Raw genomic sequence first — 57,671 nt, 5'->3', positions numbered from 1 at the left:
CCGGCCCACTTGAGCAACTGGCTCAGCAGCGGCGCCTGGGTCAGCAGGTTCACCAGTTCGGGGGTACGTGCTCCCAGGGCTGCCCAACGATGAATGAGGCCGAAGAGATAGGCGCTGCGCGGTCGCAGGCGGCCTGCATAATAATGCGCCAGAAATTCGGCTTTGTAGGTAGCCATGTCTACATTGACGGGACATTCGCTTTTGCAACCTTTGCAGGCCAGGCAAAGGTCGAGGGCCTGGCGCACTTCCTCGGAGCGCCAGCCGCCACGCAAGGGGTTCCCGTAGAGCATCTCGAAGAGCAGTCGGGCTCGTCCGCGGGTGGAATGGGCTTCTTCGCGGGTGACCATGTAGCTCGGGCACATCAGGCCGCCGTCGGTGCGGCGGCATTTGCCGACGCCGACACAGCGCATGACTGCGTGGGCAAAGTTGCCGTCGTCGGCGGGGAAGCGAAAGTAGGTGGCGGCGGGGCGTGGCAGCGGCAGCGCATGGCGCAGGTCTTCGTCGAGCCGGTAGGGGTTGACAACCTTGCCCGGGTTCATGCGTCCAGCAGGGTCCCAGATCGCCTTGAACTCTCGGAAAGCTTCTAGCAGTTCTGGCCCAAACATTTTGGGCAGCAATTCGGCCCGAGCCTGGCCATCACCGTGCTCTCCAGAGAGCGAGCCGCCATAGCGCACGACAAGATCAGCGGCCTCTTCCATGAAGGCGCGGAACTGGCGAATGCCCTCCTGACTCTCTAGATCGAAGCTGGCGCGCATATGGACGCAGCCTTCTCCGCAATGTCCATAAAAGTTTGCCTGGTAGCCATAGCGGTCGAGCAGTGCGCGCAGCTCACGCAGGTAGGCCCCGAGACGGCTGGGATGGACGGCGGAGTCTTCCCAGCCTTCCCATTTGAGGGGCTGGCCGGGAACAAAGGTGGAGGCGCCAAGGGCTGATTCTCGTACCTCCCACAAGGCCCGGGCTTCCTCCTGGCTGCTGCAGAGGCGCATCTGTGGCGGGGTGCTGCTCCGCTGCAGCTGCGCCATCAGGGCCCGGGCCTGCTCTTCAGCCTCGGCGCGGGTCTGACCGCCAAATTCGAGCAGCAGCCAGCCGCTGCCTTCGGGTAGCAGATGCAGGTGCTCAAGATTGAGACCTTTGCGGCGACTGTCGGTGACAAGGCCCTCGTCGAGACCTTCGAGGGCGATGGGCCGAAATTCAAGCAGGGCGGGCACTTCGTCGCAGGCGCGGAAGAAGTCGGGATAGCCAAGGACGAGCAGGACCCGCTCCGGGGGACTGGGCACAAGGCGTACGGTGGCCTCCAGTACGGTGACGCAGGTGCTTTCGCTGCCGACGAGGGCCCGGGCGACATGAAAGCCATTCTCCGGGAGCAGTTGGTCGAGGTTGTAGCCGGAGACGCGGCGCGGGATGGCCGGGTAGCGCTGACGAATGAGATCAGCGTAACGGTCGCGCAGGCCTTTGAGGCGGGCATATATCTCGCCCCGGCGTCCCCCGGCGGCGATGATCTGGGCCAGCTCTTCTTCGCTGGTGGCACCTACGCGCAGGCGCAGGCCGTCGTAGGTCAGGATTTCCAGCTCTTCGATGTTGTCGACCGTTTTGCCACCCATAAGCGAATGGGTGCCGCAGGAGTTATTGCCGATCATGCCGCCCAGGGTACAGCGGTTATGCGTCGAGGGATCAGGGGCAAAAGTCAGGTGGTATTGCTCAGCGGCCCGGCGCAGGTCGTCCAGTACTACCCCCGGCTCAACGCGCGCCAGACGCTGCCCGGGGTCGAGGCTGAGAATGTGCTGCATGTGACGCGACAGGTCGAGCACGACAGCAATGTTACAGGTCTGACCAGCGGTGCTGGTGCCGCCGCCGCGCGCCAGAATAGGGACATCGTAGGCGCAACAGACGGCGATAGCGGCGCAGACGTCGTCGCTGTCGTGTGGAAACACGACGCCTAGTGGTACCTGGCGGTAGTTCGAGGCGTCGGTCGAGTACATGGCGCGGCTGCCGGCGTCGAAGCGCACTTCGCCACGTACCTGGGCGCGCAGGGCGCTTGCCAGTTCGTTAAGCCTGCGCGAGCTGATTAACTCTTTCCTCGGCGGCTGCTGCTGAACATGCTCCACAGGTTGATCTTCCGTCCTTCCTGGTCCTGATGGTGCCGGGCCTGAATACGGGTCGAGGTCAGCAAGATGAATTGCCGGCCCGGCCTGATCAAAGCCCAGGCGCAGAATGGGTCAGAGCGCGTGCGGTTGCTCATTGTCGCGAGGACAGCGACAGACACAGACGAAAGGCCGCTTCCATGCGGCTCAGAGCAGGCGCGCCAGGCGTTCCAGGAAGAAAGTGGTGAAGCCGGTGACGTCGACGGCAGTGGCCGCCAGGACGTTGGCCGGCGGGGTCTCGGGACGGCGACGGAACCAGGCCACAGTGGCCCCTGGGGTCTGATGGCCGCTCAGCTCGACGTCAATGTAGACCGATTCCCACTGAAGCATTTCGGGATGGAAGGCAGCGGCCAGCGCCAGTGGATCGTGCAGGTGAAAGCGCTCGTAAGCGGCGCGTGGGGCGAAGTTCTCAAAGTAGTGGGCGAGCATAGCGTCGATGCAGCGCCCGATGCGACTCTCGGGCCGGCACAGAGGAGCGAACTGCGTGCGGGTCAGGCCGACCTGCTGGGTGGTGTCGAGGCTGACGAGGCGCAGCGGCCAGCCGGCGTGGAAGACAATGTGGGCCGCCTCGGGGTCGGCATAAATATTAAACTCGGCGGCTGGGGTAATGTTCCCAGGGACGCGCAGGGCGCCACCCATAATAACCACTTCGCGCACCTGCTGGGCGATCTCTGGGACCAGCCTGACGGCCAGGGCCAGATTGGTGAGCGGCCCTACGGCGACCAGGGTGAGGGCGCCCGGAGCAGCTTTGATACGCTCACAGAGGAAGACGGCGGCAGGCTGCGAGACAGGGGCTGAGGTCGGCTCTGCCAGCTCGGCCCGTCCCAGACCGTGTTGACCATGCACCTCGGCAGCGTGAATCGGCTCGCGCACAAGTGGACGCGCTGCTCCTGCGGCGACAGGGATGTCCTCGCGCCCAGCCAGGGCCAGTAAGGCCAGCGCGTTGCGCGTGGTGTCTTCCAGCGGCACATTGCCACTGACGGTGGTGACGCCTTCCAGGCTGACCTCGGGCGAGGCGAGGGCCAGCAGGAGGGCCAGGGCGTCGTCAATGCCTGGATCAGTGTCGAGGATGAGACGCAGCGGCTGCTTGCTTGACATGGATTCTCCCTTGTTGTCTGACCTGGCTGACTGCCCGGCTGCTGCGCTTCCTGGGGACGACAGCCGGGAGGGTGAGTGAGTAGCCTGGCTGTGTCTGTCGGCTCCCGCTCTTTTTCTTTGTCTGTCTTGTAGGTAGCATATCCCTGATCAGGGGCCAGGGTCAAGGCCCTCCTGCCTTCTGGTCTGGGTTGGATGGGGAGAAGCTCGCTCTTCGCTGCCGGGAGCCAGTCCCGTCCCTCCCCGCCCGGCTTTTCTGCAGGACTTCAGTTGAGAAGATAGGTGAGTGTCCATAGAGGAAGATCTATGCTAGAATATAGATGAAAAGGGTGGGATACTTTTCTCCAGGAAAGAGTGGCCTCAGTCATCTTTCCAGATCCTGATTAAGAAAAGGGTCTCGCCAGAGCAGGATAGCAATGTCTGTCTATTCGATGAGAGAGAGCCAAAGGGTGTAGAAAGGAACTTGTATGCAATCGTACCCTCCTCCTCCTGAGCAGACGCCGCCTGGGGGTGGCTCTGCTCCGCCTCCGTCGGCGGGCCAGATGCCTCCACCTGGAAGCTCGCCTTCGCTGCCTGGTTATGAGCAGTGGGCACGGCCAGATCCGTATACGCCGATGCCTGGTTCTCCCGGCATTGTGCCCGCCTCGCCGCTGACACCACCGCCACCACCCGGATCTGGGCAAACGCTCTGGCCAACGGTCCCGACAGCGGGCGTGCCAGTGATCCTGACGCCTCCTTCCCCGGCTCAGGCTTCGCGCCGCAACCTGACCTGGCTCTGGATTATTGCCCTGGTCGTGGTCTTTCTGGCTGGCCTGGGGCTGGGAGATGTTATCGGTACGCTGACAGCAGCCCCCAAGGCGAACAGCACGACCAATCGCTCCGCTCCATCGGCGTCGACGGCAGTCAGTAACACCAGCACGACCGTGACCGTTGCTACTGGTAATACTACGACGGGGTCCTCGCCAACAGCTACGCCGGTCTCCTCGTCCTCATCTTCGACATCGAGCAGTGGGAGCGTTCATCATAAGGTAGGCGAGGTGGTCACCTTTAATAACACCTGGCAGATCACCTTAAACTCTGTCCAGACCTCGCCGGGTCAGGGCTTCGATCAGCCCAATGCCGGTGATCAGTACCTGCTGCTCGACGTCACGCTGCAGAATGTTTCGAATGATGAGCAAGAGGTGGCTGCAGACTTCAATTTCACGCTGCGTGATACCGAGGGACGCGAGATTCAGATGACTTTTGTGAGTTTTGCCAGCCCACCCCCGACAGGAAAGGTGGAGCCGCAGCAAAAGATTCGCGGAACCCTGGCCTATGAGGTCCCGCAAAATCAGCACGATTTTGTCCTCTCTTTCTCTGATATCATGCAGAGCGGCCAGCTCTTCTGGGACATCCATGTCTGATAGCAGAACAGGCAAGGAATTGTTCTATCGGACGGCCAGCTGGTGCAGCGTCAGGACTGCCACCGAGCCTGCTGCTCATCCCCATAGTAGTAGGCTCCCGCGAAATCCGACGCTGCCTCTTTCTTTTTGCCACTCCAGGCGGTGATGCGGATCTCGTAGACGCTGGTGTGCTGCAGCTCCTCGTCATTGACGGCGCGATAGTCGCGTCCCGGTTCCAGGTGCGGGGCATACTTTTTGAGCAGCAGGTGGAGCGCGGCCCGCGCCCGCTCGCGATCCTGGATGATAGCCCCTTGCCCGAAGACTACAACACTGGCGTATTCGACGCTGAAGCCCAGGGCCGTCTTGGCGGGCAAGAGTCGCCCCATTTCGTAGACGGTGAAACAGACGCGCTCGCTGCCTTCGATATTGCGGCGGGTCCGGCCACTGGCGGCGGTGTGGATATAGATGGCGTGCGCTGCCTCATCGTAAACGAAGAGGTTGCTATTGAGAAAAGGCTGCTCGCCTTCAATGGTAGCCAGCACCCCTACCGGGGCACGTTGGAGAAAGTTGCGTATCCAGCTTTCGTCGGTGACGGCCCGATCACGCCGACGGATGCGATGTAGCTCTTGCTGCTCAGGTGATGGCATCATTCAGATGAATCCTTTCACTTGCTGCTCTCAGCAGTACCTTACCTGCTGCTGGAAATGCCGACAAGAGCCAATGTTTTGTTGAGACAGGCAGCCATTGACACTGGCCCCTGGACTGGCGCTTTCTATGGTATTGATAGCGACAACAGACAGGCAGCTCTCTCTTGTGCGGTCAGGATGATGGGCCCCGAGGCGAGGCGCTACTTCTTGTTCTTGTACCACTGGAGCCGGCAGGGAAGGCCTGCCTTCCATTCCATGAGCTGCTGCAAAGGGTATGCCGCGCGGCTGTCTGTGAGGCTTTGCTTTTCCTGACGCTCGGGCGAGGGGCAAGGCGGATGTCTGAACAGGCTGTAAGAATGGATCTACCTGCTGAGAGAGAAGCGCTGATCAACCAGCGAGAGAGGGAGACGGCTGTCGGCTTACCGGTGCTGACAGTGCTGAAAGAGCGCACCTGCGAGGCGGTGGTGCTCGTGTTGACAGCGCTGGTCAGGCAGGCACAAAGACTGCTCGCGGGCCAGGCAGAGCAAGAGCAGACGGCCCGCTCTAAGCGCGGACAACTGGCCAGGCTGGCTCTCCAGGATCTGGGCGGCCTCTATGAGCAGACGCTGCGCCTGATCTATCGCCTCTTTGCGAGCGAGGCTGTCGCACGCGCCGGCCTCCTGGCGGAAGAGCCTTCCCTGGGGGGGCCAGAGTCGGAGCCAGAGGCGGCTAAGGATGAAGAGAACCGTGCTGACCGTCTCTGGAGAGATCTGCAGCGCCGGTGGAGACTGATGCGCGTGGGCTGTCAGCAGTCGGGGCTGACCCTGGCTCCCTATCCTGGCCACCTCTTTGATCCTGAGACGACGCCCTATCTGGAAGCTCTGCCGCTCTCCGATGCAGTGCTGACGCGGGTCCTGGCTCTGCTCAATGGCCTCCCCCTCTCCTACGAGGTGAGCGCTGAGACCGGCTGGACCTGGCTGCCGGCGGCGCTCTACGAGGATCTGCTAGCCTATGAGCCACGTCTTGCCACGGAGCTACTGCACGAGGTGCAGGATCGAGGTCGACGCCTCGTTATTCCGGCCCGCCTCAATGTCTCGGCGGCCAACGATGGTCAGTTGCTGTATCCCGTAGTGCGCATTATTGTCCCTGGTAGCATCTATCTGGCTCCCAGCAGCGGGCGCAAGAGCAGCGGTAGTTACTCGACGCCTCCGGCCCTGGTCTCCTATCTGGTGCGGCGTACGCTGGAGCCACTGGTGAGGAACTGCCTGCGGGCCGATGAGGTTCTGGCGCTCAGGGTGGTCGATCCGGCCATGGGCACGGGGGCCTTTCTGGTGGCGGCTTGCGACTACCTGGCTCAGGCCTGCGCCTGCTTGCCGGACAAACTGCCAGCGCCGGATCAGGCGGTGCAGGCGGCGTCGATGCCCTATCGTCGTCTGGTGGCCGAGCGCTGCCTCTACGGTGTTGATCTCGATGAGCTGGCTGTTGAACTGGCGCGCCTCTCGCTCTGGCTCTTCACTGGCCAGCCTGAGCAGCCAGCCACCTTTTTGCGTCACAACCTGCGCTGTGGTAACAGCCTGATTGGTATGCCCTGGCCATGGGAGGCCACTGCCAGTGAAGCAGCGAACCAGCCTCACCATCTCGCCAGCTTGCTGCGTCTGATCCCGCTGCCGGGCGCAGCCCTGCCGCAGACGAGCCTTGAGCGCGCGCAGGCCCGACGCCTGGCCGATCTCTGGGTGGCCCTCTGGTTTTGGCCACGCTCGCAGTCTGCCGCTGAGGGAGGTGGCGAAGCTGCGAGCCTGGAGGCTGCGCCGCCCTTACCGGACAGGCGTACCTGTGCCGCGCTTGTCACGGCGCTGGCGTGCGCTGAAGATGGCTCCCCGTCGGGAGACATCCGGCAGGAAGAGCCGCCGGCGCTCACGCCCTATCTGCGCACCCTTGAGCGCCTGGTCAGACGCCTGCGCCCTTTCCACTGGCCGCTAGCGTTTCCCGCTGTCTTCTTTGCTGAGGATGGTCGTCTGCGCCCCCAACCAGGCTTTGATGCCGTGCTGGGCAATCCGCCCTGGGAGATCCTCAAGCCCAACTCACGCGAATTCTTCGCCGCCTATGATCCTCTCTACCGTCGGCTGGAGCGCGCCGACGCCGAGCGTCAGCGTCAGTCTCTGCTGGCTGATCGCTGCATCGAGCGCTCCTGGCGACGCCGGACCCACTGGCTTGCCAAACTGAGCCGCTATGTGCGCGCCAGCGGACTCTATCCTGCTCAGCACGCTCCCATCGGCGGTAAAGCGAACGGTGGTGACCTGAACAGTTACAGGCTCTTCGTCGAGCGCTCCTATCGCCTGCTGCGTCCCGGCGGTTACTGCGGCCTTGTCGTACCAGCCGGCCTCTATACCGATCAGAGCAGCGCTGGACTGCGCCACCTGCTCCTGGAAGAGGGGCACCTGCTTCTACTGCTGGGCTTTGAGAACCGTGCCGCCCTCTTCCCCATCGACGTCCGCTGCAAGTTTGCCCTGCTGGTTTTCGCTCGCGAGCAACCTCCGCCCGCTGCTCACGTGCGGGTGGCCTTTATGCTGCGCGATCCTGCCGTGCTGCAAAATGATGAGGGGCAGTTTACTATCCGTCTGCCCTGCGAGCTGATTGCCCGCTTCGCCCCGGAAACCCTCTCGCTGCTAGAGCTGCGCACCCAGCGCGAAGCGGACCTCCTCAGCTGCATCTATGGCACCAGGCCGCTCCTTGGCGGGCAGCCGGCAAAGCGAGAAGCCGGTGCCTGGTCGATAATGCTGATGCGCGAATTTGACATGACGAGCGATCGCCCGCTCTTCAACCGCAGCGGTCAGGGCTGGCCACTCTACGAAGGCAAAACCATTCACCAGTACTGCGCCGCTTTTGCCGAGCCGCGCTATCATATCCTCCCCGCCATTGGACGACAGGCCCTGCTGCACCGCGAGCTGGCTCGTCTAGAGCGGGAGCTGGATGCGCTGGCCAGAGAGCGCTGGCCTCAGCTCCTGCCGGGTAGCGGGCGCCCCGAGCGTGTGGCGGCTCTGCTGGCCGATCATGGCCGCGGGCCGCTGAGCGCCGAGGATGTACGCCTCGACTGCGAGGCCCCACGCCTGGTCTTTCGCCGTGTAGCCAGCAGCACCAACGAGCGCAGCCTGATCGCCACCGTCCTTCCCGCGGGCTGCTTTCTCGGCAACACCCTGACCTATATCCGCCCCTGGCGCCTCGATCAAGGCAAGCTGGCGGCCCTGCTGAGAGCTGAACCGGATCAACCGCTCAGTCTAGCCTACGAGCCTGCCCTCTCACCGACGCTGCTAGCCTGCCTCTGTGGTCTATTCAATTCCTTTGTGCTCGACTACGTGATCCGGCGCAAGATCTCGGTTGACATCACCATGTTTCAGGTTCGCCAGTTACCAGTGCCGCGCCTCACAGAAGACAGGCCCCAGTGTCGGGCCATTGCGCGTCGTGTCGCTCGCCTCGTCTGCCTCGGTCCCGCCTTCGACGGGTTACGCCGCCAGCTGCTGGGAAGCGAAGACGCGCCCGTGCTGCCACTGGAGCGACGTCAGGCGCGCCAGCAACTGCGGAACGAAATCGATGCTATCGTGGCTCATCTCTACGGCCTGAGTGCCAGTGATCTACGCGACCTGCTCTTTGCTCCCCACAGCTTTCCCCTGGTGCCTCACACTGTCAAGGAGGGAGTGCTGCGCGCTTTTGCTGCCGTCGAACGATTGCTTGAAAGCGAGTGATCAGCGCGATGGCGGCCCGTCTGGTCCAAACAGTAAGCGGATTTTGAGGACGGCCATAGGGCCATAGGACAATTGGGGAGGCGAGCGAGGGGTGGAACGTGCCTGCGCGTGGGCCGGAGAGGACAGGGAAGAAGCAAAGATGATTTGACGTCCAGGCCCGGTCAGCCGTATAATCTTGGCCGATACCTCCCAGCGCCGCAGAAGAAAATGCTTACTTAACCTGGCGAACCGGGTGTGTCGACCGTCAAAGCGGCATGCCGCCCGGTCTGTTGCCAGCCCGACAAAGGAAGGAAGCAGCGTTCATGCCAAAGCTCTATGGTTGGGTGCGTGAGGTGGTGCCCGACAGCCCTGCTGACCGCGCAGGTCTGCAGCCAGGCGATCTCATTCGCACAATCAACGGTCACCTTATTCGCGACCTGGTCGACTACCAGTTTTACAGCGCCGATGAGGTCCTGACTATCGTGTTCGAACGACAGCAGGAGCAGCACGAGGTCACCATCGAGCGTCAGGAAGGCGAGAGTCTGGGCCTGATCTTCGGCGAGGAGCCGACGCCTTTTATTCGCCAATGTGCCAACAAGTGCGTTTTTTGCTTTATTAAAGGCTTGCCGCCGCGCTACGCAGCGCAACCGGGGCTACCGCATGGCCTGCGCTCCACTCTCTACATCAAAGACGACGACTATCGCTACTCCTTCCTCTTTGGCAACTTTATTACGCTGACGAATCTCAAAGAGCAGGACTGGCAGCGGCTGGCAGAGCAGCGCCTGAGTCCCCTCTACGTTTCGGTCCACACGACCGAGCCGGAGCTGCGGCGCAAGATGGTCGATGGGCCGCGCGCTGGCGAGATTCTGGAGCAGATACAGCGTCTGGGGGAGCTGCACATCACCTGTCACACGCAGCTTGTGCTCTGTCCGGGTATCAACGACGGCGAGCACCTCGAACGCAGCATTCAGGATCTGGCTGCCCTGCGCCCCATCGTCGAATCAATCTCGGTGGTGCCTGTAGGCCTGACCAAATACAACAACCTGCTCAAGACCGGCGATCTACCGCCGCTGCGTCCCTACACGCGTCAGGAGGCGGAGCAGGTCATGGCTCAGGTTGAGGCCCATCAGCGACGCTTTGCCGCCTGCCATCCCGAGGGCTATCCCTTTGTCTACCTCTCGGACGAGTGGTACTATCTCACGGGCCGTGAGGTGCCGCCCGCCTCCCACTACGGCGACTACGCCCAGATCGAAAACGGCGTTGGGATGACGCGCTACCTGCTCGATCAGTGGGAGAGCGCCCGGCGTCGCCTGCCCGCGCGCATGCCACAGCCACGGCGCCTCACTCTGGTCACGGGCACGATGGCCCGGCCCATTATCGAGCGTCTGGCGGCGGACCTCAACCGCGTCGAGGGTCTGGAGGCGCGCGTCGTCGCCGTCGAGAATCGCTTTTTCGGCTCTCAGGTCACGGTTGCCGGGCTGCTCTGCGGCCAGGATGTCCTGGCCACGCTGCTGGAGCAGGAATGGCTCGGCGATCTGGTACTCTTGCCGCGCATCATGCTCGACAACGCCGGCGAGCGCTTTTTAGATGATGTGACCGTTGAAGAATTTCAGGAACGTCTGCCGGTGCCCTCGCGCTTCGTGCGCAACGCCCAGGAGACTGTCGCTGCTGTTCGCGAGCTGGCCGGACTGCCAGCGCCGCGCCTATGGGCAGCTCTGGCCACCCGCTAAGGGGCGAGCGGGGACCTGTCTGCTTCATATCTACCTGGTGGCCACGGTCAGCAGGCGACGACTCTCCAGGCTGAACGGAGCACCCTGCTCATTGTAGGCTTCCACCTGGCTGAAACCTGCCTGGCGCAGCCAGTCTCTCAGCTCGGGCAGCGTGAGCAGACGCACAAAGAAATGCGTCTCGCGCTGGCGCCCATCGCGCAGGATCATGCGCCTGGTGTGCAGGCGTCCACTGAGTACATCGTAGTGCAGCTGATCGATCAGCCAGGCCCCATCGCGCTCCAAGACCATATCTGGCTGAAACACGCGCAGCAAGCGGTCGCGATTCTGCAGATCGAGCAAGAGCCGTCCGCCAGGCTGCAACACGCGGGCGATCTCGGCCAGTACCTGGCGATTCTCTTCGTCGCTGAAATAGCCGAAGGAGGTGAACCAGCTCAGGACCGCCGCGAAGCGGCCAGTCCACTCCGTTGGCAAGGTCCGCATATCGCCCTGACGGTAGTCGATCGCCAGTTCCCGCTTCTCAGCCTCAGCGCGAGCCTGATCCAGGAAAGCCGCGCTCTGGTCTAGCCCGCTCACCAGACAGCCGCGAGCCGCCAGCCGGTTGGCGATCCTGCCGTAACCGCAGGCCAGATCGAGCACCGGCAGCCCTGGCTGCAGCCCAAGCAGCCGCCAGACCAGATCTGCCTCCTGCTCGCTGCGCTCCGCCGTCAGGAAACTATCGTAGAAATAGCGATAGTCAGAAGCCTCAAAGGTGCCTTCGACATCGAAGGCCTCTGATCCTCGTGGCACACTCACTGCTACCTCCTCGTGTCGGAACAAGGCCGACAACAAATGAGGCTCCGAGCCGGCTCGGAGCCTCAAGGCTTGGCCAACAAGCTTCCTTACCGAGCTTTGCTTTAGCGGGACGGCGCTCCCTGGTCGCGTTGTGGTCCCAGGCGCAGCACCAGCCAGGCCGAGGGCAGCAAGGCCGCCGCCAGCAAGAGTTTCAGTGTGTCGCCGACCAAAAAGGGCACCATTCCGAGCAGCAGGGCCTGAGCCGGTCCCAGATGCAAGACCAGCGCCAGCCAGGGCACCCCGACAGCGTAGATGATCAGTGAACCGGGCAGCATGGCCAGCGCTGCCGTCAGATAGCGGCGATCAAGCCCTCGCTCGCACAGCCAGCCGGTGACCCAGGCCGCCAGCGGATAGGACCAGAGATAGCCCCCGGTATAGCCGAGCAAGACCGCCACGCCACCGGCACCGCCAGCGAAGACCGGCAATCCCGTGGCCCCCTCAGCCAGGTAGGCCAGCAGAGCCAGGGCCCCGCGGCGGCTCCCCAGCACGGCTCCCGTCAGCAGCACGCCCAGCGTCTGCAGCGTAATCGGTACTGGCGTAATCCAGGAAATATAAATCGAGAAACGAGCACATAAGGCCATGAACGCACTGAAACCAAGCACCAGTACCCCATCGCGCAGCAGGGTCACGGAGCGCGACGGCGAGCGAGCCGGTAGCAAGCGATCTACCAGGGTGGTACCGGACACAGAAGCCATCAAGGCACTCCTTTCTCAGGAATATACGTATCAGCACTGCCTGGAAGGCAGGCAAAGGCTGGGACCCGGTCAGGCCGCGCAGATGCGACAAGCCGGCGGCCAGCGGGTCCCTGTTCCTCTGCAACAATTATAGGCAGCCAGGCGTGCTGCTGGCAAGGCGCAACGGAGTAGAACGAGGTAGGAGGGCCTGGCTCCTCTCACTCAAGCCAGCAGAGCTGCTCCCTCGTTGCGAGGATCGTTGACCAGACGCGAGACTGGACGGGCCTGCATCTCTGCCGCCGGATAAGGGCGCAACAAAGGTAAGAGCGCCTCCGCCTCCTGCACAGTGGGATCGAGCCAGCGCTCGCAGTCCTCGCGCGGCAGAATCACTGGCATGCGGTTATGGATCGTCGCCAACAACTCATTCGGCTCTGTCGTCACGATCGTACATGTTCGCAGCAGACGGCCATCGGCAGCGCTCCACTGGTCCCACAGGCCAGCAAAAGCGAATGGAGACCGATCGCGCAGCGTAATATACATCGGCTTCTTCGAGCCGTTAGTCTGCTGCCACTCATAGAAGCCGTCGGCCACCACCAGGCAGCGGCGCGAGCGCAGCAAGCGCTTGAAGCTCGGCTTCTCAGCCAGTGTCTCTGCGCGTGCATTAATCATCCGGTTGCCGATCGCCTCCTCCCTGGCCCAGGAAGGGATCAGGCCCCAGCGCAACCAGGCCATCTGGCGTTGTCCCTCATGCAGGATTGCCACCACCTCCTGTGAGGGAGCGATATTATAGCGTGGCTGAGCCTCCAGCGTCGCTGGCACCCCAAAGATCTCAGCAATCGTCTGCAGGTCAGTAATCAACGTAAAGCGACCGCACATAGACAGCGCAACTCCTTCCTTAGCGGCCAGCCTCTCTCACCTGCAGCTGATAGCGAGAGAGAGAGCTGGCCAAAAACACAACGGCCCCCAACCCTCTTTCTCTCTCTATTCTGCGCGCCTCCCTCGCAAGCGGCAAGAGCCAGATTCGCCTCAGGCCTCTCTGGCGGAGAGGTCTCCGCGTGATTGGCCAGAGGAAAGCTCGCTCTGGACAAAGCCGGCCTGACCCTGCTACCATAACAGGCAGATTTCCCTTGCAGACGCTTAAGGAAGGAAGAGTTGTCATGACGCAGATAGAAGCGTATATAGCAGAGCATGAGCAGCGTTTCCTGGAAGATCTCAAAGGATGGCTGCGTATTCCCAGCATCAGTACCCTGCCCGAATATGCTGCCGATGTGCGCCGTGCCGCCGAATATGCCGCTGGCCAATTGCGTAGCATTGGTCTTGACAACGTGCGCCTCATCGAGACCAAGGGCCACCCGCTGGTCTATGGTGAGTGGCTCAAAGCGGCGGGCCGGCCAACTCTACTTATCTATGGACATTATGATGTCCAGCCCGTCGATCCCGTCGAACTCTGGCAGACGCCGCCCTTCGAGCCAACCATTCGCGGCGAAAACCTCTACTGTCGGGGGGCCTGCGACGACAAAGGGCAGACCATGCTCGTCTTCAAGGCCCTGGAGACCCTCATCACCACCGAAGGAGGGCTGCCTGTCAACGTGCGCGTTCTCATCGAAGGGGAAGAGGAGGCCGGAGGTGAATCCATCGAGCACTATGTCCGCAGCTATCCCGAGCGCCTGACCTGCGACGCCGCCTTCATCTGCGACACCCACATGCCAGCGCCTGACCTGCCGGCTCTCATCTCTGGCCTGCGCGGCATTATCTACACCGAAGTCGAAGCGCGCGGGGCCGTGCGCGACCTGCACTCCGGCACCTATGGCGGCATCGCCCCCAACCCCTTCCACGCTCTGGCTCTCATCATTGCCGGCCTCAAAGACGCGCGTGGACACATCCACATTCCCGGCCTCTACGATCGCCAGCGTGAAGCGCCACCGCAGGAACAGCGCTTCTGGCAAGAAGATCCCCTTCACCTGGCTGAGACCCTGCGCGAAGAGATGGGCGTTGCCCAGCTCTCCGGTGAACCAGAATATCCGCCATTGCAACGCATCTGGGCCAGACCAACTCTGGAAATTCACGGCTTTGTCGGCGGCTTCAGTGGCGAAGGAGCCAAAACTGTCATCCCTGCCAACGGCAAAGTCAAGATCAGCATGCGCATCCCACCCGACCTTGGACTCAAAGCCGAAGAAGTCTATCGCCTGTTCGAACGGCGCGTCAAGGAGCTGGCTCCGCCCGACGTCGAGGTCACCGTCCGCAAAATTCATGCCGGAGAGGGAGTGCTTGTCTCGCCCGAAGCCCCCGTCATTCGGGCCGCTTCAGCAGCCCTCAAAGAGACCTACGGGCGCGAGCCGGTCTTCATTCGCGAAGGTGGCTCCATTCCCATCGCCGCCCTCTTCAACGATATCCTGCAGGTGCCCATTGTCTTCATGGGCTTTGGCCTGCCCGATGACAATCTACACTCGCCCAACGAAAAATACTCTCTCAAGCAATTCTTCAGAGGAGTGCGCACCGTCGCGCGTTTCTTGCAGCTCTACGGAGCGGGCACCTGAGTGCGAGCGAGCCGAAGCCCGAGCCGACTAGCAGCATCGAGAGGGAGCAGAACGGAATAGAGAGGAAGGCCCAGGGCCAGAGCGGCCTGAGCCAAACAAAAAAAACAGAGCAGGAAAGATAGCTCTCCTGTGAAGGGCTGCCTTTCCTGCTCTGTGATCTACATCCGTTCCCGTGGCACAGATAGGCTCGGTTCCAGTAGTCAAGGAAGATCGAATCTGCTAAAAAGCAAACGCCTGACCAGCGCAACTCGCCGACCGCGCTGATCGGGGGATTACCTGGCAAGCGTAGTGCGGGCAGATACAAGCCAGCCTGCGTGCGCCAGGCACTACGCACCAGAGTCGCGCCTCTGGCCTGGGAAACGACAACCATTGATTGAGGGGGCGCGGCGTGGACTGGGAAAGTCGACCACGACGGCGATGGCGCCAGTCATGTCAGCCGCGCAGACGCTCCAGGACCGGCGGCTGGCGCAGCTTTGCAAGAGCGCCGGCCTCGATCTGGCGCACACGCTCGCGGGTGATCCCCAGCTCGCGGCCCACCTGCTCCAGCGGATGAGCCTGGCCATTGCCCAGGCCGAAGCGCAACTGCAGCACCAGGCGCTCGCGCGGCGTCAGCACGGACTCCAGCACGCGCTGGACCTCGTCCTTCAGCGTCTGGGTTGTCGCGATATCTTCTGGTGAAGCGGATTCTGTGTCAGCCAGCACATCGCCCAGCTCCTGCTCCTCATCCTCGCCGACCGGCAATTCCAGAGAGACAGGCGCGCCTGGGGCCGACTGCAGCTCCTGCATGCGGATCGGGTCCAGCCCCGTGGCCTCGGCCAGCTCCTGCTCAGTCGGCTCGCGGCCCAGCTCCTGTAGCAAGCGCTGACGCTCGCGGCGGATGCGGTTCAACGCCGTATTCACATAGACGGGCAAGCGGATCGTGCGCCCTTTATCAGCCACCGCGCGACTGATGGCCTGGCGAATCCACCAGGTGGCATGCGTCGAGAAGCGATGACCCCGACGCCAGTCATAGCGCTGCACGGCCCGAATCAGACCGATGTTGCCCTCCTGGATCAGATCGAGCAGGCTCAGACCGCGTCCGACATAGCGCTTGGCGATGCTCACCACCAGGCGCAAATTGGCCAGAATGAACTGCTTCTTGGCCTCGCGGTCGCCCATCTCGATGCGCTTGGCCAGCTCGATTTCTCGCTCATGCGAGATCATTGGCACGCGCCCAATCTCGCGCAGATATGCCATCACAGCGTCCGATTCGCCGGTGTCTAGAGCGCTCGCCGTGCTCTCGTCCGCATAGTCGGCGCGGCGCCGGCGCCCACCGGGGCGGCGTGCTGCACCCGCGCGCGTCGCCGGCAGGGGAGGAAGAGAGAGCAACGAGGCAGTGTCTTCTAGCTCAGGCGAACCTGGCAATTGCGTCAGATCTTCATGCATATCAGGCATCTCTTCTAACTCCAGGGCTGCTGGCTCCAGACCGCTGAGGTCCTCGTCCAGTTCAGGCTCTTCGTCCTTGCCAGGTTCCTCCTCTCCATCATCAACAACAGCGTCGTCGTTGTCGTCGTCAAAATCTATATATTCAAGATCCTTCGTAAGCAACTGGTCAAGCTGCTTCTCCAGATCTGGATCGTCTCGTGTGGGCTGATCGTCTAAGATAAGCGCATTTCCCGTGTCGGCACGCTCCAGGTCTAACATGTGCGCCCTCCATGAAAAGGTAGTGTCTATCTTAAGCAGCAAGATAGCGGCTGTGAGGCTGTCTGACCCTACACGCAGGGAAAGCGAGCCTTCGACCTGAGAGAGACCAGGTCTAACGCCGGGTAGGAGAAAGATGTAAGATGAGACACGTTGCTTCTACCGATAGGAACACAGTACGGCCCAGAAATATTCCAGCGCTATTCCAATTATACCCTAAAGGTTTCCTTCCGTGCCAGTCTGTGGCAGCACTGACGCTCTAAAGATGTTATATATCAACGTAAGAGTACCTTGGTATAAAAGGAGTATGCTTTTTCAACGTTGCAATCACTATTACATACGCGTGAGGGTGGGCTAAAGTGGCAGGGAACCCGAGGAACCGGGGGCGGCCCCTGGAGAGGCGGCCCGCTCTGGCTCTTCCAGCTGTGGCCGGGGCCTTGGCTGGGATTCTGTGTGAGTTGCGCGCAGGCGGCGCAGCAGTAGCAGCAAGCGGTAGCTCAACCAGGTGGCCAGGGCCAGGGCCAGCAAGAGCAGCGAGATGGTACCGAGAATCTCACCCACTGCCTCCCAGCTGGCGCCGAAGAGAAAGCCCAGGCTGAGCGGCAGCCCGACGCCGACCACCTCGCCGAGCGCATCGAAGAGCAGAAACTTGCGGTAAGGATAGCGCTCCGCTCCTGAGAGGAGCGTAATCGGCACCCCGATGGCCGAGAAGACGGTGCGACCGAGGAAGATCGCCCATCCACCTCGCTTATGGAAGAGCTGCCGTGCGCGGCTGAGGGCCTGCGGTGGAATCCAGTGCCGCGGCGAGTGTTCCAGGTAATCGAGCAGGCGACTGCCCCAGCGGCGACCAAGGCTATAGCCGACGCTATCGCCGGCCACGGCGGCGCTTATCGCCAGCACTGCCAGCAAGCCGAGGTTATAATCCCCCAGAACGGCGAAGGCGCCCGCAGCCAGCAAGAGCAGCGTAATCGGGAGCGGAATGCCGGCGGCCCCCACAAAGACCAGTCCCCACAGGGCAGGATAGCCGTACTCTTGCAGCCAGTTGACCAGGTAAGGAAGCAAGGCGCTCATGGCCGTTCTCCCTTTGCCAGTGCAGAGGATGCCGCAGGCTCTCTCGTCGGGGTGCTTTTTGGCCCTGGGTGCTGCTGGCGATAGGTCTCGATGGCCTGTTGCAGCGTGCGAATCAACTCGTCAACAGGACGTTTTGTACGCAGGGCCAGCGCATGGAGGGTCAGATGTTGTACAGAGGGCGTCTCTGGAACATGCAAGGCCCGGTAAAGGTACGCAGCTGGTACATGGCAGACATGAGCCACGTAGGGAATCGTCATCCAGGGGCGAATGCTGCGCACATCCCCCGCTTTGGCCAGGGCGCTCTGTTGCTGCAGATGCTGCACGGCATGATAGGTTGAGTTGGCAGCATACACTGTCGTGCTGACGGCCAGGCAGAGCAGGAGCACCAGCCCAAGCAACTTGAGTTTTAGACTCAACACCAGGCTGCGGCCCGACATAGCAATGGCAAAGGTAGGAAAGCAGCCGCCAGCGCCCGGCGGCGCTGGCCACCCATTTCTATCAACAAGGAAATCCAGCACCTTCTCTTGACGTCACAGAAGCTCTTTTCTAGAATAGCAGAAATGGACAAGTATCTGCAACCGCTAGACGTGGCGATCAAACGTGTGGACCCAACCTTGCCGTTGCCGACCTACGCCACTGCTGGCTCGGTTGGCTTTGATCTCCTCTGCCGTCAGGATACAGAGATCGCACCTCGCGATCTCGGTTTCATTCCGGGCAATGTCATTGTGAGCACGCCACCGGGCTATCTGTTGCTGGTGACCCTGCGCAGCAGCACGCCGCGACGCAAGGGGCTGCTGATCCCTCATGGGGTGGGTATTATCGATCAGGACTACTGCGGCGAAGGTGATGAGGTGCTGATCCAGGTCTACAACTTCCGTGACGAGCCTGTCCTGATCAGGCGCGGCGAGCGCATCGCCCAGGGTATTTTCATTCCAGTGGTCCGGGCCTGCTGGCAGGAGGCGACGGCCCTGGGGCCGGGGCGCGGTGGCTTCGGCAGTACGGGTGAATGAGGCCAGCGATGCAGGACTATTATTCGATTCTGGAAATAGCACCAACCGCCTCGCCCGAGGAGATCAGGCGCGCTTATCTGCGTCTGGCACGTCGCTATCATCCTGATGCGAATCAGAACACGGCGGGTATGCAGGCTAGATATGAGCAGCAGATGAAGCTGATCAACGAGGCCTACGAGGTCCTGGGGGACCCACGACGCCGCGCCGCCTACGATGTGCATCGGGCCGCCGAGCTGCGCGTGCGTGCTCTCCGTGAGGCCCGTCTGAAATATCAGGCTCAGATGGGCAAGCACAACTCCTCGACCGAGATGACCTGGCTCGAAGGTCTGGTCGGCTTCGTGCGTGAATTGAAGCGTAGCCTGCGCGAGGATTAGCTCCTCTCACGACAGGACGGGAGAGGCCCCCGCTATAGCGGTAGCGACTGCGCAGGCTGCGCATGGCGAAATCCAGCGCTGCGCCGGTTGGCTGGCGTTGGGTGGCCTCTCTCAAGCGCTGCTTCTCCTGACTGGCGGGCTGGCTCAGCACTGGTTCTCTCTCCCACCCCTCACTCCCGGAGAGGCCAGCCGGGTAGCAGCCTAGACCTCGGCCTCGGCTCGCTGCTCGCCTCCGGTTCCCAACCTGGCCAGGCCCTCGGCGATGGCCGTCACTACTCCCTGCTCCGCTGTTTCGCGTGCCACCCGCAGCGCGTTTTTGATGGCCTTGGCGTTGGAACGCCCGTGAGCAATGACCGCCACACCATTGACTCCCAAGAGAGGGACACCGCCATACTCGGCATAGTCGAGGCGTTTGAAGAGCTGCTTCAGACTCGGCTTGAGCACCGCCGCCGCCAGGGTATTGACCGGGTTGCTGGTCATCTGGCTGCGTAGCATGGCGATCAGCGTCTCGGCCAGTCCCTCGCTGAGCTTGAGAACAACATTGCCCACGAAACCATCGCAGACCACTACCTCGGCAGCGCCTGCTGGAATATCGCGCCCTTCAATGTTGCCGATAAAGTTCAGCCCGAGCCGCGGAGCGCTCTCTTTGAGCAGACGATGGGTTTCCTGAACCTGCTGATTGCCCTTGGTCTCCTCTTCGCCGTTGGCCAGCAGGGCCACCCGTGGGCGGTTGATGTGAAAAATGCGCTCCATGTAGACGGCCCCCATCAGGGCAAACTGCTGCAGGTACTCAGGCTTGCAATCTGTATTGGCGCCCACGTCGAGGACCAGGGTTGTGCCGGTACGCGTTGGCATGACCGTCCCCAGGGCGGGCCGATCGACGCCGGCGATGCGTTTCAAAACGAACAGCGAAGCGGCCATCATGGCGCCACTATTGCCTGCGGAGACCGCCCCTACAACCTGGCCGCTGCGCGCCAGCTCCAGGGCCACCACCAGCGAGGCATTCTTCTTCCGCCGCACCGCGGTGGCTGGGTGCTCATCCATCGCGATGACCTCATCGGTGGGGGTAATCTCCAGGTCGAGGCCGTGGGTGTCGTAGCGGGCCAGCTCCGCACGAATCTGCTCCTCATGACCCACGAGCTGAACGCCGATGCCGTACTCACGCGCCGCCTCCACCGCCCCCTGCACTGTGGCCCCGGGAGCGTAATCCCCCCCCATTGCGTCGAGCGCGACGCGTACTTTCGCCTCCATAACCTTGCTCTCCTCTTGCCCTCAGTCTGCTCTTGCTCTCTTAGCTCTTGTTGTCCTTGTTGCCTCTGAAACCGGGATCGTCACCTTCACGGCTCGCCGATGGTCTTGCGCACCAGCTCGACTAGCTCATCCAGGTTAAAAGGCTTCGAGACAATCTCCACGACGCCAGCGTCGCGGAAGGTCTGCTCTTCGTGGGCCACATTAGGATAGGCCGTCACGATGATCACGGGAATCTTCTTCTCCAGCCACATCTCCATCAGCTTCAGCTCGTCCCGTCCGTCCAGATAGGGCATCATGATATCGAGCAGGATCAGATCGGGATCATGCTCGCGTACGGCGTCGTAGAAGCGTAGGCTCTGCGTCGTCATGTGGGTCTCATAACCCTCGTCGGCGAGCGCCTCGGTCAGGAGATCGGCGATGGTGGGGTCGTCATCCATAATCAAGATCTTTTTGGCCATATGACCAACAGCCCCCTCGTCTCTCGTCTCGTGAATACAGTAACTACAGGCTCCTTTGTACTACGATCAATCTCAAGCTCTCGCCCTCGGCGGAGGGCAGACCGCTCGCCTGGGGAGCGGTCGCGAGCACTTCTCGACCGCTGGCGTGGCGACCTCATTCGCACCCGATGCCATCGGGGCGCAACTGCTGGCTGGGACCTGACCGGCGGAGCAGAGCAGCACGAAACGGGTCGATCAGCTTCCGCTGTGGCCTCTCTGCCGTGCCAGCTCCGGCTCAAGGCCGCACAAGACCTGTCTCACTCAGCTCGCCCGAAGCGGCCCTCACCTTGAGCGAGCAAGCTACCCGGCTCAGCGGCAGGTACCTTTGACTGTGCCTGAGTGGACTGGGTGGTAGATGCTCGTATAATTATAGCACTCCGCCACTGTCTTTAGACGTGCCAGCGCGGGTTTTTGCTCAAGCAGTAGGACCTTCTGTCTGGCTGCGCCCTGGCTCTCCTCTCCACTTGGAGCGGCCCGCCGGGTGCTTATCTCTCCCCTTCCTTTCCTCTTCAGGGAAGCAGCGCTTCCAGGGCGCTTCCGCTTTGGGCCATCAGCTCCTGCGTCTCGGTGAGAATGGCCAGCAGCAGGCGATAGCGCTCATACTCGGCGGCGGTCAGCTCCTGCCCAAGATGCTCCTGCAGCCAGCGTGCGCAGATCTGGTAATGGCCAATGCGGAAGCGCCAGCACTCGGGCGGCAGGCCCTCCAGGGCCTGGCGGGGGTTTACCCAGAGGCGTCCATCCGCTGTATAGTGCACGAATTCGATCCGCAGGTGGGCGGCCTGAGCAGGCGGCAGGACGTAGGCCGAAGGCCGGGGGAGACTGGTCTGCAGGTGCAGTTTGAGTAGACGGCTTCCGATACGGTAGAGCAAACGAAAACTGGTACGATGCGCTGGCAGAGGGCAGCGCGGGAAGTCGCTGCTGAGCTGCTCGCCGTAGCGCTGGCGGTAGATGGGCGCATGCAGAATAGCATAGAGGTAGGCCAGTACGGCCTCTGGCCCGAAGCTGGTGAGCAAATCACCACTCCCCCAGGGCACGAACTGCAGGTTGAGACGGCTCGTCAGAGCGTTAACGAAGGAGGGGGCTAGATTCGGGCGCGGGCACGCCTCTCCCGCACCCTCGAACAGGTAGAGAGGAAAGACGTAGGCGCACTCGCGGGTCGCGGTTGAAAGCAGGCACATGTCGGTCAGGGCGCTGCTGACGAAGACGTGCTGGAAGCTGTCTTGACTCAGCTGGCGCGTTGTAACGAGCAGGATGTTGGGTCGCAGGGCATGGCGCATCAGCGCAAAGCGGTGGTCGCCGGCCTCGATGGCGGGAGGCCAGTAGGCGATACGGCGTGTGTCGAAGGGGCGATAGGCGTAGTCGCGGTAGATCTGCTGAGGTGGCAGTGCGCTGAGCTGACGCAAGAGCCGGGCCTTGTGCTGCGGCGTACCGCGGCGTCTATCGCTGGCGGTTGCACTTGTTCCGTTGATCTCTTCCTCCTGGCTGTGTTCGGCCAGATAGGCAGCAATTTGTCGGGCGATGGCTGCGTCGGAGGGGCCAACCAGCACGGCGTCAAGGTGAGTTTTGATCCCTGTGCCGTAGACTGGGAAGATTTCCGGCAGGGCCGCGTACCGTTCCCATTCGGCCTGGTGAGCCAGGGTGCGCGGCACGAAGAAGTAGAGATGGGGTTGCGGCTGCAGACGCTGCCAGGGGGTGCTCTCCAGGTCCATCCCTGCCAGCCGGGCATATTTCTCGCTGCGTCTGCCACGCAGGGCCGCATAGTGGACGATCGCCCGCCTGGGAGCGGTCCGTGGGCTGCGAGCACTGGCCCGGCGCCTGACAAAAAGGCCAATGGCTACGCCCTGGCGGATGGGGAAAACGTTCTCATCGGGTTCTCTCCTCTCGGCCCGGGTTGCTCGCTGGCTGTTGCCGTGCAGGTCAAGCAGGTAAATTTCGTCAAAGCTGGCGAGCAGGCTTTCTCGCATGCGGCGGTGGGTCAGACCGTCAAGATAGGTGTGGCTGGTAATAAAGGCTAGTAAACCGCAGCCCGCTTGCTCGATATACCACTGGCCGCAGCGCATAAACTTGATGAAGTCATCGTCCAGGTTCAGCTTACGTTCGCCCAGATCGCGCTTGTAATCCTGCAGGAGAAGGCGTAGCCAGGGGTAGCGGGTGGGACGTCCGAAGTTGCCATAGGGAGGGTTGCCGATGAGCACGGGCAGGCCCGTACGGGCCGGTTCCCGGACCAGCCAGAGCAAGCCGTCCCCCAGGGAGAGGCTGAGGACTCCGGGCCGCTGGCGCAGGTCGTAGCCGCAGGCCGCCAGCTTGAGACCGAGGCTGAGATGGGCCACCAGCCAGGGGGCTGGCAGAAGTTCGTAAGCGCGCAGGTTGGGTAAAAGCTGTTCAGCTACGAAGCACGGCCAACGTTCCAACTCCTCCTGCCGCACGAGCTGGCTATAGAGAAACTCAATCAGGCCATGCAGGAAAGCGCCACTGCCGACTGCCGGATCAATGACCTCGAAATTCCCCAACTCGCTCAGGCCCTGGCGCAGGGCGAAGGCCTGCTTCAGCAGAAGGTCGACGCTGCGCACTATGTAGGAGACCACCGGCGCTGGTGTGGCGTAGATGCTGCCCGCCTGGCGCAGGCTGGGGCGGTAGTGATGCAGAAACTGCTCATAGCAGTAGATGAGCGGATCTTGCTCCAGTGCCTGAAACGGAGACGCCATAGCGCGCGTCGCGAGCTGCTTGTCTGCCGCGGGGAGGAGGGCCGCTGCGCTCAGCTCCTGCAGCTCGGCGATGGTCTTGGCCAGCGTCGGGGCCAGCAGCATCTGTCTAAAGGGGGGCTGTAGCGAGAGAGGCAGCCAAGAGAGCACGGATGTCAGCCCATTGTGCTCACGCTCGCGCTGGTGCTCATTGATCTGGCCGGCCAGGGCGGCGGCCAGTACTAGAGAGCAGAGACCTTGCGTGTAGAGGTCGGCGCTCTCCTCTGGGGGCAGGTCTGGTCCGAGCAGTTCCGCGAGCGGCTCCCACGCTCCTGCTTGTACAGCCCGCTCACAGAGAGGGCGCACACGGGTAATGGCCAGGGTAGCCAGCTGCTTTGCCAGGCGATTGCACTGACGCACGATCGCTGGCTGGTGCCGGTAGGTGCGCTGGGGGGTGGCGACCAGCGCCGCTGCTGACGACAAGGACTGGAATGACATCGCTCTTCTCTTCCGCTCTTGCTGACTAACGGCGACCAGGTCCGGCGCTGCCTCCTTCTACCTCGCTGGCGCGAGCCTGGTTGTTGGCCGCCGAGCCTGGCGCCTGCACTGATATATTGGCATGCTGCTCTGAAATTATAGAACGGCCTGGTGCTTAGCTCAGGAGCATAGTCCGGGTCAAAGCAGGCGGAGAAGTGAGTGAGATGGGGGGAGAAGAGGGCACTTTGCAGCTCCCTCTGGCTGGCGATACAATGAAGAGGCAACGCTTCCAGAATGATCATGATCATCCATCACCCGCGCGGCACTCTGCCAGCGGAATGGGGGGCAGAGTGCCCTCGACAGGGATAGCAACTTGCTGCCGCTACCGGGTGTGTCGTTGGCCGAGGCGACATGCGGAGCGACGGTGCAGGAAGCGAGTATGAGGAGCGCGCTGCCAGGGAGAAAGGCGTGAGAGACAAAGATCCTTTGAATGGCGAGCCGGAGCTGCCAGATGATCTGTTAGTGCGCATCGCCCTCGCAGAGCGGAGACGCCGCGAGCGCCTTTCGCAGAGTACCGCCTATCTGCCAGGCGTGCGTACGGCGGGCGAGCGCCTCGTGGCCTATCTCTGTCTCGCTCTTGAGGTCTGTGCCCTGGCCGCCTGGCTGCAGGTGCTGGCTGAGCTGCATCTCTTCATGAGCGCCCAGCCACTACTGCCACTCTGGGTGCTCTTCCCGCTCGGCGCGCTGGCGCTCTGGCTCACGCGCCTCTGGGAGCAGCGCCTTGTGCGCCACACGCCGCCGCTCGATGAATTCGACCGTCCTGGCGAGCCGCTGCCGGGCAGAGGTCTCATTGTGGGCCTGTTGATCGCCAGTGCGCTCTGTCTCTGCTGGCTCAACAATTATGCTGCAGCTTTTCCGCTCTATCATCCAGTCTGGCTGCTCGCGCTGGGCAATGACCTCCTTGCCCTACGACCTGCCGCCTATCGCAGCGTGGCCATTCTCCTGTGTACGGCGCTGCTGGTCTGGCGAGGGGCGAAACGCGCGCGTCAGGAGGCGGAGCCAGCGCTGGTGCGCTGGGCCTTCATCGGGAGCGGCCTGCTGCTGCTCCTGGCGATGCTCATCCACCTCGGTCACGGCAGTGACACTGAGCAGCGCCTGGTCGATGCGGGCACGGTGGTCTTCTTCTTGCTCGTCCCGCTCTTTATCTATTGCGCTCTCCTGGCGCAGGCGCTGGCGCAGGCCATTGCAGAGCGCCGTCTCCATCCTTTCGGCCTGGAAGGAAGCACGCAAGAGCAAGAGCAAGCCATTCTGCTTCTCTTCCTGGGCCTGGCCTTGCTCATGGTGCTCCTCAGTCTGGCGGTTGCCGGGCTGGCGGGTGCCAGTCTTTTTGAGGTACTCCGTCGTGGACTGGCCCTTCTCTCGATCCCGTATGATTGGCTCGTGCGCGGCCTCGCGCAGCTCATCGTCTGGTTGCTCACGCCGCTTTTCTGGCTGCTGCAAGCCTTCCATTTTCAAACTTCAGAGCTAATCATCCATCCACTACGAGGACCGGGCCAGCCGGGCCTCAGACCACCTGGGGAGAGCAGCAGTCTGCCAGCGGGCCTGCTTCTGGCCAGTCGTATTCTGGTGCTGCTCTTCCTGGTTCTGATCGTGGTTGGCTGCGTTCGCCTGATCGGAAGGACCTTGCGCCAGCGACGAGTGCGGCTCTATGAGCGAGGGGAGCTTGAGGAGCGTCACGAGAGCCTGTGGTCTACAGCCCTTTTCTGGAGTCAGATCTGGGAATTGCTGCAGATCCTGGCGAGGAAGTTGAGAGATGCTCTTGTGCACGGACGGCAGGCCGTTGAAGCCCGCTGGCTGTCGAGGCAAGGGATGCGGCAGGAAGCGGCAAGGAGCCTGGAGAGCATGCGGGCCATCTATCGTGCTCTTCTCAAGGAAGCCAGGCAACAAGGCTATCCACGCCTGCCCAACGAGACGCCCCTGGAATATCGGCGGCGTCTGGAGGCCGCCACTCCTCTGGCAGATCCGCGCCTGGAGTGGCTCACGGTGGCTTATCTGGCATCGCGCTATGGTCGACAAGAGCCTGATGCCAGGCGGTTGGCTCAACTACGTGCTTGCTGGGAGGAGCTGCGGAATCGCTGGCACCAGCGCTGAGGGCCTGGTTGGGGTGAGGGATTGCGGAATTGGTAGCGGGATGGGGCAGGTTGGGAGGGTGGGCAGGGTAGCAGGTGAGTGAAAGGGAGACTGGTAGCCCAAACGGGGCGTGATCGGTGGTGATGGAGGGAGAGCCAGGGCGAAGGCAGCGAGAGGGGAGAGAGAGGAAGGGGGGCAAGAAGCCGGGCACAAAAAAGCCTGAAGGGGAGGCGCCCTTCAGGCTTCCGAAGTAACCACCCTCACCACGTTGCGCCGATCCGTGTCGAGCAAGTAGTAGTAGTGAGATGACGGAGAACTGCCCAGAGAGACGTGCCACCCTGCCACGTTGCCTGACCCCAGGAGTCCCGTTTCTCTACTATCCCCCCCACATTTGCCTCGCGCCCGCGGAACCGTTCTCTGAAGCTCGTTACGCCTACATAATAGCGCGCTCAGATGAGAATCGCATGAACGTGGGGGGCTAATCAATGAACATTCTTTCATCGTTCATGTATGCTAGCGAGACGTGAACGATTACAGTTTGTTCATCTTCTCCCAGTCGCGGTTGAAGCGCTGGATGGCCTCCTCGCTGAGCGGGTCACTGATGAAATCGAGCAGGACCTGGGGAGGAGCAGTCAGATCGTGAGCGCCGGCCAGGAGAGCGCGGGCGGCCTCCTCGGGTGTCTTAATGCTTGCCACCAGCACGCGCGTGCTGGCTGGCTCCTGAGAGCGGCAGAGCGAGGACATCTGAGAGATGCGGGCTGTGGCATCGATCCCGGAGCGCTCCAGGCGGTTGTAGTAGGGAATGACGAAATCGGCGCGCACCTGAAGGGCGCAATACGTCTGGGGCACAGTGGTGACGGCGGTAAAAGCCAGCGCATAGCCCTGGCTGCTCAGACGGCGGGCCACGCGCATGCCCACCTGGTTCATCGGGATTTTCGGGATAACACGCTCGGGCGCCATCTCGATGTAGCTGAGGGCCTCACGATACATCTCCTCTTCCTCGCTGGCGCCCGGCTGCATGAAGACATGGCCGCTCGAGGCCTCGAGCAGCGCCTCCAGCACCTGGCGGGGCGAGAGCTGCTGACCGCGCTCACGGGCGGCCAGCAACAGCGTTGGATTGGTGGTCACGCCGGCTAATGGTACCGTGCGGGCCACGTTCGTGATATCATCTATGAAAGCAGTATCAACGTAGAGGGCCATGCGTATGCTCCATCCTCAACTCTTAGCTGACAATGTTCCTTTGCATGCTGAGCAGCGCTTGCTGATCTTAAATTCAGCGGCGGACCCCTTTGTCCAGGTGGCCGCGCGTCAGCTCAGCCGTGGGCGAATCATTCTGGCGGAAGACAACGTCGGCGCCCTTGAACAAGCGTACGCTGTCCCTGCCCGCAGCCAGTTACAACACATTCCTTTCCATGAGTATACGCGAGAAACTTCGCCGAATACCATAGATGTCGCGGTCATGAATCTGCTCTATCAGCCCTCCAAAGCCTGGGTCTACTATGGGCTGGAGGCGGCCCGCTATGCCCTCAAGCCCGGCGGACGTCTCTATGTGACTGGAGCGAAGGATCGAGGGATTCTCTCGATTGCGCGGCGCATGCGCGAGTACTTTGGCAATCTGGAGACGGTAGAGATCAGCAAGGGCTGGCGGGTTGTAGCGGCGGCGAAGACTGCCGAGACGCCTCTCTCTGCCGAGCCGCCGGCTTGGCCGCAGCGCGAGGTCTTTGCCGGTGGTGAGCTGGATGAGGGGACGCGCCTCTTGTTGGAATCGCTGGAGGTCTATGTGACCGATGTGGCGCTCGATCTCGGCTGTGGAGCCGGCTATATTGGCCTGCATATTGCTGAGCGCGCCCGCAAGGGCAGTGTAACCCTGGTTGATGCCAGCCTGGCGGCGGTCGCCCTGGCGCAGCAGCGGCTGCAGGAGAAGGGCCTGAACAACGCCCAGGCTTTGCCCAGCGATGCCACCAGCGCCGTGAGCGGGCAGCGTTTCAGCCTGATCGCGACCAATCCTCCTTTCCATGTGTGGGGCGTTAATACGAAGGCCGTCGGTGAACGCTTTATCCGCGAAAGTGCCCGGCTGCTGACGCCGCGCCGTGGGCGCTTCTACCTGGTGGCCAATCGCTTCTTGAAGTACGAGCCGGTGCTGGAGGAGTGCTTTGAGGAGGTGCAGGAGGTGGGCGGCAATAGTCGTTACAAGGTCCTGCGCGCTACCTCGCCGCTGCGTCCTGGGCGGCGCAGTGAGCGTGCTGACGAGCTAACCCAGCTCTATAAAGGATGGCGTTGAGCATGAGCCGAATAGTCTATCTCAACGGCAGGCTCTATACGATGGATGCCTCTCGGCCCCAGGCCCAGGCGATGGCCGTCGAGCGTGAGAGCGGGCGTATCCTGGCGGTCGGGGACAATGTCGAGGTCCGCCAGGCTGCCGGGGCCCGGGCCGAGCTGATCGATCTGGGCGGCAAGACGGTTCTGCCGGGTTTCATCGACGCTCATATCCATCTGCTGGCCACTGCTTACCGCAGCCACGACATCGACGCGGCGGCCTGCAATAGCGCCGACGAGGTGGCTCAGTTGGTGCGAGAACGCGCGGCCCGTACGCCCCTCGGTGAGTGGCTTGTTGGCAGCCACTGGGATCGCAATCGCTGGCCGTCGCGCGCTTTCCCCACCAGGGAGGTGCTGGATGCAGCAGCGCCCGAGCATCCGGTCGCTCTCTGGAGTAAGGACGGTCATCTGCTGTGGGTGAATTCGCTGGCTCTGGCGCGGGCGGGCATCACCGCCGAGACGCCCGATCCGCCCGGCGGCGCTATTCTGCGCGATGGCAATGGTCAGCCGACCGGCATTTTGCAGGAAGGGGCAGCGATGGAACTGGTCGCTCGTCTGATCTCCCCCCCTTCACCGGCCCTGGCGCGCCAGCTCCTGCAGGAAACGCTCGCGGCGCTCCTGCGCTCTGGCATTACGGCCATCCACGATATCGAAGATCGCGCGGCTTACGAGCTGCTGGCCTCTCTGCGCACGGAGGGACGGCTGCCCCTGCGCGTGCGCATGATCCTCCAGCGTCATCCCTTGCCCGAGCTGCGCGCTGGTCTGCTCAAAGCGGACGAAGAGGATGTCCTGCTGCGCATTGGAGGCATCAAGATCTTCGCTGATGGCACCCTTGGCTCGCAGACCGCCGCCATGCTCGACAGCTACGAGGGCAGTCTCTCAAATTACGGGATTCTGGCTACGCCCGAGGAAGAGATGCGTGCCCTGGTCAGGGAGGCGAGCGAGCTAAATCTGCTCATTGCCATCCACGCTATTGGTGATCGGGCGGCGCGCGTGGCGCTCGACGCCATCGAACTGGCCCAGCGCCATCTGACTGAGCAGGGCCAGCGCCCTGGCGAGCGCCTGCGCTATCGCCTGGAGCATGTGCAGCTGATTCACGCTACCGATCTGGAGCGGATGCGCCGCCTGGGCGTGATTGCCTCGGTGCAGCCCTACCATGCCGTGGCCGATCGTGACATAGCCGAACGCTACTGGGGGGAGCGCCATCGACGGGCCTACGCCTATCGCACCATGTACGAGCGTGGTATTCCTCTCGCTCTTGGCTCTGATGCTCCCGTCGAGCTATTTGATCCGCTACGCATCATCTACGCCGCCGTCCAGCGCACCGATCCCGAGAGTGGGCGCCCCTCCTGGCTGCCGGAGCAGGCGCTCTCGCTGAGCGCTGCGCTCTATGGCTACACCCTTGGGGCGGCCTATGCTGGTGCCGAGGAGGCCGACAAAGGCTCGCTCAGCGTCGGCAAGTTTGGCGACGCCGTGGTCTTGCCCGAGGACCCTTTTCAGATCCCGCCCGAGCGCCTGGTCAGCAACGGTATTCAGGCCACCATCGTGGGCGGTCTGCCGGTCTATGGCGAAGTTTAAGCGAGTGTGGCCCCTGACCCTGGCCGTGGCCGCAGTGGCCGCATGGGCCGCATGGCCTCCGGGCAGATCATCGCGGACGGGGCTGCCGGACGCGCTCGGCTCGGCTCAGTTCAGCTCAGTCAGGCATCGTCAAGAAAAGGCAGGCCCTGCTGGCGATAGTAGCGCTCCAGGGCCTCAATCCACTCCAGCTGCGTCGGTGTCTGTGGCACAAAGCAGCCGCGAGCCGACGAGAGCAGGCCCACGGCCAGCGGCACCGAGTAGCCTGCGCGCACCAGCAGTCCGGCGGCAATCATCGCCGAGCGCCCAATGCCGAGGCGGCAATGGATTGCAATATGCTGACCGGCACACAGCAGCTCATACAGCTCGCTCAGCAGGTCTTGGATCTCGCCATCCAGCGGTGGCCCCTGCAGGTCAGGGATCGGGAAATGGAAATAGCGCAGCCCCTGCTCCTGGCAGGTCTGGGCCTCACGCTGGAGACCAATCTCCTCGATCTCCTCACCCGTTAGCAGCGAGACCAGCACATCTACCCCCGCGCTGCGCAGCATCTTGATGGCCTGTTCCAGCAAGGCGCCGCCCGCTGGATGCCCCATAATGCTCAGACGCTGATCCTTCAACAAATCAACAGTGTACAATCCTCTCACCACAGCCATCTTGCAACGTTTGACTCCCTACCAGATACCAGACTAGCTAGATGAGACCAGAGAGGCGGGCGGCGGGCCAGCTCAGTGGTCCTGCCCTGCCGGACAAAGACATCAGGCCGCTCCGTCGGCTCGGTCGAGTGCAGGTCAGACTCACCAGGCACTCGCCTCTCTCCCCCAGAGCGGCATATACTGGGAGTATACCAGAGAGGTATAATAGTCTCAACTGATCAAAGCTTTGTGAGGAGCACACAGGCATGGCTACTGCTGCTCGGCGTGTAGCGAGCTTTGGGACTACTATTTTTACGGAGATCAACGTCCTGGCACAGCAGCACAACGCCCTCAATCTGGGGCAAGGGAGACCCGATTTCGATACCCCTCCCGACATCATTGCCCAGCTCGTGGCGGCCTTGCAAGCCGGCCAGTACAATCAGTACGCCCCGGGACCAGGGACGCCCTCGCTGCGCCGCGCCGTGGCCGCTCACGCGGCGCGCTTCTATGGCTTGGAGATCGACCCGGAGCGCGGCGTCATTGTGACCGCGGGCGCTACCGAGGGCATCTTTGCCGCCGTCCTGGGCCTGGTTGATCCTGGCGATGAGGTCATTGTGATCGAGCCATTCTACGATTCCTATGTACCTAATATCCTCATGGCCGGCGCCACGCCCGTCTACGTGCCGCTGCATCCACCCCAGTGGACCTTCGACCCCGCTGAGCTGCGCGCCGCCTTCACGCCTAAAACACGCGCTCTCATCCTCAATACCCCACATAATCCCTGTGGACGCGTCTTCTCGCGTGAGGAACTGGCCTGCATCGCTGAACTGTGCATCGAACACGATGTAACTGTCATTGCCGATGAGGTCTACGAGCATCTGATCTTTGACGATGCGCGCCATATTCCCATTGCCACCCTGCCTGGCATGTTCGAACGCACCGTGACGGTCAGCAGCTCGGGTAAAGCCTTCAGCGCCACCGGCTGGAAGATCGGCTGGGTCTATGGTCATCCCGACCTGGTGGACGGTGTCGCTCGTGCCCATCAGTTCATCACCTTTGCCGTGCACCATCCCACCCAGGAAGCCATTGCCTACGCCCTGAGCCTTCCAGATAGCTACTACCGGGGCCTGAAGGAGCTATACGAGCACAAGCGCCAGTTGCTCTTGCAGGCTCTCGATGCTGCGGGCCTCCCGTATCGAGTGCCCGAGGGCACTTACTTTGTCCTGGCCGACTTCTCACCGGTCTTCAACGGCACGCCGCTCGAATTTGCGCGCTATCTTATCAGCGAGATCGGCGTCGCCGGTATTCCCCCTGAGACCTTCTACTGCCCTGAACACTCCCATATCGGCAGCAAATATCTGCGCTTCTCCTTCTGCAAAAACGACGAGACCTTACTGCAAGCAGGTGAGCGCCTGGCAAAACTGGCCATCAGGCGACGTTAGAGAGCGAAGAAGCAGTTTGGGATAAGCAGCAAGTAGGGAGCAAGACGAGGCAGAGGCGGGTAGGCGCTCAGGGAGAGGTAGGAGATGCGCCCGGTCGCGTGAAGCGGGAGCGCCGCGGACGGCGATAGCTACTGGATTCGCGTACAATCAGCTCGGGCTGGTAGGTAAGCTGGCGGTGCTCGTGCGTAGTGGGATGGTCGGCCTCATCCAGGAGTAGCTCGGCAGCGCTGCGGCCAAGCTGATACTTGGGCTGGCGCACGGAGGTCAGCGGCGTCGAAAGCATGCCGGCAAAATCAACATCGTCGTAGCCGACGAGGGCAAAGTCGCGCGGGATCGCAAAGCCGCGCCTGGTGAGGCCGCGCATGACTCCCAGAGCCAGCAGATCGTTGGCGCAGAAGATGGCTGTTGGGCGCTCAGCCTCGCTCACACTCAAGATCTGCTCGACAGCGCGCTCTCCCTCGCGGGCATTCAGAAAGGGCCTGGTAACCTCTAAGACTACCTGAGCGGGATCAGCGCCTGCCGCGCGCACCGCCCGCTGCACGCCCTCCAGACGATCGGCGCATTGGCGAATCGAATGCGGGCCATTGACAAAAGCAATGCGCTCGTGTCCCTGGGCCAGCAAATGCTCCACAGCCAGCTCGCCCCCATGCACATCGTCGACGGCCACCGAGCACAGATCTGACTGCCGACTCGGACGGTCCAGCAAGACCACAGAGATGCCGCGCTTGCGCAGGCGATAGAGATGGGTGTGGTCATCAAGCACGGGGGTGATCAGCACACCGTGCGCGCGCTGCTCTTCCAGCACTCGCAGATAGTGGGCCTCGCGCTCAGGCGAGTCGTCTGAATTGCAGAGGATGACCACGTAACCAGCCTCGCTGGCCACATCCTCGACGCCGCGCGCCACCTCGGTAAAGAAGGGATTGGCCACATCAAGCACGACCAGGCCGATATAGAGGCTGCGCCCGGCGCGAAGCTGGCGCGCCGAACCATTGCGGACAAAACCCAGCTCGTCAATGATGCGCTGCACGCGCTGCCTTGTCTCTTCCGCTACCAGCTCGGGATGATTCAACACATTAGAGACGGTCCCAAGCGAGACACCGGCCCGCTCGGCTACCTCACGAATACTTGGCATGCACGCACTCCATAGACAGAAGCGAAATCCATAGGCATGAAGATGATAATGATAAGGCAAGCCCCCTAGTGCTGCAGGCGGTCTGGCGGTCGCTCCCTCTCAATATGGGCCGCTCCTGCGCGCTGGGCTGGGGCGAGGTTCTCGTCGCTGTGCATTATTCAGCCTGGGTCGCGCCGCAATCTACCAGGGGCAGAAGGTCCTGTCTTGGCCCTGGTGGCAATCAGGAGGGCCGCTGAAGCCACATCCTCTGCTGACTGACCCGACTGTATCACAAGATAGTATGCCACAACTGTCTGCCCTCTGGCCATCTTCCTGCCGTTTGCCCTGCGCATAAGGGCGCTCTTCCCCTTGACAATCAGGCTGGCCTCGATTATACTCTCAGCATTGAAACGTTTCAATTAGCAGCCGGCCCATGCACCCCGGCCAGAGCGAGCCAACGACCAGGCTCACTGACTGGCCGATTGCCTGATCGTCGAACGGATCAGCGGATAGAATGTAGCACTGATCGTCTGCGAAAGACACTCACCAGGGGGAACTATGGAAGTTGCCGCGCCGCAAGCGGCGGTGCCCGTGATCGAGCTGGTCGGCGTTAGCAAGCGTTTCGGGGCCATTCAAGCCCTCAAAGAGGTGGACTTGAGCCTCTATGCGGGCGAAGTCCATGCGCTGGTAGGCGAGAATGGTGCCGGCAAAAGCACGCTGGTAAAGATTCTGGCAGGCGTGCACCGCCCCGATCGTGGTCTCCTCAAAATCAACGGCGAGGCGGTCGAGCTGCGCAGCCCCGCGCAGGCTCAGGCTGTTGGCATTGCTGTCATCCATCAGGAACCGACCCTTTTCCCTGATCTTGACGTGGCCGAGAATGTCTTTATGGGCCATCAGCCGCGCGATCGCCTGGGGCGCATCGATTGGCGCCGTATGTATCGCGAGGTAGAGCAGCTGCTGCAATCGCTGGGTGTGGAGCTGAATGTCTATCTACCGGTGCGGGGCCTCTCGGTGGCTGATCGGCAGTTGGTCGAGATTGCGCGAGCCTTGTCGCAGGATGCACGTGTCTTGATCATGGATGAGCCGACAGCCTCACTCTCGCCGCGCGAGGTGGAGGACCTCTTCACCATCGTCGAGCAGCTGCGGGCGCGGCAGGTGGCGATCCTCTTTGTCAGCCATCGCCTGGAGGAGGTCTTTCGCCTGGCCAGCCGCGTGACGGTCCTGCGTGATGGGCAGCGGGTGATCACAGCTCCAGCTCAGGATCTGACACCCGAAGAGACCGTTCGTCACATGGTAGGGCGAGAGCTGGCGGCTCTCTTCCCCAAAGAGGAGGCAGCAGTTGGTGAGGTCGTGCTGGAGGTACGCCATCTGTCCCGTGCCGGTGTCTTCCGCGACGTGAGCTTTCAGCTGCGGCGTGGCGAGATCCTCGGGCTGGCTGGTCTGGTTGGGGCAGGCCGCACTGAGGTGGCGCGCGTCCTCTTCGGCATCGATCAGGCCGAGAGCGGTGAGATCCTGGTTGACGGGCGCCCGGTCAGCATCCGTTCGCCGCGCGATGCCATGCGCTATGGTATCGCCTACGTCCCCGAAGATCGCCATCAGCAGGGCCTCGTCCTCGATTTCTCCATCGCCCGAAATATCACCCTTTCTATTTTGCAACGCGTCGCGCGCTTCTCACTGATCAGGTCGCGCCAGGAGCTGAAAATCGCCGCCGATTATGCTGAGCGCCTGCGCGTGCGCGGTGGGCGCCTGACCCAGCCGGTGCGCGCCCTCTCAGGTGGCAATCAGCAGAAGGTAGTGCTGGGCAAATGGCTGGCGACCGAGCCGCGTATCCTCATCCTTGATGAGCCGACGCGTGGCATCGACATCGGCGCCAAAGCCGAGGTCCATCGCATCATCTCCGAGTTAGCCGCGCGTGGTCTGGCCATCCTCCTGATCTCCAGCGAGCTACCCGAGATTCTGGCCATGTCGGATCGGGTGCTCGTCATGCATGAGGGCTGCGTCACTGGCCTGTTCAGTCGCACCGAGGCCGATCAGGAGAAAGTCATGCTGGCAGCAACGGGACAGAACAGACAGAGCAGGTGAGCGAGGTACGTGCATGAGCACAACAACGACCCGTGTAGAGGAGTCGCGCGGGCGCGTGCGCCCCGGCGGCAAGCGCCTTGTGGCCCTGGTGGGCCGTGTGCGAGAGCTGGGCTTGATCGTCGTGCTGCTGGTGATCGTTGCCCTGGTCGGTCTGCAGACGCCGCGCTTCCTGACGCCGGGCAATTTCGAGCAGATCCTGCTCTCGATCGCCATTTTGGCCATTGTGGCAGTCGGCGAGACAATGGTGATCCTGACGCGCAACGTGGATCTCTCGGTCGGCTCTACCGTTGGCATGACCGCTTTTGTCTGCGCCGACGTTTTGAAGAACCATCCGCAGACGCCGGTGATTCTGATTATCTTGCTTGGCTGCGCCCTGGGGGCCGTTCTGGGGGCGGTCAACGGCCTGATTGTGGCCCTGGGAAGGGTGCCGGCCATCGTGGCGACGCTGGGGACGCTCTATCTTTACCGCGGCCTGGACTCGTATATCGCGGGCGGAACGCAGGTGAGCGCCTACGACGTGCCAGATAGCTTCCTCTCCCTGGCAACCACCCATATTCTGGGAGTCCCGGCTCTGATTGTCTTTGCGGCAGCCATCGCCCTGATCTTTGCCTATCTGTTGCGGGCGACCCGCACCGGTCGCGAGCTGTATGCCCTGGGAAGCAATCCCGAGGCGGCGCGCCTGGCCGGCTTGCGCGCTGAGCGCCTGATCTTCCTGACCTTTCTGCTCTGTGGCCTCTTGAGCGGCTTTGCTGGAGTGCTCTGGGGCGCACGCTTTGCGACAGTCGATTCGGGGGCGGCGACGGGCCTGGAGCTGCAGGTGATCGCCGCGGTCGTCGTGGGCGGAGTGAATATCTTCGGCGGCTCCGGGACCATCCTGGGGGCGATGCTTGGCGCGATCGTGCTCGGAACCATTGATAATGCCTTGACCTTGTTGAAGCTGTCGCAGTTCTGGCTGCAGGCGATCGATGGCGCCGCTATTCTGGCAGCGGTGACGCTGGATGCCCTGATTACGCGCTGGCTCCAGCACCGCCTGCGCGGTGGGAGGCAACGATGAGTGATTCGTCCGAAGTCAAGCAGCCTGCGCTCGACCTCGATGCTTCCTCTGCAGCTGCTCCTTCGGCGCCGGCATTAGCAAAAGAGGACCGGCGAGCAGCTGCCTCGGGTGGCGGTCTCGCTCGTTTGCTGGCCTGGATGCGCTCGTGGGAGGCGTTGCTGCTGGTGCTGCTGGTGCTCGCTCTGGCGCTGGGGAGTGCGCTCTCTCCGTATTTCCTGAGCCTGTCCAACTTCTCGCTGCTGATCAGCGATATGATGGAGAAGGCGCTGATGGCCCTGACCATGACGCTGATCGTGATCGCCGGGGAGATCGATCTCTCGGTGGCCTCGATTCTGGGGCTGGCGAGCGTCGTACTCGGCTACACCTGGAGCCACGGCCTGCCACTGGGTCTGGCCATTGCTCTGGTCCTGCTGATTGGCGCCCTCTGCGGCCTCGTCAATGGCCTGGCGGTCACGCGCCTCGGCCTCCCCTCGCTGGTGGTCACGTTGGGCACACTGGCCCTCTTTCGTGGCCTGGCCTATGTGGTCATGGGCGACCAGGCGGTGAGCAATTTCCCGCCAGCCTTCACGAACTTTGGCTTCGGTACGGTGCCGGGTACGCTGATCCCCTGGCCGTTCGTCCTCTTCGTTGCTCTGGCACTGATCTTCTCCTTGCTCTTGCATCGCAGTACGCTGGGCCGGCAGATCTATGCCATTGGCAGCAATAAGGAAGCGGCTCGCTTTGCCGGCATCCGCGTTGATGATATCAAGCTACTGCTCTTTGTCCTCTCGGGCCTGGTGGCGGCCCTGGCCGGTGTGGTTTTCACGGCGCGCTTCTCCAACGCGCGTGCGGATAACGCCCTCGGCTTTGAGTTGGATGTGGTGACGATTGTGTTGCTGGGTGGGGTCAATATCTTCGGCGGCAGCGGCAGTCTGCCCGGTGTGGTGCTCTCGCTCTTGATCATTGGGGTGTTGCGCAACGCCCTGGGCCTGGCGGATATCAGCGGCGATATCCAGAATATTGCCGTGGGCGCGCTGCTCATTCTTTCGGTGTTGGGGCCTAATGTGGTTCGGCGTTTGCAAGAGGCGGCCTCGCGCAGACGCGCGGCTGACAATGGGCCTGCTGGCGGGCTGGCCCGCGGAGCCGCGCTACCTGCGCCTGAAGAGACAGGAGCTGCCCGCGCCCGCGAGCGAGGGCAGCGCCACTAGCCCGGCTGACTGGCCTGATCGGCTGGTCGGGCCCGGCGCTGACTCGACCCTCGCCTGGCATGGTGCCCTGTCTCGGAATAGATGTGCTGGTTGTCATCACCACTACCACACCAGGACGCTCCGCTTGCGGGAGCGTTGGTAAGGAGGAGGAAAACAGTGAAGACGCTGTTGCGTACACTGCTCACCGCTCTGTCTGTGGCAATGCTGCTGATGCTGGCTGCCTGCGGTGGCAGCAGCAGTAGCGGGAGTGGCAGCTCGGGCGGAAGCTCCGCTTCGCTCAATATTGCCTTTCTCCCCAAAGCGATCAACAACCCCTATTTCGATACCGCGGCCAATGGCGCCAAGCAGGCAGCCACAGAGCTGAAGGGGCAGTTCAAGCAGGTTGGCCCGACGGAGAGTAGCGCGGCGGCACAGGTGCCGTTTATTAACACGCTGACAGAGCAGCATGTGAGCGCTATCGTGGTCTCGGCCAACGATCCCAACGCCCTGGCGCCGGCCCTTAGCCCTGGTGGAGGGCAAGATTACGGGGAAGCCGGGTGAGAGCTTCAACGCCGGCAAGCTCGGTACGAAGACCATCGGCCCTAATAATGTGGTCCTGCTTGGCCCACCAACGGTCTTTAACAAGGATAACATCGACCAGTTCAACTTCTAGGGCTGCCGACGGCGTCGCAACCGCTCCGCTGATGGGCACTGGCCTGCGGAATGGGCTGCGACGCCCGACCTGGCCGGAACCCGATTGGGCTGGCTGGCGGCCCGCTGCCTGTGAAGACCAGGCTGCGGCTCGCTGCGCCAGCCTCGGGCCAATTTGTTGCACTCTTGTACCCCTGTTCCGGTATTCCCATGCAGTGCAGCTATGCAGTGCTGTGTAGCGAAGTGAAGGAGGTTCGCTTGAAGCAAGAACAGGATCAGCCAAACGTAGGCCGCGACCGGCTTGCCAGTGAAGAGCTGGGCGCGGCTGAGCGGCGCAGCGTGCTGGAGGCTATCAAACGCTTTACGATCGAGACGCCTTCCTGGGGCTACGGTGACTCAGGGACTCGTTTTAAGGTCTTTCACTGGCCTGGGGCGGCCCGCAATTTACGCGAAAAGCTAGCCGATGCGGCCCTGGTCCATCGCCTGACGGGCGTCTGCCCGCGGGTGGCCATCCATATTCCCTGGGATAAAGAAGATGACTGGGAGGCGGTCAAAGCTTACGCTGCCGGACTGGGCGTCCGCATCGGGGCGGTCAACCCCAATCTCTTTCAGGATGAGGAGTATCGCTTTGGCAGCCTCTGTCATCCTGATCCAGCGGTGCGCCGGCGCGCCGTGCAGCATGTCCTGGAATGCATCCAGATCGCGCGTGCGGTCGACTCCGATACGATCAGCCTCTGGCTGGCCGATGGGACAAACTATCCCGGCCAGGACGATTTGCGAGCGCGCAAGCACCGTCTGGAGGAGACCCTGGCCGAGATTTACGCTGCCCTGGCGCCTGGCATGCGCCTCTTGATCGAATATAAGTTTTTTGAGCCAGCTTTCTACCATACCGATCTGGCCGATTGGGGAATGGCCTATACCCTGGCGCGCAAGCTAGGACCGCAGGCGCGCGTCCTGGTCGATACCGGGCATCATCCCCAGGGAACCAACCTGGCCCATATTGTGGCTTTTCTGCTTGACGAGGAGATACTCGGCGGCTTCCATTTCAACGATCGGCGCTATGCCGATGATGACCTGATCGTCGGCTCACAGCATCCGTTTGAGCTGTTTCTGGTCTTCAATGAGCTGGTTGCTGCAGCCAGTCAGCCCCAGGCGCCGCGCATTGATTACATGATCGATCAGTCGCACAACATTGAACCCAAGATCGAGGCTATGATACAGTCGGTGCTCCATATCCAGAGTGCCTACGCCCGCGCCTTGCTCGTCGATCGCCAGCGTCTGAGCCAGGCTCAGGCCGCGGGGGATGTACTTGGAGCCTACCGGGTGCTGCGGGATGCCTTTGAGACCGATGTTCGTCCTCTGCTGGCGCAGGCGCGCGAGGAGATGGGCCTTGATCCTGACCCCATTGCTGCCTTCCGCCGCAGTGGCTACGCCGACGAAGTGGCGCGGACACGCCCGGCCAGTAGGAGCGGAGCAAGTGGCTATCCAGGCGCCTGATATCTCTGATGGCCAGGTGATAAACGGACAAACAAGCAAACCTGGCCGGCTGCTCTCAGGGCATATTCTTGTCTTGTCTGGCTTTGGAAAGGGGAGACGACACTATGCCGCGCAATCTCTGGCGCGATGATGATGTTCGGGGACAAGAGACTGACGAGGTCGCGCTGTTACTCTACCGCTCGCATCTACTGGGGCGCGATCGCAGCCTGGCCAACTGGGGCGGTGGCAATACCTCGGTCAAGCTGACTCAGCCGGATTTCCGCGGGCGACCCACGCGCATCATGTGGGTCAAAGGCAGCGGCTCCGACCTGGCGACCATGACAATGGCCGACTTCGTGCCGTTGCGCCTGGACGATGTACTGCCGCTGGAAGAGCGTGAGGCCCTCAGCGATGAGGAGATGGTGGCTTATCTGCTCCATTGTCTTGCCGAGCCGGGGCGTCCGCGGCCTTCGATTGAGACCCTGCTGCATGCCTTCTTGCCCTTCGCCCACGTCGATCACACGCATCCCGACGCCATTCTTGCCTTTGCTAACGCCCAGAACGGACGCCACCTGGCAGAGGAGGTCTTTGGCCGGCGCCTGGCCTGGATTCCTTATATTCGTCCAGGCTTCACCCTCGCCAGGCAAGTGGCCCAGGCAGTGCGGACCAACCCCGAGATCGAACTGGTCATTCTCGAAAAGCATGGCCTGGTGACCTGGGGTGAGAGCGCCCGCGCCTGCTATGAGCAGACGCTGCGCGTAGTGCAGGAGGCCGAAGACTTCGTCGCTGCCGAGCGTCAGCGCCGTGGGCGGACAACAGTCCTGGTTGCTCAGCCCGGGCTGAGTGCCGCCGAGCGAGAGCAGCTGCTGACAGCCATCCTGCCCGGCCTGCGTGGCCAGCTCAGCCAGCCGCAGCGTATGGTCCTGGCCGTCGACAACAGCGAGGAGGCCCTGACCTTCGCCAGCGCTCCCGAAGCGCGCGAGGTAGCCCGTCGCGGCTCCGCCTGCCCTGATCACCTGGTGCACACACGACACTGGCCGGTCTGGGTGCCCTGGGAGCCAGCCCAGGGGGCCGAAGCGCTCCAGGCCGCCCTGCGTCAGGAAATCACGGCTTTTCGCCACAACTATCAGCGCTACTTTGAAGAATGCCATCATCCGGGCGACGTCCTGCTACATGCCAATCCACGCATCGTGGTCGTGCCGCACCTGGGCATCATCGCCAGTGGGCGCGATGCCCAGATGGCCGGAGTCGCCCGCGACCTCTATCAGCGGGCTGCTGCCGTGATGCGCGCCTGTGAAAGCATTGATCGTTTTACTCCGCTCTCCGAGCAGGAAGCCTATGACATCGAGTACTGGCCGCTGGAACTCTACAAACTGACGCGCCGCCCGCCCGAGAAAGAGCTGGCCGGGCGCATCGCCCTCGTGACCGGCGGCGGCAGCGGCATCGGGCGCGCCACAGCGCTGCGCCTGGCCGCCGAGGGGGCCCACGTCGCCATCCTTGATCTCAACCCCCAAAGTGCTCAAGAAACCGCCGACGCCATTGCCCAGCAGTATGGCCAGGGGCGCGCGCTGGCCTGTCCCTGCGATGTCAGCGACGAGGAGCAGGTTGCCGCCGCCTTCGCCGCCACCGTGCGCGCCTACGGAGGACTCGATATTGTCGTCAGCAACGCTGGCTTCGCCGCTGCAGCCCCGCTGACCGAAACCCGCCTGCAGGACTGGCGCAAAGTCTTTGATGTGCTTGTTCAGGGCTACTTCCTGGTGGCACGCGCCGCCTTCCGCCTCTGGCAGGAGCAGGGCATCGGCGGCAGCTTAATCTTCATCACCTCTAAGAATGCTGTCGTGGCTGGCAAGGAAAACAGCGCCTACAGCGCCGCCAAGGCCGCGGAGCAGCATCTCGCGCGCTGCCTGGCCGAGGAGGGCGGCCCGCTAGGCGTGCGGGTCAATGTGGTCATGCCCGATGCGGTGCTGCGCGGCTCCGGCATCTGGAGCAGCGCCTGGCGCGAGGAGCGGGCCCGCGCCTATGGCATTGCCCCCGAGCAGCTGGAGGACTACTATCGTCAGCGCACCACCCTCAAGGTCAATGTCTTCCCGGAGGACGTTGCCGAGGCTGTGCTCTTTTACGCCTCCGATCGCTCCTCCAAGACCACCGGCAGCGCCCTCACCGTCGATGGCGGCGTTCCAGCTGCCTACCTGCGCTAGGGCCGGCCTGCGCAGCTCGGACACTGGCGCAAAAGCGAGCAGAGCGAGAGAGAGGAACGTGAATGAGCGAGCGCTATCTTGCCGTCGTTGATCTAGGAGCAGAGAGCGGGCGCGTTCACCTGGCGCGCTACGATGGTCAGCGCCTGGCCCTGGAGGAGGTCCATCGCTTCGCCAACGGCCCGGTGGCCCTCCAGCGCCATCTCTATTGGAACGTGCTCGCTCTCTGGCAAGAAGTCATCAGCGGCCTGCGTAAAGCACGTCGCCTGGCTGGCAGGCTCGATAGCATCGGCGTCGATACCTGGGGCGTCGACTACGTCCTGCTCGATGACCAGGGCTTGCTGCTGGGCCTTCCCTTTCACTACCGCGACCGGCGCACCGAGGGCCTCATGGAGGAGGTCTTTGCGCGGGTCCCGCGCGAGGAAATCTACGCCCAAACGGGCATCCAATTCATGCCGATCAACACCCTCTACCAGCTCCTGGCTCACCAGCGAGAACAGCCGCATCTACTAGAAAACGCAACGCACCTGCTGCTCATGCCCGACCTCTTCCATTACTGGCTCAGCGGCGAGCGCCTCTGCGAATATACCAATGCCACCACAACCCAATGTTGGTCGGTTCCACACGGGAGCTGGGCCAGAGACCTCCTGGCCAGGCTTGGTCTGCCGACGCACTTTCTGCCGCAGGTGGTGGCGCCCGGCACCCCGCTCGGCACAGTCCAGGGCGAGCTGGCTGAGGAGCTGGGGGAGGATGTGCAGGTCATCGCCTCAGCGACTCACGATACAGCCGCCGCCGTGGCAGGCATACCCATGCCCGCCAATCCGCGCGACCGGGCCTACATCAGCTCTGGCACCTGGTCCCTGGTGGGTCTCGAACTGCCTCAGCCCCAGATTGCCCAGGGCTGCGCCAGCAACTTCACCAACGAAGGCGGCATCTTTGGCACCGTCCGCTTTCTGCGCAATGTCATGGGTCTCTGGCTGCTCCAGGAATGCCGCCGCAGCTGGCAGGAGGGCGGGCGATCCTTCACCTATGAGCAACTTCTAACGCTGGCCGAAGAAGCGCCAGCCTGGGCCGTACTCTTCGACCCAGACCATCCCCTCTTTCTCCCGCCGGGCGACATGCCGGCCCGCATTCGCCAGCAGCTCGGCGCCCACGGCCAGCCCGTGCCCGCTGCCGAAGACATTTCCACCCTCGTGCGGGCCATCCTCGACAGCCTCATTCTGCGCTATCGTCAGGTGTTAGAGCTGGCTGCCAGCATCACCGGCTGCGCGCTCCAGACTGTTCACATCGTTGGCGGCGGCGCGCAAAACCGCTGGCTCAACCAGGGCCTGGCCGATGCCACCGGCCTGACTGTCATCGCAGGCCCCATCGAGGCCACCGCCCAGGGCAACGCCCTGCTCCAGCTTGTCGGCCTCGGTGAACTGCGCTCCCTGGAAGAAGTGCGCACCCTGGCCGCCCGCTCCACGATCACCCAGACCTTTCTCCCTGACCCAGGATGGCGAGCCGCCTGGGATGAGGCCTATGCCCGCTTCACCACGCTCTTTCCTCTAACCCTCCCTCTCCAATAGCCGCGGGAATGCCGGGCAAGCAACTGCCAACAGATTGGCCTGGCATTCCCGCCTTCTGTCTGGCTCCCATCAAGTCAAGCGGAGGCAGAGGTCTGCGTGGCAGCCTCCGACCCAAAGGCTCGACGTAGCGCCTGACAGCATTCAACAATCGCCTCCTGCGTCTGCTGTAGAGGAATGGGCGGCGTCAGGAAGCCGTGAATCATACCCTCATAGCGGTGAATCGTCACCGCTACCCCGGCCTGGCGCAGGCGCTCGCCGTAAAGCTCGCCCTCGTCGCGCAGCGGATCATATTCAGCAGTAATCACCAATGCCGGTGGCAGCCCACTCAGATCCTCGCGCAGCATCGGCGAGACCCGCGGATCACGCGCCTCCTCCGGACTATTCAAGTAGTGATTGGCGAACCACAGCATATCATCGAGTGTCAGACTATAGCCCTGAGCGTTCTCCCGACGCGATGCCGTATCCGCCGTAAAGTCCGTGGCCGGGTAGAGCAGTAGCTGAAAGACCAGTGGCGGCCCCCCACGCTCACGGGCCAGGTGCGTTACCACCGCCGCGAGATTGCCGCCAGCGCTATCACCCCCGACGGCCAGACGCTGGGCATCGCCGTTCAGCTCTGCCGCATGCTCAGCCACCCAGCGCGTTGCCGCATAGCAGTCCTCGGGAGCCGCCGGAAACTTATGCTCAGGCGCCAGCCGGTAGTCGACCGAGACCACCACGCAGCCTGCACCATTGGTCAGACTGCGACAGAGACCATCATGCGTATCGAGATTGCAGATCACCCAGCCGCCGCCGTGGAAGAAAACCAGCAAAGGGAACGGACCAGCGCCCGCAGGAGTATAGACACGGATAGGAATCTCACCGGCTGGACCAGGAATGCACCGGTCCTCAACACGAGCCACCGGCTCCTTAACCTGAGCCGTGGCTAGCTGGGCCGCGATGGCCTCGCGCGCCACCTGGGGGTTCAAAGCACTGATTGGCGGCACATTCATAGCCGCCAGCCCATCGAGATAGACGCGCAAATTCGGATCGAGAGGCATACAGCAGCCTCCTGCCTTTCTCTGGAAAAGTCTCTCATTGGCCTGCGTGTAAGCTGCCACTGACCCCAATGGATGAGAAGCGGAGCAGCACACAGGCAACAGCAGCAGTATCATCATAGCTCACCATTGACGAGCGAAGCAAATCCAATATCAGGACACTCATCCCTGGCCAGCGAACATGATTGTGGGAGGGCCAGGATCGGCAAAGATCAACAGCGAGCCGCCGGCTCAGAAAATCGGGAGGGGGGAGAGCCAGCCAGGAGAGAGCGTTTGTTGGGGTGTATGATCGATAGATAGATATAAAGCATTTTAGGTAATAATTGCCCTCGTGTTAAAGAGCACAATGAATGTAACAGTAGTACTGTGACATTGTACCTGACTGCACGTCTGAAGTTATCCACAAGTTATCCACTTGAGGAGGGCCAAATTGGTGGATAACACTCTTTTCGCCTCCCCCGGATTACTGTATAATGTAGTGGGGAGAAGTGGGGGAAAGTGGTGAATTCTGGCGCTGCAGCTCAGGCTGGCAGAGCCGGCCCTTCCGCTGAGAGGAAGGCAGCTCCTCGTTGCAAGATAGAGGACGCACATGTTTCTTGGCGAATATGAGCATACGATTGACTCGAAAGGGCGCATGGCTGTGCCTGCGCGTTTTCGGGCCCAGATGGGGCGAGGAGCCGTGATCAGTAAGGGGATGGGGACCTGCCTGTCGGTCTATCCGATGCAACGCTGGGAAGAGAAATCGGCGGAGCTGGTGGCGGGCAAGAATAGCGATGAACTGCGCGACTTCGAGCGTCGCATCTATCCCAGCGCCAGCGAAGTCGAGCTAGATGCTCAGGGACGGATTGTAATCCCGGCCAAGCTGCGAGCCTATGCCAGGCTTGGCACAGAAGTTACCGTAGCCGGTGTGCGAGATCACTTTGAGATTTGGGATCGCGCCATCTGGCGGGCCTATCAGGAGAAGCTGGAAGCCGAAGGGGGCAAAATTCCTTTTTAGTTTGTTGACAGGGGTGGCCAGTGGATAGCGGATATGGCGGCTAGCTGATGGCTGCGGTGGCCAGCGTTGCAGGCTGAGGAGAGTCTCCCGGTCGCAGAGCGCTCGGCAGCGCGTACCAAGCGGTTTAAGTGAGTGGAATATGGAAGTAAGGCATATGCCGGTGCTGCTGGAAGAGGTGGTACGGTTTCTGCAGCCGCAAGCGGGCGGTCATTATATTGATGGGACATTAGGTGATGGTGGTCATACAGAGGCGATTCTTGAGCGTTCGGCTCCCGATGGCAGAGTTCTGGGTATCGATCTCGACCCCGAGGCGCTGGACCGTGTAGCACGGCGCCTCTCCAGGTATGTGAAAAGTGGACGCCTGCTTTTGGCGCAAGGCAACTTTGCCGACCTCGAACGCATCGCTGCAGCACACGCTTTTGGGCCGGTCCAGGGGATACTCCTCGACCTGGGGTTCTCGTCTCTGCAGCTGTCGGACCCGCGGCGCGGCCTCTCTTTTGCGGCGGAAGGACCCCTGGATATGCGGCTTGATCCGGCGCAGTCGCTCTCCGCTGCCGACCTTGTGAACCAGGCTGATGAACAGGAACTGGCCGACATCTTTTATCGCTATGGCGAAGAGCGCTATGCCCGCCAGATCGCCCGGCGCATCGTGCGTGAACGTGAGCAGGCGCCTATCACCAGTACACGTCGGCTGGCTGAAATTGTGACAGCGGCCATCGCTGCCGCGCGTCAAAGGCCCCCCCGCGATGGCATCCATCCAGCGACGCGCGTCTTTATGGCTTTGCGTATTGCCGTCAACCGCGAGCTGGAGAATGTGGAGCGAGCCTTGCCGCAGATGCTGAATCTGCTCAGCCGTGGCGGTGGCGCCCCGGGCGAGCGTGGCCTGGCGGGCAGGATGGTCGTGATTGCTTTTCATTCGCTGGAAGATCGCATTGTGAAAAATTTTATGAAGCGCGAGGCGACGGACTGCCTCTGTCCCCCACGGACGCCTGTCTGCGTCTGTGGGCATCGCGCGCGGCTACGCCTGCTTACTCCCAAGCCCGTCTGGCCAACGGCTGAGGAGATCAGCGCTAACCCGCGCTCGCGTAGCGCCCGCCTGCGCGCTGCTGAACGCCTGGCAGACTTACCTGCCTGAGCCCCTTCTCAACGAGGCGGCGGGCCGCTGTGATCGGTCTCCTTCTGCTGATGTCGGTGATATTGGCTCTGGGCCAGCCTCGCTAGCACATCACGGCAGAAGCGGTGTGATGCGCAACAGAGTATGCATCGCGGAGAGATGCGGACAGAAGCAAGCGAGAGCGGGAGAAGAGAAAGAAGGTCCAGCCATGCATTACGCTAGTAGTGGACAGAAAAAGGCTCCCACGCGACCCATTGTGGCCGCGCGGCGCCGCCGTCAGTTGCATCCCTTCTTTTTCCAGATGGGGCCGGTGGCGCTGACCATCAGCAGTGTTCTGTTGATCGCCCTGATGGCCCTGCTCTACCTGTCGCAGCTGAGCCAGGCGCTCAATGTGAACCAGCAGATTCAGGATTACCAGGCGAAGCAGGCGGTTCTGCAGCGGCAGAATCAGGACCTGGTCAATACCCTGGCGCAGGAGCAGTCACCAGCATATATTGCTGCCCACGCCCAGGCGCAGGGGCTGGTTCCTGCCGACCCGAAGGCTGTTGAAGTGCTGGAGGTGCCCGGTTTGCAATCGGTCCCCGGTCAGCAATCGGGAGTGGCCCCTTGATGCAGTGTTCCATCTTTGTCTGTGAGTCAGTGAACGCGTGAGTGGGTGTGCAGCCTGTGAGAGCGACCTCTGGATCGCTGCCTGTCAACCAACCAGCCAGACGAATGGCCAGGCCAATCGACAGACAGCTGGTGGATGGGCAAGGGCCTGGCCGGCAGCCAGCCCGGACCAGAGGTCCAGGGCCAGGGTAGGGGCCTGCCGGGATAGCCAGCGCGATGGATGAAGGAAGCGACATGAAGAAGACGAGGAGAAGCATTCCGCCAGGGGGAGGAGGCTAGATGAGCACGGAGGTTCGCCGCGCGCGCGCCCGGCAAATGCTCATCTTCTTGCTGGTCTGCGTTGGCATGTTTGCCCTGCTCGGACGACTCTACTACTGGCAGATCGTCGAAGCCTACAGTGGTCACAAGCTAGCGCTACTGGCCAGCCAGGAGCATATCCATGATCAGGTGCTGACCGCTTCTCGCGGCCTGATCTACGACGCCAATGGCCTGGTGCTCGCAACCAATGTGGTGCGCGACGACGTCTATATCGAGCCGGTTCAGTTCTCCGAGGACCACCCCGATGATCTGCAGGAGGCCCTCTCTCAAACTCTGACGGCTCTTCATGGCGTGCTGCCTGCGCTCCCCGTCGCCGAGACTCGCCATGCCTTCATGGAGGCACTCAGCGCCAATCGCTGGTCGCTGCTCATCGCCCACGCGGTCACCCCACAACAGAGTGAGCGCCTGCGCGAACTGGCCCTGCCTGCGGTCTTCCTGGCTCCTCAGACTGAGCGCATCTATCCCCAGGGCGATCTCGCCGCCCAGGTGCTCGGCTATGTGGGCTACATCGGCGGCAGCTCGTCCCCGCAGGGCGTCTATGGGATCGAGGCTCAATATAATAGTCTGCTCGCCGGCAAGCCAGGCAACCTGACCGCCGAGCGCGATCTCTATGGCAATCCTTTGGTGGTCGGCGCCAGCTCGGAAGAGCCACCCGTGCCCGGCGCCAATCTGACCCTGACTATCGATAGTACCATCCAGTACTTTGTGCAGACTCAGCTGGCCGCTACGGTCAAGCAGCTCGGTGCTCAGGGCGGCACGGTGGTGGTGCTCGATGTCCACACCGGAGCCGTGGTGGCAATGGCTGGCTACCCAGACTACGACCCAAATCAGTACGGACGCTACGCCGACCAGACCGGCTGTCTCCACAGTGAGGAGGTCTATCTGAATCCAGCCCTCTACTGCGCCTATGAACCTGGTTCGACCTTGAAGGCCGTGACGATGGCGGCAGCCCTCGATCAGGGCCTGATTACGCCCGATACAACCATCTATGATCGTGGCTATCTAACCTTCAACGACGGGACGCCCATGGTGACGAACTGGCAGGACCAGGCCTGGGGACGCGAGACGATGACCGAGGTGCTGGTGCATTCGGCCAACGTCGGGGCCGCTTATGTGGCCCATGACCTGCTCGGTCCCTCTCGCTATTATCCCTACCTGGCTCGCTTCGGCTTCGGTCAGCGCACCGGTATCGATAGCCCCGAGGCCACTGGCTTCTATCGCCAGCCCGGCTCGCCAGGCTGGACACCCAGCGATCTGGCACGCCAGGCCTTCGGTCAGAGCATTCTGGCGACGCCCTTGCAGGTCGCTCTGGCCTACCAGGCCATCGCCAACGACGGCGTGATGATGCGCCCATACCTGGTCTCCGCTATCGATACCAATGGCCATGTGACCAGAATTCAGCCCCAGGTCGTGCGCCGTGTCATTAGCAGTAGGGCGGCCCGTGAGTTGACCGGTATGCTGGAGGTGGCGGCGATCGATGGCTCCGCTCAGCGCGCCCTCGTCCCAGGCTATACGGTCGCCGCGAAAACCGGCACCGCCACCACGCAGGGGATCTCAGAGGATCAAACTGAGGCTTCGGTCGCGGGCTTCTTACCCGCCTCCCATCCCCGCTTCGTGATTCTGGTGAAGCTGGATCGCCCCCAGGCCAGTATCTACGGTGGGACCGCCGCCGCTCCTCTGTGGAAGGCGATCGCACAGGAGCTGATGTGGTACTACCATGTCCCACCCGATCAGTCGCAGTGATTTCTTTCTGGTACTATAAAAGGTGCAAAATGGAATTACAGGATCAGAGGCAAGAGCGTGACGATCTTGATCTACAGGCAAAGGCGCAGCGGCTGGAGGAGCTTGAACTGAGTGAAACCTGGCGGCAGTTGTTGGGGCTGGCGGGCCAACCTGGGCAGCAGGAGAAGACGGAAGCGCCTGCTCCCACCGAGCCGGTGATGATCGAACCGCTTCCCAATGATCCCTGGAGCGAGCTGGTACAGACGCGGGGCACAGAGGTCATCGATCTGCAGCGCCTGCATGCCAGCCATGAGCCACTCAGCGAGCAAGATGTGGAGCAGGCTCTCCAGGCGATCCAGGAGCAGCCGATCCAGTCAACGCAGAATCAGACTCAGGCCCGTGGAACCGACGGCCAGCCGCTGGAGGGAGAGAGCTGAAAAGGCTAGGCAAGGGGACTGATCGCCTTGTCCATCTGCCGCCCTCGGTCCCTGGCTGATCAACTGGAGGCTGGAGAGCGACGGCCCTCCGCGCCACGGACGCTATCGCAGGCCAGACCGGCTCACTGCAGTGACCTTTGTTGTTTTCCATGCTATGACAATCAAGAAAATAGAGTATTAAAATGCCTGATGAGCGTCAGCGACAAGCTCGACAAGCAAGGCCCGGCAAGCAGGAGGGGCGACGCAAGGCGTTGCCTCACCTGCGCTCGCCAGCGCTGGAGGCCCTGGCTGGGGGAGACGGCGCTGGGCAGGGCCAGAGCGAGCGCGGCAAGAGGGGGCAGCCAGCGGGTCGACCTCCGCGCAAGCCGGTCTCCAGCCAGGCCTATCTCGCCGCTGAGGAGCAGCTAAAGGTGCCCTCGCTGGCCCGCAAGAAGCTGCCAGCGCGAGCCGTCAGGCTACTGGATGGCGTGCTGGACCGCGTAGAGCAGGCGGAGGCGGCGCCGGCGCCGGCCCGCCCGCAGCGCAGCGGCTTAACCGCTGGCTGGCGCCGGCGGCTGCTGGCTGAAGAAGAGAGCGCCACCGTGACCGCGACGCCGCCGGAGCTGAGTGAGGAAGAGCAGCGCCGCCTGGAGGAACTGGAGATGCGCCTGCCGCGCGTCGCCGGCAGGGTCGATCACTGGCTGCTCATTGTGGTCCTGGCCCTGCTCTGCTTTGGCCTGGTCATGGTCTACAGCGCCAGCTCGTTCATCTCTGCCAGCCTCTACGGCGATGCCTCCTACATTTTTCAGCGTGAGCTGTTGTGGGCCGTGTTCGGGGTCATCGCCATGCTGGTGACCATGCATATCGACTATCGGCTCTGGCGCCGCTTCTCGCTGATCGGCATGCTGCTGGCTCTGGCCCTGCTGGTCCTGGTCTTGAGGTTCGGAACAAGCGCCTATGGGGCCACGCGCTGGCTGACATTTGGCTCGTTCATCTCGTTCCAGCCTAGCGAGCTGGTCAAGCTGGTGCTTGCCCTCTACATCGCAGACTGGCTGGCACGCAAAGGAAAACAGGTCAGAACCTTCCTCTATGGCCTGGCGCCGTTCGTGATCCTTGTAGGGGTCGTGCTCGGGCTGGTCTTGCTGGAAAAAGATATGGGCACCGCGGTGATTATCGCTGTTGCGGCGACGGCGATGTTCTTCTCCGCCGGCGCTAACATCGCCCAACTCCTGCTGGCCCTGGCCTGCGGCGGTCTGGTCTTTCTCACCCAGGCCTTCAGGGGATACCGCTACTTCCGCCTGCTTGGCTTTCTGGACCCGTTCCGCGATGTGACTGGCATCAACTTGCAGCTCTATCAGTCGCTGCTGGCGCTCGGCTCGGGAGGATGGTTCGGCCTCGGCCTGGGGGCGAGTCGGCAGAAGACCGGCTATCTGCCGCTACCCTATATTGATTCTATTTTTGCCATTATTGGCGAGGAATTGGGCTTTATCGGCTGCGCTACAGTGATGCTGCTCTTCCTATGGCTGGCCTTTCGAGGCTTTCGCCTGGCCCGGCGCACGCCGGATCTCTATGGCTCGCTGCTTGCCACGGGGATCACCACCTGGCTCGTAGTGCAGGCCATGATCAACATTGGCTCAAGCACGGCCTCGATCCCCTACACCGGCGTGCCGCTGCCGTTCATCAGCTTCGGTGGCTCCTCGCTGGTGGTCTCGATGGCGGCGGTCGGCGTCCTGCTGAATATCTCGCGCTATGTCCAGGAGCCGGATGACCCGCTCTTCTCGCGGCGCACGCTGGAACTACGTCTGAAGCGCAGCCGCCAGCGTGCCGCAGCGCGCGCTCGCCAGAGTGCCAGCTGAGCGCCAGGGTCACCATTGATTGACGACAGGAGGCGCGTTGAGGAGAAGATTGCAAGGTCTCATCTCCTCGCGGTAGCGAGCGGCTTGGGAATGGTCAACACAGATCATGCTCTTTTTGTTGATGAAAGAAAAAGCGAGGATACTCTCGCGTGACTCTATCAAAACGATGCCGCCGGGGGAACCAGCAGTCTGCCAGGTGCCTGGCCCGCATGGAGCCTGGGGCCAGGCCGGCCTGCTGGCGACTGGCTTCTCCGGCGAGAACCTTTTGCGCTTCTGGTAGGCAGTGTATGAGGATACTGGTATCGGGCGGCGGCACCGGCGGGCATATCTATCCTGCACTGGCGGTGGCGACGCAGCTACAGCGGACTTTTCAGGCGGAGATTCTTTATTTGGGAAGCGATGATGGACTGGAGGCCGAACTGGCCCCAGCTGCCGGTTTGCCTTTCGTGACCGTCAAGGCGGGCAAGCTGGCGCGCTATGTCTCCTGGCGCACAGTCACGGGGCTGGCACGTGTTCCCGTGGGTATTGTGCAGGCGATCGGCGTGGTGCGTCGCTTTCGCCCGCAGGTGGTCTTTACCAGCGGCGGCTATGTGGCCGTACCGGCTGGCCTGGCTGCCTGGTTGCATCGTGTACCTTTGCTGATGCATCAGCAAGACGTACCTGCGAACCTGTCAAATCGCTTATTAGCGCCGCTGGCGACATGTATCTCGCTGGCCTTTGAAGATTCGCGGGTCTATTTCCCGGCGCGCAAGACCCTGCATGTGGGCAATCCGGTGCGCCAGGCGATCCTGGATGTGCGCCAGGTATCGGTCGAGCAGGCTCGTCAACAGCTGGGCCTGGACCCACGCTGTCCACTGCTATTGGTGACTGGCGGCAGTCAGGGGGCGCGCCACCTGAATCAGGTAACCTGTCGGGCCTTGCCTGCCCTCCTGGAGCGCTGCCAGGTCTTGCATATCAGTGGAAAAAAGCTCTTCCAGGAGACGGAGACCCTGGCCCGGCGCACACTGGCAGCGCTGACCGAGGAACTGCGGGGACGCTACCGTCTGGTACCCTATCTGGATGCAGAAATGGCGCTGGCTCTGCAAGCGGCAGACGTGGTGGTCTGCCGCGCCGGAGCGGCTACCCTCAGCGAGCTGGCGGTCTTGGGTAAGCCGAGCATCCTGGTGCCGCTGCCCCCGGCGATCGGTTCCTCGCCCCAGGAAGCCAATGCGGCGATGTTCGGACGCCGTCGGGCGGCACTGGTTGTGCGCAACGACGATCTCACCCCCCAGGTGCTGGCCGGCCACGTCGAGACTTTGCTGACCAGCCCGACCTATCGCGAGGCGATGGTGCGAGCGCTCAGCGCCCTGGCACGACCGGATGCGACTGAGGCCATCGCCGAGGCAGTGGCCCGCTTGGCGGGTGTGGCCCCCACGCGCGAGGAGCAGGCCAGTCTCTGTTAAGGCCCGAAGCTGGGGCTGATTGAGCCAGCCAGGGCGGGCAAGCTGGCGAAACGCCAACCAGCCTGCGGCGCCATCCGCCCGCCCCGCTGTGACACTTATCGACAAGCTACCGTCTAAAGAGACAGGCTGCGATGGAGAGAGCAGAGAGAAAGCTGACGATGAATACCGAGTCCGAAGCAAGCAGGCAAGACCAGCAGGCCGAGCTACGTGCTCTGCTGAGCAGGCGCTTACACTTCATGGGTATTGGGGGTCAGGGCATTTCGGCGCTGGCGCGCCTGGCGCAGACCACTGGGGCCACGGTCAGCGGCTGCGATCGGGCCCCATCGGCGACCACGCGCGAGCTGGCCGCTGCAGGGATCAACGTGACCATCGGCCACAGCGCACAGCATCTGCAGGGGCAGGAGGCACTCATCATTACGCCCGCTGTGCTCGCTCTGGAGCCGGATCACCAGGAGCTGGTCGCTGCCCGGCAGCAGGGCCTGCCGGTGGTGACCTGGCAGGAACTGCTAGGTGCTCTCACCCGCGATTACTGCCTGCTCTCGGTCTGTGGCGTCCACGGTAAGGGGACGACCACCTCCCTGCTGGCCCTGATGCTGGTCGAGGGCGGGTTTGATCCTACCTGCGTCATCGGGGCGGTGGTGCCGGCCTTGGGGGCCAACTATCGCCTTGGCCAGAGCCGCTTTTTCGTCAACGAGGCCGACGAGTTTAACCATAACTTCTGGCACTACCATCCGCGCCTGACCGTCGTGACCTCGATTGAATATGAGCATCCTGAATTCTTTGCTGACTACGAGGCCTTTCTGCAGGCTTTTACGCGCTTCATCCAGGGCATGGATCTGAGCGAGCGCTGGCCGCTGCCTCCTACGCTGGTCATGAACGCCGATAGCCCTGGCTGCCTGGAGCTGCGCGCGCGCCTGGGCCACTGGGTGGGTCGCACCGTCTTCTATACTGTGGCCCCCGAAGCCATACAAGAAAAGACTGAACAACTAACGTCTATTACAGTTAAAGGAGAAAGCCCCCTACTTTTCGAAGCCCACGATCTGAAGCTGGAAGGAGAAACCAGCTTTCGAGTGCGCTTGCATGCCGAAGGAAGCCGAGGCGCTGCCAGTCAGGCGCGCTCCCTCTTTGGGGGAGAGAAGATCGCCTTGCACGTACCTGGCCTGCATAATGTGCAGAATGCCCTGGGAGCCATCGCGGCAGCTCAGAGTCTAGGCGTCTCTGAAGAGGCCATCAAACGAGCGCTGGAGGGCTTCCGTGGCAGCAGACGCCGTTTTGAGATACGCCATCAGGGGCCGCTGCCGCTTGCCGGACGGACAGGTGATGTCATTCTCATCGATGACTACGCCCATCATCCCACGGCCATCGCAGCGACACTGGCAGCGGCGCGCCAGCGCTATCCGCAGCGGCGCCTTATCGCTGTCTATCAACCCCATATGTATAGCCGGACGAAAGTCTTCTTTGAACAATTTGTTGAGGCCTTTGATGAGGCTGATGTCGTCGTCATCAGTGACATCTTTCCGGCACGTGAGCGTGATACGGGCCTCGTTCATGCCCGCGATCTGGTCGCAGCCCTGGCCCAGCGCCCGCACTTCAGCGGAGAAGGGCGCCAGGTTCTCTATGGAGGCGATCGAACGCAAACGGAGGCCGAGCTGCGCGCCCTCTTAGACGACGGCGACCTTGTGCTCATCATGGGGGCCGGCGACATCTATCTTGTGACCGAACAGCTGCTAGGAGAAGGTGGCCAGAGTCACCACCAGGGATAAGGGTCTGGCGTAGATAGCGTCGGGAGACAGAACGGGACAGCCTGGAGCAAGCCCAGACACGGAGGGACAGGACCCGGGCAAACCCTGGAGAACGGGGTGAGGCGGGTGTGGGGTCACCTTCCTGGCAAATTGATTCAAAACCTGGCAAAAGAATGGAGAATGGAAGCGACAATGACATTTGATGCGGAGAGCGCCTACGCCACGCTCCTGCCGCGCTTCGGTAGGCGGCTACGCTTGCATGAGCCGCTGGCACGTCACTGCACCTTTGGGGTTGGAGGCCTGGCAGATCTCTGGCTCTCGCTAGAGACGCGCGACGAGCTGCTGTGGCTCGTACGCCGCTGTCTGGCGGAGCGCTGGCCTCTGCTGCTGGTTGGCAACGGCACCAACGTCCTCTTTGGAGATGCAGGTGTGCGCGGCATTGTGGCGCGTATTGCCCTCAGCGATTACCGGCTGACGGAGCGAGAGGACGGTTCGGCCCTCCTCTACGCGGAAGCCGGCGTCAGCTGGCCGAAGCTGCTCAACGAGCTGGCGGCTCAGGGGTGGGGAGGACTGGAGTTTGGCCCTGGTATTCCCGGGACACTGGGAGGGGGAGTGGTCAGCAATGCCGGGGCCCATCAGCGAGATCTGTCGCAGGTGCTCGAGTGGGTGGAGGTGCTCGATGTGCGCCCTGCCCTGGCCCTGGAGGAAGGGGAGAGCGCTGAGGAGAGGGCGCCGCAGCTCCGGCGCTACGAGCGTGCTGAGCTGGAGCTAAGCTATCGTCATAGTCGCTTCCGTGCGGGGCGCCAAGTCACCTTCGATGAGCGTGGCTATCCACAACCAGCTCCACGCGCGCTCATCGAGCCAGCCGAGATCGTCCTGCTGCTGGCCATTCGCCTGTGGCGCGACGATCCAGGCAAACTGCGTGCCCTGATCGAGGAGTACAGACAGCACCGCAAGCGGACACAGCCACCGCAGCCGAGTGCTGGCTCGATCTTCAAGAATCCCCCTGGCGACTATGCCGGGCGGCTTATCGAGCAAGCTGGCGCCAAAGGTCTCTGCTGTGGTCGCGCCTGTATCTCCGAGCGGCATGCCAACTTTATCGTCAACCTGGGAGGTGCGCGCGCAGCAGATATTGCAACCCTGATCAGGGAGGCGCGCCATCGTGTACGAGAGCGGTTCGGCGTGGAGCTGGAGCTGGAGGTCGAACTGCGCGGCGAGTGGGAGATAGCATGACCGAGCATAGAGGAGAGATACGAGAGCAAATAGCTTTTTGGGAAGCCAGGCGCGCTGAGCCAGCGAAGGGCGGAGGGGAGCAGCCGCGACAGCGAGTGGTGACGACGCCTCAAAAGATCGTGCACCCGGCGGGCTGGACGGCGATGGCGGAGCGACGCGCCCAGCAGCGGCGGATGCGCCAGCGCCAGCGCCAGGCCGGTTCCCCTCTCGTAGCGCGCGCTCTCGCTCAGACAGCCGTGCGGGCCTCAAGTGGACAGATGCGGGCCATACGCTCACCTGTGGCTCGGCCCCGGCCCGGTCCCGGGCCGACGGTCGAGATTCCCCGCAGGAGCAGCCGCCTGCAGGCTCGCCAACGTCGGCGCTGGCGCAGGCTCCTGGCGGCTCTGCTTGGGTTGGTGCTCGTACCGGCGGGGCTGCTCTTCGCCTTGCTGGGACCCGCCTTTCGCATCCAACAGATTACCGTGGTTGGCACTCACAACCAGGCCCTCATTGCTCAGATTCAACAACTGGGCCTGCAGGGCCAGAACCTCTTCCTGGTCGATACGGAGGCCCTGAGCAAGCGCATTGCCGCCTTGCCATTGGTGGCCACTGCCAGCGTCGAGCGCGACTGGCCCGATCGACTGCAGGTGATAGTGAGCGAGCGGCAGCCGGTGCTGCTCTGGAAGACCGCGCAGGGAAGCTATAGCGTGGACCGCAGCGGCATGGTCCTGGCAGCGGCCAGCAGCACCCCCCAGGCCGGCCAGCTCCAGACGGTGATCGATGCGCGTGCGCAGAAGGTCACCGCGGGCATTCGACCTGGCGCACACCTGGAGGCCGCAGAAGTCTCCTTTGCTGTGGAGGTCTTTAAAGAGGTACCCGTATTGACGGGGATTAGCAATTTTACACTACGCTATGAGAGTAAAATATATGTAAGCAATGCCGGCCCTTCCGTGCAGCAGCTGCAGACGGTGAGCCACACCACCTTCGTCATCGTCAGCCCCGCCGGCTGGGTAGCCTATCTTGGAGGGCCGGATGATGTCAACCCGCTGGCCAACCGGTTGCGCGAGTTGCAGCAGATCCTCGTCATGGCGCAGCAGAAGGGGCTTCACCTGGCAACGATCGACCTGCGCTTTGGCCTGAATGTGGCCTACACTCTACAGCCATAGACAGAGACAGCAGGAAACTAGCGGGACCGGACGGGTCCGGCCTCACCGCGTAGGCGCCCCTGATCCTGCGGAAGCATGATCATGTAAAACTGACAACGTCTGTAGTGCGTCTCTGATGGACACGTGGTGCGCAAAGGAGGAAGGAGGCAGGTAGCAAGGAGGAGAGGGAGCAGCGAGGTGGTAGCGCGGTGAATAATGAGCTAAGCGAGCGTGGAAATGGGGAGAGAGCAAAGGAAGAGAGAGCCGGGGCAGGCGAGGAAGATAGCAGGCAGACAGGAAAGTGAGCGCAGATGCGTGTCCCTAGCTAGCAATGCCGCCCGATGAGGAGCTAGATCGTGCAAGAGCGGGTGATCGTCGGAATCGACGTTGGAACAACAAAGGTCTGTGTTCTCGTTGGCGAACTTGATCGTGACGGGAAGCTGAACATTGTTGGCGTTGGCACCTGCCCTTCACAGGGCTTGCGGCGTGGGGTGGTGGTCAATATAGAGGAGACAGTCACCTCGATCGCTGCAGCAATCGACCGTGCCGAGCGCCTCTCCGGCAAGCATATCACCACGGCCTACGTGGGCATTGCCGGTAGCCATATCGAATCGGAGAACAGCAAAGGCTTCGTCGCTATCACTCCGAGCCATCGCGATATCGTTCAGAATGATATTTGCCGGGCGATTGAAGTGGCGCGGGCGATTGCCATTCCGGCCAATCGCGAGATCATTCACGTCATTCCGCGCGGTTATGTTGTTGATGGGCAGGAGGGTATTAAAAATCCCATCGGCATGTCTGGCTTCCGCCTGGAGGTGGAGACGCATATCGTCACGGGCTCCGTCTCTTCAATCCATAATCTGATCAAATGCGTCCAAAAGGCTCATGTG

General features: G+C 62.3%; 45 protein-coding genes (2 of these 45 cut by a window edge). 29 read left to right on the top strand and 16 right to left on the bottom strand.

Annotated elements, in window-relative coordinates:
• Together A4R35_RS13800 and A4R35_RS13795 are read right to left on the bottom strand one after the other, a co-directional pair.
• Positions 1-2,105 carry the 5' portion of an FAD-binding and (Fe-S)-binding domain-containing protein gene (locus A4R35_RS13800; protein WP_223258337.1) on the bottom strand. It extends 988 nt beyond the left edge of the window, so only the first 2,105 of its 3,093 coding nucleotides appear in the window; its start codon is at positions 2,103-2,105; the stop codon falls past the left edge of the window.
• Positions 2,106-2,288: 183 nt separating this feature from the next.
• Complete coding sequence (locus A4R35_RS13795) at positions 2,289-3,239, bottom strand: nucleoside hydrolase (RefSeq protein ID WP_112430295.1); 951 nt, start codon at positions 3,237-3,239, stop codon at positions 2,289-2,291.
• Positions 3,240-3,703: 464 nt separating this feature from the next.
• Here A4R35_RS13795 and A4R35_RS13790 point away from each other — a divergent pair, with 464 nt between their 5' ends.
• Entirely contained in the window at positions 3,704-4,639 is a 936-nt protein-coding gene (locus tag A4R35_RS13790; RefSeq protein ID WP_112430293.1) for a DUF4352 domain-containing protein, read from the top strand.
• Positions 4,640-4,689: 50 nt separating this feature from the next.
• Here A4R35_RS13790 and A4R35_RS13785 read toward each other — a convergent pair whose 3' ends face one another.
• Positions 4,690-5,268 (bottom strand): pyridoxamine 5'-phosphate oxidase family protein, encoded by a 579-nt coding sequence (locus A4R35_RS13785; protein ID WP_112430291.1) that lies wholly within the window; start codon positions 5,266-5,268, stop codon positions 4,690-4,692.
• Between the two features lie 332 nt (positions 5,269-5,600).
• Here A4R35_RS13785 and A4R35_RS13780 point away from each other — a divergent pair, with 332 nt between their 5' ends.
• Positions 5,601-8,984 carry an Eco57I restriction-modification methylase domain-containing protein gene (locus A4R35_RS13780; RefSeq protein ID WP_112430289.1) on the top strand — a complete coding sequence of 1,128 codons (3,384 nt, stop codon included), beginning with the start codon at positions 5,601-5,603 and terminating at the stop codon, positions 8,982-8,984.
• 302 nt (positions 8,985-9,286) lie between these two features.
• Positions 9,287-10,693 (top strand): DUF512 domain-containing protein, encoded by a 1,407-nt coding sequence (locus A4R35_RS13775; protein ID WP_189361794.1) that lies wholly within the window; start codon positions 9,287-9,289, stop codon positions 10,691-10,693.
• 30 nt (positions 10,694-10,723) lie between these two features.
• Here A4R35_RS13775 and A4R35_RS13770 read toward each other — a convergent pair whose 3' ends face one another.
• The 3 genes from A4R35_RS13770 to A4R35_RS13760 form a co-directional block, all read right to left on the bottom strand.
• Positions 10,724-11,479 carry a class I SAM-dependent methyltransferase gene (locus A4R35_RS13770; RefSeq protein ID WP_112434200.1) on the bottom strand — a complete coding sequence of 252 codons (756 nt, stop codon included), beginning with the start codon at positions 11,477-11,479 and terminating at the stop codon, positions 10,724-10,726.
• A 107-nt stretch (positions 11,480-11,586) separates the two neighbouring features.
• Positions 11,587-12,219, bottom strand: a complete 633-nt coding sequence (locus A4R35_RS13765; RefSeq protein WP_112430285.1) for a biotin transporter BioY — start codon at positions 12,217-12,219, stop codon at positions 11,587-11,589.
• Between the two features lie 201 nt (positions 12,220-12,420).
• Positions 12,421-13,074 (bottom strand): SOS response-associated peptidase, encoded by a 654-nt coding sequence (locus A4R35_RS13760; protein WP_112430283.1) that lies wholly within the window; start codon positions 13,072-13,074, stop codon positions 12,421-12,423.
• 281 nt (positions 13,075-13,355) lie between these two features.
• Between A4R35_RS13760 and A4R35_RS13755 the strand changes: the two genes are divergently transcribed.
• Complete coding sequence (locus A4R35_RS13755; protein ID WP_112430281.1) at positions 13,356-14,735, top strand: dipeptidase; 1,380 nt, start codon at positions 13,356-13,358, stop codon at positions 14,733-14,735.
• A 432-nt stretch (positions 14,736-15,167) separates the two neighbouring features.
• Here the strand turns inward: A4R35_RS13755 and A4R35_RS13750 are convergent, their stop codons facing one another.
• The 3 genes from A4R35_RS13750 to A4R35_RS13740 all read right to left on the bottom strand — a co-directional run bounded on the left by A4R35_RS13750 (position 15,168) and on the right by A4R35_RS13740 (position 18,004).
• Positions 15,168-16,418 carry a sigma-70 family RNA polymerase sigma factor gene (locus A4R35_RS13750; RefSeq protein WP_112430279.1) on the bottom strand — a complete coding sequence of 417 codons (1,251 nt, stop codon included), beginning with the start codon at positions 16,416-16,418 and terminating at the stop codon, positions 15,168-15,170.
• Between the two features lie 351 nt (positions 16,419-16,769).
• A complete protein-coding gene (locus tag A4R35_RS13745) occupies positions 16,770-17,486 on the bottom strand; it encodes a DedA family protein (protein ID WP_112430277.1) in 717 nt (238 codons plus the stop codon).
• Positions 17,483-18,004: a hypothetical protein gene (locus A4R35_RS13740; RefSeq protein ID WP_112430275.1), complete on the bottom strand. Its 522-nt coding sequence runs from the start codon at positions 18,002-18,004 to the stop codon at positions 17,483-17,485. The genes A4R35_RS13745 and A4R35_RS13740 overlap by 4 nt, the downstream gene beginning before the upstream one ends.
• Before the next feature lie 42 nt (positions 18,005-18,046).
• On the opposite strand from A4R35_RS13740, the gene A4R35_RS13735 reads away from it, so the two are divergent.
• Together A4R35_RS13735 and A4R35_RS13730 are read left to right on the top strand one after the other, a co-directional pair.
• Positions 18,047-18,496, top strand: a complete 450-nt coding sequence (locus A4R35_RS13735) for a dUTP diphosphatase (RefSeq protein WP_112430273.1) — start codon at positions 18,047-18,049, stop codon at positions 18,494-18,496.
• An 8-nt stretch (positions 18,497-18,504) separates the two neighbouring features.
• On the top strand, positions 18,505-18,870 hold the full coding sequence (locus A4R35_RS13730) for a DnaJ domain-containing protein (protein WP_223258336.1): 366 nt from the start codon (positions 18,505-18,507) through the stop codon (positions 18,868-18,870).
• Positions 18,871-19,071: 201 nt separating this feature from the next.
• On the opposite strand, the gene plsX is transcribed toward A4R35_RS13730, so the two are convergent.
• The 3 genes from plsX to A4R35_RS13715 form a co-directional block, all read right to left on the bottom strand.
• Positions 19,072-20,121, bottom strand: coding sequence for a phosphate acyltransferase PlsX (gene plsX / locus A4R35_RS13725; RefSeq protein WP_112430269.1), 1,050 nt, complete (start codon positions 20,119-20,121; stop codon positions 19,072-19,074).
• Between the two features lie 86 nt (positions 20,122-20,207).
• Complete coding sequence (locus tag A4R35_RS13720) at positions 20,208-20,579, bottom strand: response regulator (RefSeq protein ID WP_069805377.1); 372 nt, start codon at positions 20,577-20,579, stop codon at positions 20,208-20,210.
• A 548-nt stretch (positions 20,580-21,127) separates the two neighbouring features.
• Positions 21,128-23,797 carry a type ISP restriction/modification enzyme gene (locus A4R35_RS13715; protein WP_112430267.1) on the bottom strand — a complete coding sequence of 890 codons (2,670 nt, stop codon included), beginning with the start codon at positions 23,795-23,797 and terminating at the stop codon, positions 21,128-21,130.
• Between the two features lie 447 nt (positions 23,798-24,244).
• Between A4R35_RS13715 and A4R35_RS13710 the strand changes: the two genes are divergently transcribed.
• A complete protein-coding gene (locus tag A4R35_RS13710) occupies positions 24,245-25,927 on the top strand; it encodes a DUF4129 domain-containing protein (RefSeq protein WP_189361793.1) in 1,683 nt (560 codons plus the stop codon).
• A gap of 510 nt (positions 25,928-26,437) precedes the next feature.
• On the opposite strand, the gene A4R35_RS13705 is transcribed toward A4R35_RS13710, so the two are convergent.
• Positions 26,438-27,106 carry a transaldolase family protein gene (locus A4R35_RS13705; protein WP_112430263.1) on the bottom strand — a complete coding sequence of 223 codons (669 nt, stop codon included), beginning with the start codon at positions 27,104-27,106 and terminating at the stop codon, positions 26,438-26,440.
• Positions 27,107-27,110: 4 nt separating this feature from the next.
• Here A4R35_RS13705 and A4R35_RS13700 point away from each other — a divergent pair, with 4 nt between their 5' ends.
• Both A4R35_RS13700 and A4R35_RS13695 read left to right on the top strand, forming a co-directional pair.
• Positions 27,111-28,187, top strand: coding sequence for a methyltransferase (locus A4R35_RS13700; protein ID WP_189361791.1), 1,077 nt, complete (start codon positions 27,111-27,113; stop codon positions 28,185-28,187).
• A gap of 2 nt (positions 28,188-28,189) precedes the next feature.
• Positions 28,190-29,800 (top strand): amidohydrolase, encoded by a 1,611-nt coding sequence (locus A4R35_RS13695; RefSeq protein ID WP_189361790.1) that lies wholly within the window; start codon positions 28,190-28,192, stop codon positions 29,798-29,800.
• Between the two features lie 119 nt (positions 29,801-29,919).
• On the opposite strand, the gene A4R35_RS13690 is transcribed toward A4R35_RS13695, so the two are convergent.
• Positions 29,920-30,450, bottom strand: coding sequence for a protein-tyrosine phosphatase family protein (locus tag A4R35_RS13690; protein WP_112430257.1), 531 nt, complete (start codon positions 30,448-30,450; stop codon positions 29,920-29,922).
• Positions 30,451-30,695: 245 nt separating this feature from the next.
• Here A4R35_RS13690 and A4R35_RS13685 point away from each other — a divergent pair, with 245 nt between their 5' ends.
• Positions 30,696-31,871: an aminotransferase class I/II-fold pyridoxal phosphate-dependent enzyme gene (locus A4R35_RS13685; RefSeq protein WP_112430255.1), complete on the top strand. Its 1,176-nt coding sequence runs from the start codon at positions 30,696-30,698 to the stop codon at positions 31,869-31,871.
• A 67-nt stretch (positions 31,872-31,938) separates the two neighbouring features.
• Here A4R35_RS13685 and A4R35_RS13680 read toward each other — a convergent pair whose 3' ends face one another.
• Positions 31,939-33,003, bottom strand: coding sequence for a LacI family DNA-binding transcriptional regulator (locus A4R35_RS13680; RefSeq protein WP_112430253.1), 1,065 nt, complete (start codon positions 33,001-33,003; stop codon positions 31,939-31,941).
• Between the two features lie 537 nt (positions 33,004-33,540).
• Between A4R35_RS13680 and A4R35_RS13675 the strand changes: the two genes are divergently transcribed.
• The 8 genes from A4R35_RS13675 to A4R35_RS13645 all read left to right on the top strand — a co-directional run bounded on the left by A4R35_RS13675 (position 33,541) and on the right by A4R35_RS13645 (position 43,174).
• Positions 33,541-35,064, top strand: coding sequence for a sugar ABC transporter ATP-binding protein (locus tag A4R35_RS13675; RefSeq protein WP_112430251.1), 1,524 nt, complete (start codon positions 33,541-33,543; stop codon positions 35,062-35,064).
• Positions 35,065-35,077: 13 nt separating this feature from the next.
• Positions 35,078-36,118, top strand: a complete 1,041-nt coding sequence (locus A4R35_RS13670; RefSeq protein ID WP_112430249.1) for an ABC transporter permease — start codon at positions 35,078-35,080, stop codon at positions 36,116-36,118.
• 137 nt (positions 36,119-36,255) lie between these two features.
• Complete coding sequence (locus A4R35_RS13665) at positions 36,256-37,305, top strand: ABC transporter permease (RefSeq protein ID WP_112434198.1); 1,050 nt, start codon at positions 36,256-36,258, stop codon at positions 37,303-37,305.
• A 156-nt stretch (positions 37,306-37,461) separates the two neighbouring features.
• Entirely contained in the window at positions 37,462-37,845 is a 384-nt protein-coding gene (locus tag A4R35_RS13660; RefSeq protein WP_223258334.1) for a substrate-binding domain-containing protein, read from the top strand.
• A complete protein-coding gene (locus tag A4R35_RS24720; RefSeq protein ID WP_223258524.1) occupies positions 37,814-37,957 on the top strand; it encodes a hypothetical protein in 144 nt (47 codons plus the stop codon). The genes A4R35_RS13660 and A4R35_RS24720 overlap by 32 nt, the downstream gene beginning before the upstream one ends.
• Before the next feature lie 236 nt (positions 37,958-38,193).
• Positions 38,194-39,432 carry an L-rhamnose isomerase gene (gene rhaI, locus A4R35_RS13655; RefSeq protein WP_223258333.1) on the top strand — a complete coding sequence of 413 codons (1,239 nt, stop codon included), beginning with the start codon at positions 38,194-38,196 and terminating at the stop codon, positions 39,430-39,432.
• Positions 39,433-39,536: 104 nt separating this feature from the next.
• The gene (locus tag A4R35_RS13650) at positions 39,537-41,609 is read left to right on the top strand and encodes a bifunctional aldolase/short-chain dehydrogenase (protein ID WP_112430247.1); all 2,073 of its coding nucleotides are present in this window, start codon (positions 39,537-39,539) and stop codon (positions 41,607-41,609) included.
• Between the two features lie 62 nt (positions 41,610-41,671).
• The gene (locus tag A4R35_RS13645; protein ID WP_112430245.1) at positions 41,672-43,174 is read left to right on the top strand and encodes a rhamnulokinase; all 1,503 of its coding nucleotides are present in this window, start codon (positions 41,672-41,674) and stop codon (positions 43,172-43,174) included.
• A 74-nt stretch (positions 43,175-43,248) separates the two neighbouring features.
• Here the strand turns inward: A4R35_RS13645 and A4R35_RS13640 are convergent, their stop codons facing one another.
• Positions 43,249-44,211: an alpha/beta hydrolase gene (locus tag A4R35_RS13640; RefSeq protein WP_112430243.1), complete on the bottom strand. Its 963-nt coding sequence runs from the start codon at positions 44,209-44,211 to the stop codon at positions 43,249-43,251.
• 586 nt (positions 44,212-44,797) lie between these two features.
• Here A4R35_RS13640 and mraZ point away from each other — a divergent pair.
• From mraZ to ftsA, 11 genes are all read left to right on the top strand, one after another.
• Entirely contained in the window at positions 44,798-45,205 is a 408-nt protein-coding gene (gene mraZ / locus A4R35_RS13635) for a division/cell wall cluster transcriptional repressor MraZ (protein WP_112430241.1), read from the top strand.
• A 139-nt stretch (positions 45,206-45,344) separates the two neighbouring features.
• Positions 45,345-46,340 carry a 16S rRNA (cytosine(1402)-N(4))-methyltransferase RsmH gene (gene rsmH, locus A4R35_RS13630; RefSeq protein WP_112430239.1) on the top strand — a complete coding sequence of 332 codons (996 nt, stop codon included), beginning with the start codon at positions 45,345-45,347 and terminating at the stop codon, positions 46,338-46,340.
• Between the two features lie 187 nt (positions 46,341-46,527).
• On the top strand, positions 46,528-46,929 hold the full coding sequence (locus tag A4R35_RS13625; RefSeq protein ID WP_112430237.1) for a hypothetical protein: 402 nt from the start codon (positions 46,528-46,530) through the stop codon (positions 46,927-46,929).
• A 278-nt stretch (positions 46,930-47,207) separates the two neighbouring features.
• Positions 47,208-48,989 carry a peptidoglycan D,D-transpeptidase FtsI family protein gene (locus A4R35_RS13620; protein WP_112430235.1) on the top strand — a complete coding sequence of 594 codons (1,782 nt, stop codon included), beginning with the start codon at positions 47,208-47,210 and terminating at the stop codon, positions 48,987-48,989.
• Between the two features lie 29 nt (positions 48,990-49,018).
• Entirely contained in the window at positions 49,019-49,405 is a 387-nt protein-coding gene (locus A4R35_RS13615) for a hypothetical protein (RefSeq protein WP_112430233.1), read from the top strand.
• 182 nt (positions 49,406-49,587) lie between these two features.
• On the top strand, positions 49,588-51,240 hold the full coding sequence (gene ftsW / locus A4R35_RS13610) for a putative lipid II flippase FtsW (protein WP_223258332.1): 1,653 nt from the start codon (positions 49,588-49,590) through the stop codon (positions 51,238-51,240).
• A 287-nt stretch (positions 51,241-51,527) separates the two neighbouring features.
• Entirely contained in the window at positions 51,528-52,682 is a 1,155-nt protein-coding gene (murG, locus tag A4R35_RS13605; protein ID WP_189361788.1) for an undecaprenyldiphospho-muramoylpentapeptide beta-N-acetylglucosaminyltransferase, read from the top strand.
• Between the two features lie 158 nt (positions 52,683-52,840).
• On the top strand, positions 52,841-54,445 hold the full coding sequence (murC, locus tag A4R35_RS13600) for a UDP-N-acetylmuramate--L-alanine ligase (protein WP_189361786.1): 1,605 nt from the start codon (positions 52,841-52,843) through the stop codon (positions 54,443-54,445).
• 171 nt (positions 54,446-54,616) lie between these two features.
• Positions 54,617-55,657 (top strand): UDP-N-acetylmuramate dehydrogenase, encoded by a 1,041-nt coding sequence (gene murB / locus A4R35_RS13595; RefSeq protein WP_189361784.1) that lies wholly within the window; start codon positions 54,617-54,619, stop codon positions 55,655-55,657.
• Complete coding sequence (locus A4R35_RS13590) at positions 55,654-56,802, top strand: cell division protein FtsQ/DivIB (protein WP_112430225.1); 1,149 nt, start codon at positions 55,654-55,656, stop codon at positions 56,800-56,802. The genes murB and A4R35_RS13590 overlap by 4 nt, the downstream gene beginning before the upstream one ends.
• A gap of 335 nt (positions 56,803-57,137) precedes the next feature.
• Positions 57,138-57,671 carry the 5' end (the start) of a cell division protein FtsA gene (gene ftsA, locus A4R35_RS13585; protein ID WP_112430223.1) on the top strand. Its footprint extends 702 nt past the window's final position, so only the first 534 of its 1,236 coding nucleotides appear in the window; the start codon lies at positions 57,138-57,140; the stop codon falls past the right edge of the window.

This window comes from Thermogemmatispora tikiterensis, assembly GCF_003268475.1.
GTDB classification, from domain to species: Bacteria; Chloroflexota; Ktedonobacteria; order Ktedonobacterales; family Ktedonobacteraceae; genus Thermogemmatispora; species Thermogemmatispora tikiterensis.
The sequence above is the reverse complement of the archived record's forward strand: the minus strand, read 5'-3'. Positions and strand labels throughout refer to the sequence as shown.

Coding starts and splice junctions, on each gene's coding strand:
- A4R35_RS13625 (WP_112430237.1), top strand. CDS start 46,528: ATGCATTACGCTAGTAGTGGACAGAAAAAGGCTCCCACGCGACCCATT.
- A4R35_RS13650 (WP_112430247.1), top strand. CDS start 39,537: ATGCCGCGCAATCTCTGGCGCGATGATGATGTTCGGGGACAAGAGACT.
- A4R35_RS13790 (WP_112430293.1), top strand. CDS start 3,704: ATGCAATCGTACCCTCCTCCTCCTGAGCAGACGCCGCCTGGGGGTGGC.
- A4R35_RS13645 (WP_112430245.1), top strand. CDS start 41,672: ATGAGCGAGCGCTATCTTGCCGTCGTTGATCTAGGAGCAGAGAGCGGG.
- A4R35_RS13760 (WP_112430283.1), bottom strand. CDS start 13,074: ATGTGCGGTCGCTTTACGTTGATTACTGACCTGCAGACGATTGCTGAG.
- A4R35_RS13755 (WP_112430281.1), top strand. CDS start 13,356: ATGACGCAGATAGAAGCGTATATAGCAGAGCATGAGCAGCGTTTCCTG.
- A4R35_RS13670 (WP_112430249.1), top strand. CDS start 35,078: ATGAGCACAACAACGACCCGTGTAGAGGAGTCGCGCGGGCGCGTGCGC.
- A4R35_RS13780 (WP_112430289.1), top strand. CDS start 5,601: ATGTCTGAACAGGCTGTAAGAATGGATCTACCTGCTGAGAGAGAAGCG.
- A4R35_RS13775 (WP_189361794.1), top strand. CDS start 9,287: ATGCCAAAGCTCTATGGTTGGGTGCGTGAGGTGGTGCCCGACAGCCCT.
- A4R35_RS13765 (WP_112430285.1), bottom strand. CDS start 12,219: ATGGCTTCTGTGTCCGGTACCACCCTGGTAGATCGCTTGCTACCGGCT.
- A4R35_RS13620 (WP_112430235.1), top strand. CDS start 47,208: ATGAGCACGGAGGTTCGCCGCGCGCGCGCCCGGCAAATGCTCATCTTC.
- rsmH (WP_112430239.1), top strand. CDS start 45,345: ATGGAAGTAAGGCATATGCCGGTGCTGCTGGAAGAGGTGGTACGGTTT.
- A4R35_RS13715 (WP_112430267.1), bottom strand. CDS start 23,797: ATGTCATTCCAGTCCTTGTCGTCAGCAGCGGCGCTGGTCGCCACCCCC.
- A4R35_RS13795 (WP_112430295.1), bottom strand. CDS start 3,239: ATGTCAAGCAAGCAGCCGCTGCGTCTCATCCTCGACACTGATCCAGGC.
- A4R35_RS13675 (WP_112430251.1), top strand. CDS start 33,541: ATGGAAGTTGCCGCGCCGCAAGCGGCGGTGCCCGTGATCGAGCTGGTC.
- A4R35_RS13705 (WP_112430263.1), bottom strand. CDS start 27,106: ATGGCCCTCTACGTTGATACTGCTTTCATAGATGATATCACGAACGTG.
- murG (WP_189361788.1), top strand. CDS start 51,528: ATGAGGATACTGGTATCGGGCGGCGGCACCGGCGGGCATATCTATCCT.
- plsX (WP_112430269.1), bottom strand. CDS start 20,121: ATGGAGGCGAAAGTACGCGTCGCGCTCGACGCAATGGGGGGGGATTAC.
- A4R35_RS13690 (WP_112430257.1), bottom strand. CDS start 30,450: ATGGCTGTGGTGAGAGGATTGTACACTGTTGATTTGTTGAAGGATCAG.
- mraZ (WP_112430241.1), top strand. CDS start 44,798: ATGTTTCTTGGCGAATATGAGCATACGATTGACTCGAAAGGGCGCATG.
- murC (WP_189361786.1), top strand. CDS start 52,841: ATGAATACCGAGTCCGAAGCAAGCAGGCAAGACCAGCAGGCCGAGCTA.
- A4R35_RS13720 (WP_069805377.1), bottom strand. CDS start 20,579: ATGGCCAAAAAGATCTTGATTATGGATGACGACCCCACCATCGCCGAT.
- A4R35_RS13745 (WP_112430277.1), bottom strand. CDS start 17,486: ATGAGCGCCTTGCTTCCTTACCTGGTCAACTGGCTGCAAGAGTACGGC.
- murB (WP_189361784.1), top strand. CDS start 54,617: ATGACATTTGATGCGGAGAGCGCCTACGCCACGCTCCTGCCGCGCTTC.
- ftsW (WP_223258332.1), top strand. CDS start 49,588: ATGCCTGATGAGCGTCAGCGACAAGCTCGACAAGCAAGGCCCGGCAAG.
- A4R35_RS13615 (WP_112430233.1), top strand. CDS start 49,019: ATGGAATTACAGGATCAGAGGCAAGAGCGTGACGATCTTGATCTACAG.
- A4R35_RS13695 (WP_189361790.1), top strand. CDS start 28,190: ATGAGCCGAATAGTCTATCTCAACGGCAGGCTCTATACGATGGATGCC.
- A4R35_RS13680 (WP_112430253.1), bottom strand. CDS start 33,003: ATGCCAAGTATTCGTGAGGTAGCCGAGCGGGCCGGTGTCTCGCTTGGG.
- A4R35_RS13685 (WP_112430255.1), top strand. CDS start 30,696: ATGGCTACTGCTGCTCGGCGTGTAGCGAGCTTTGGGACTACTATTTTT.
- A4R35_RS13750 (WP_112430279.1), bottom strand. CDS start 16,418: ATGTTAGACCTGGAGCGTGCCGACACGGGAAATGCGCTTATCTTAGAC.
- A4R35_RS13785 (WP_112430291.1), bottom strand. CDS start 5,268: ATGATGCCATCACCTGAGCAGCAAGAGCTACATCGCATCCGTCGGCGT.
- A4R35_RS13735 (WP_112430273.1), top strand. CDS start 18,047: ATGGACAAGTATCTGCAACCGCTAGACGTGGCGATCAAACGTGTGGAC.
- A4R35_RS13640 (WP_112430243.1), bottom strand. CDS start 44,211: ATGCCTCTCGATCCGAATTTGCGCGTCTATCTCGATGGGCTGGCGGCT.
- A4R35_RS13665 (WP_112434198.1), top strand. CDS start 36,256: ATGCGCTCGTGGGAGGCGTTGCTGCTGGTGCTGCTGGTGCTCGCTCTG.
- A4R35_RS13700 (WP_189361791.1), top strand. CDS start 27,111: ATGCTCCATCCTCAACTCTTAGCTGACAATGTTCCTTTGCATGCTGAG.
- A4R35_RS13590 (WP_112430225.1), top strand. CDS start 55,654: ATGACCGAGCATAGAGGAGAGATACGAGAGCAAATAGCTTTTTGGGAA.
- A4R35_RS13730 (WP_223258336.1), top strand. CDS start 18,505: ATGCAGGACTATTATTCGATTCTGGAAATAGCACCAACCGCCTCGCCC.